Source organism: Curtobacterium sp. LFS084 (assembly GCF_047977705.1).
In the GTDB taxonomy this organism is placed as follows: Bacteria; Actinomycetota; Actinomycetes; order Actinomycetales; family Microbacteriaceae; genus Curtobacterium.
Genome location: NZ_JBFPFM010000006.1, coordinates 1 through 57,671, shown reverse-complemented (window position 1 = coordinate 57,671; position 57,671 = coordinate 1). Strand labels below are relative to the sequence as shown.

51 protein-coding genes and 1 other RNA gene (1 of these 52 running past the window's edge) are annotated in these 57,671 nt (G+C 71.4%); 14 read left to right on the top strand and 38 right to left on the bottom strand.

What is annotated here, in order from left to right:
• The 5 genes from ACNQOV_RS05780 to ACNQOV_RS05760 form a co-directional block, all read left to right on the top strand.
• Window positions 1–123: the 3' portion of a LuxR C-terminal-related transcriptional regulator gene (locus ACNQOV_RS05780; RefSeq protein WP_416393738.1), read on the top strand. It extends 2,574 nt beyond the left edge of the window; the window shows 123 of its 2,697 coding nt (coding positions 2,575–2,697); the start codon falls outside the window, past its left edge; the stop codon is at window positions 121–123.
• A gap of 413 nt (window positions 124–536) precedes the next feature.
• The gene (gene glmS, locus ACNQOV_RS05775) at window positions 537–2,351 is read left to right on the top strand and encodes a glutamine--fructose-6-phosphate transaminase (isomerizing) (RefSeq protein ID WP_416393737.1); all 1,815 of its coding nucleotides are present in this window, start codon (window positions 537–539) and stop codon (window positions 2,349–2,351) included.
• Between the two features lie 29 nt (window positions 2,352–2,380).
• Window positions 2,381–2,515, top strand: coding sequence for a hypothetical protein (locus tag ACNQOV_RS05770; RefSeq protein WP_022907785.1), 135 nt, complete (start codon window positions 2,381–2,383; stop codon window positions 2,513–2,515).
• Complete coding sequence (locus tag ACNQOV_RS05765; protein WP_402263586.1) at window positions 2,512–3,225, top strand: M50 family metallopeptidase; 714 nt, start codon at window positions 2,512–2,514, stop codon at window positions 3,223–3,225. The genes ACNQOV_RS05770 and ACNQOV_RS05765 overlap by 4 nt, the downstream gene beginning before the upstream one ends.
• Window positions 3,226–3,508: 283 nt before the next feature.
• Window positions 3,509–4,054, top strand: coding sequence for an NUDIX hydrolase (locus ACNQOV_RS05760; RefSeq protein ID WP_416393736.1), 546 nt, complete (start codon window positions 3,509–3,511; stop codon window positions 4,052–4,054).
• A gap of 148 nt (window positions 4,055–4,202) precedes the next feature.
• On the opposite strand, the gene ACNQOV_RS05755 is transcribed toward ACNQOV_RS05760, so the two are convergent.
• Window positions 4,203–5,417, bottom strand: coding sequence for an amidohydrolase family protein (locus tag ACNQOV_RS05755; RefSeq protein WP_416393735.1), 1,215 nt, complete (start codon window positions 5,415–5,417; stop codon window positions 4,203–4,205).
• Window positions 5,418–5,542: 125 nt separating this feature from the next.
• On the opposite strand from ACNQOV_RS05755, the gene ACNQOV_RS05750 reads away from it, so the two are divergent.
• Window positions 5,543–6,934: an O-acetylhomoserine aminocarboxypropyltransferase/cysteine synthase family protein gene (locus tag ACNQOV_RS05750; protein WP_416393734.1), complete on the top strand. Its 1,392-nt coding sequence runs from the start codon at window positions 5,543–5,545 to the stop codon at window positions 6,932–6,934.
• Between the two features lie 3 nt (window positions 6,935–6,937).
• Complete coding sequence (locus tag ACNQOV_RS05745) at window positions 6,938–8,242, top strand: LLM class flavin-dependent oxidoreductase (RefSeq protein ID WP_416393733.1); 1,305 nt, start codon at window positions 6,938–6,940, stop codon at window positions 8,240–8,242.
• A 25-nt stretch (window positions 8,243–8,267) separates the two neighbouring features.
• Here ACNQOV_RS05745 and ACNQOV_RS05740 read toward each other — a convergent pair whose 3' ends face one another.
• The 8 genes from ACNQOV_RS05740 to ACNQOV_RS05705 form a co-directional block, all read right to left on the bottom strand.
• Window positions 8,268–9,932, bottom strand: a complete 1,665-nt coding sequence (locus ACNQOV_RS05740; RefSeq protein ID WP_416393732.1) for an APC family permease — start codon at window positions 9,930–9,932, stop codon at window positions 8,268–8,270.
• A 126-nt stretch (window positions 9,933–10,058) separates the two neighbouring features.
• A complete protein-coding gene (locus ACNQOV_RS05735; RefSeq protein ID WP_416393731.1) occupies window positions 10,059–10,886 on the bottom strand; it encodes a hypothetical protein in 828 nt (275 codons plus the stop codon).
• A gap of 156 nt (window positions 10,887–11,042) precedes the next feature.
• Window positions 11,043–11,420: a transfer-messenger RNA gene (ssrA, locus tag ACNQOV_RS05730) on the bottom strand.
• 96 nt (window positions 11,421–11,516) lie between these two features.
• The gene (smpB, locus tag ACNQOV_RS05725; protein WP_022907777.1) at window positions 11,517–11,993 is read right to left on the bottom strand and encodes an SsrA-binding protein SmpB; all 477 of its coding nucleotides are present in this window, start codon (window positions 11,991–11,993) and stop codon (window positions 11,517–11,519) included.
• 231 nt (window positions 11,994–12,224) lie between these two features.
• Window positions 12,225–13,139 (bottom strand): permease-like cell division protein FtsX, encoded by a 915-nt coding sequence (gene ftsX, locus ACNQOV_RS05720; protein ID WP_031262922.1) that lies wholly within the window; start codon window positions 13,137–13,139, stop codon window positions 12,225–12,227.
• Complete coding sequence (gene ftsE / locus ACNQOV_RS05715) at window positions 13,136–13,894, bottom strand: cell division ATP-binding protein FtsE (RefSeq protein WP_031262921.1); 759 nt, start codon at window positions 13,892–13,894, stop codon at window positions 13,136–13,138. Before ftsE ends, ftsX begins: the two co-directional genes overlap by 4 nt.
• A 115-nt stretch (window positions 13,895–14,009) precedes the next feature.
• Window positions 14,010–15,116, bottom strand: a complete 1,107-nt coding sequence (gene prfB / locus ACNQOV_RS05710) for a peptide chain release factor 2 (RefSeq protein ID WP_416393730.1) — start codon at window positions 15,114–15,116, stop codon at window positions 14,010–14,012.
• 60 nt (window positions 15,117–15,176) lie between these two features.
• Window positions 15,177–16,340: a cysteine desulfurase family protein gene (locus tag ACNQOV_RS05705; RefSeq protein WP_416393729.1), complete on the bottom strand. Its 1,164-nt coding sequence runs from the start codon at window positions 16,338–16,340 to the stop codon at window positions 15,177–15,179.
• Between the two features lie 59 nt (window positions 16,341–16,399).
• Between ACNQOV_RS05705 and ACNQOV_RS05700 the strand changes: the two genes are divergently transcribed.
• From ACNQOV_RS05700 to glgB, 3 genes are all read left to right on the top strand, one after another.
• Window positions 16,400–18,430, top strand: a complete 2,031-nt coding sequence (locus ACNQOV_RS05700) for a glycogen debranching protein (protein ID WP_416393728.1) — start codon at window positions 16,400–16,402, stop codon at window positions 18,428–18,430.
• A gap of 142 nt (window positions 18,431–18,572) precedes the next feature.
• A complete protein-coding gene (locus ACNQOV_RS05695) occupies window positions 18,573–20,573 on the top strand; it encodes a maltotransferase domain-containing protein (RefSeq protein WP_416393727.1) in 2,001 nt (666 codons plus the stop codon).
• Window positions 20,570–23,377, top strand: a complete 2,808-nt coding sequence (gene glgB / locus ACNQOV_RS05690) for a 1,4-alpha-glucan branching protein GlgB (RefSeq protein ID WP_416393726.1) — start codon at window positions 20,570–20,572, stop codon at window positions 23,375–23,377. Before ACNQOV_RS05695 ends, glgB begins: the two co-directional genes overlap by 4 nt.
• Window positions 23,378–23,482: 105 nt before the next feature.
• Here glgB and ACNQOV_RS05685 read toward each other — a convergent pair whose 3' ends face one another.
• On the bottom strand, window positions 23,483–24,496 hold the full coding sequence (locus ACNQOV_RS05685; RefSeq protein ID WP_416393725.1) for a tetratricopeptide repeat protein: 1,014 nt from the start codon (window positions 24,494–24,496) through the stop codon (window positions 23,483–23,485).
• The gene (locus tag ACNQOV_RS05680; protein ID WP_416393724.1) at window positions 24,493–26,229 is read right to left on the bottom strand and encodes a hypothetical protein; all 1,737 of its coding nucleotides are present in this window, start codon (window positions 26,227–26,229) and stop codon (window positions 24,493–24,495) included. The genes ACNQOV_RS05685 and ACNQOV_RS05680 overlap by 4 nt, the downstream gene beginning before the upstream one ends.
• A gap of 186 nt (window positions 26,230–26,415) precedes the next feature.
• On the opposite strand from ACNQOV_RS05680, the gene ACNQOV_RS05675 reads away from it, so the two are divergent.
• Window positions 26,416–28,308: a hypothetical protein gene (locus ACNQOV_RS05675; protein WP_416393723.1), complete on the top strand. Its 1,893-nt coding sequence runs from the start codon at window positions 26,416–26,418 to the stop codon at window positions 28,306–28,308.
• A gap of 144 nt (window positions 28,309–28,452) precedes the next feature.
• On the opposite strand, the gene ACNQOV_RS05670 is transcribed toward ACNQOV_RS05675, so the two are convergent.
• From ACNQOV_RS05670 to ACNQOV_RS05625, 10 genes are all read right to left on the bottom strand, one after another.
• Complete coding sequence (locus ACNQOV_RS05670) at window positions 28,453–29,181, bottom strand: alpha/beta hydrolase (RefSeq protein WP_416393721.1); 729 nt, start codon at window positions 29,179–29,181, stop codon at window positions 28,453–28,455.
• On the bottom strand, window positions 29,178–29,483 hold the full coding sequence (locus ACNQOV_RS05665) for a hypothetical protein (protein ID WP_402263630.1): 306 nt from the start codon (window positions 29,481–29,483) through the stop codon (window positions 29,178–29,180). The genes ACNQOV_RS05670 and ACNQOV_RS05665 overlap by 4 nt, the downstream gene beginning before the upstream one ends.
• A 14-nt stretch (window positions 29,484–29,497) precedes the next feature.
• A complete protein-coding gene (locus ACNQOV_RS05660) occupies window positions 29,498–30,481 on the bottom strand; it encodes a transglycosylase SLT domain-containing protein (RefSeq protein ID WP_416393720.1) in 984 nt (327 codons plus the stop codon).
• 60 nt (window positions 30,482–30,541) lie between these two features.
• The gene (locus ACNQOV_RS05655) at window positions 30,542–31,090 is read right to left on the bottom strand and encodes a DivIVA domain-containing protein (protein WP_042723970.1); all 549 of its coding nucleotides are present in this window, start codon (window positions 31,088–31,090) and stop codon (window positions 30,542–30,544) included.
• A 67-nt stretch (window positions 31,091–31,157) separates the two neighbouring features.
• Window positions 31,158–32,150, bottom strand: a complete 993-nt coding sequence (locus ACNQOV_RS05650; protein ID WP_416393718.1) for a phosphatidate cytidylyltransferase — start codon at window positions 32,148–32,150, stop codon at window positions 31,158–31,160.
• Window positions 32,150–32,704, bottom strand: coding sequence for a ribosome recycling factor (gene frr / locus ACNQOV_RS05645; RefSeq protein ID WP_022907889.1), 555 nt, complete (start codon window positions 32,702–32,704; stop codon window positions 32,150–32,152). The genes ACNQOV_RS05650 and frr overlap by 1 nt, the downstream gene beginning before the upstream one ends.
• Before the next feature lie 47 nt (window positions 32,705–32,751).
• Complete coding sequence (gene pyrH / locus ACNQOV_RS05640; RefSeq protein ID WP_022907890.1) at window positions 32,752–33,471, bottom strand: UMP kinase; 720 nt, start codon at window positions 33,469–33,471, stop codon at window positions 32,752–32,754.
• Between the two features lie 153 nt (window positions 33,472–33,624).
• The gene (gene tsf, locus ACNQOV_RS05635; protein ID WP_402263641.1) at window positions 33,625–34,452 is read right to left on the bottom strand and encodes a translation elongation factor Ts; all 828 of its coding nucleotides are present in this window, start codon (window positions 34,450–34,452) and stop codon (window positions 33,625–33,627) included.
• An 81-nt stretch (window positions 34,453–34,533) separates the two neighbouring features.
• Window positions 34,534–35,481 (bottom strand): 30S ribosomal protein S2, encoded by a 948-nt coding sequence (rpsB, locus tag ACNQOV_RS05630; RefSeq protein WP_402263644.1) that lies wholly within the window; start codon window positions 35,479–35,481, stop codon window positions 34,534–34,536.
• Between the two features lie 263 nt (window positions 35,482–35,744).
• Window positions 35,745–37,187: a sugar porter family MFS transporter gene (locus ACNQOV_RS05625; RefSeq protein WP_416393716.1), complete on the bottom strand. Its 1,443-nt coding sequence runs from the start codon at window positions 37,185–37,187 to the stop codon at window positions 35,745–35,747.
• 408 nt (window positions 37,188–37,595) lie between these two features.
• Here ACNQOV_RS05625 and ACNQOV_RS05620 point away from each other — a divergent pair, with 408 nt between their 5' ends.
• A complete protein-coding gene (locus tag ACNQOV_RS05620; RefSeq protein WP_416393715.1) occupies window positions 37,596–38,195 on the top strand; it encodes a M23 family metallopeptidase in 600 nt (199 codons plus the stop codon).
• 43 nt (window positions 38,196–38,238) lie between these two features.
• On the opposite strand, the gene ACNQOV_RS05615 is transcribed toward ACNQOV_RS05620, so the two are convergent.
• From ACNQOV_RS05615 to rplS, 9 genes are all read right to left on the bottom strand, one after another.
• On the bottom strand, window positions 38,239–39,270 hold the full coding sequence (locus tag ACNQOV_RS05615; RefSeq protein ID WP_416393714.1) for a tyrosine recombinase XerC: 1,032 nt from the start codon (window positions 39,268–39,270) through the stop codon (window positions 38,239–38,241).
• A 25-nt stretch (window positions 39,271–39,295) separates the two neighbouring features.
• Window positions 39,296–40,495: a DNA-processing protein DprA gene (gene dprA, locus ACNQOV_RS05610; RefSeq protein ID WP_416393713.1), complete on the bottom strand. Its 1,200-nt coding sequence runs from the start codon at window positions 40,493–40,495 to the stop codon at window positions 39,296–39,298.
• The gene (locus ACNQOV_RS05605) at window positions 40,492–42,018 is read right to left on the bottom strand and encodes a YifB family Mg chelatase-like AAA ATPase (RefSeq protein ID WP_416393712.1); all 1,527 of its coding nucleotides are present in this window, start codon (window positions 42,016–42,018) and stop codon (window positions 40,492–40,494) included. The genes dprA and ACNQOV_RS05605 overlap by 4 nt, the downstream gene beginning before the upstream one ends.
• Entirely contained in the window at window positions 42,015–42,383 is a 369-nt protein-coding gene (locus ACNQOV_RS05600; protein ID WP_416393711.1) for a YraN family protein, read from the bottom strand. The genes ACNQOV_RS05605 and ACNQOV_RS05600 overlap by 4 nt, the downstream gene beginning before the upstream one ends.
• Window positions 42,384–42,536: 153 nt before the next feature.
• Window positions 42,537–42,884, bottom strand: a complete 348-nt coding sequence (locus ACNQOV_RS05595) for a histone-like nucleoid-structuring protein Lsr2 (RefSeq protein WP_022905815.1) — start codon at window positions 42,882–42,884, stop codon at window positions 42,537–42,539.
• 117 nt (window positions 42,885–43,001) lie between these two features.
• Window positions 43,002–43,325: a DUF2469 family protein gene (locus ACNQOV_RS05590; RefSeq protein ID WP_031261428.1), complete on the bottom strand. Its 324-nt coding sequence runs from the start codon at window positions 43,323–43,325 to the stop codon at window positions 43,002–43,004.
• A gap of 95 nt (window positions 43,326–43,420) precedes the next feature.
• Window positions 43,421–44,128, bottom strand: a complete 708-nt coding sequence (locus ACNQOV_RS05585) for a ribonuclease HII (RefSeq protein WP_416393710.1) — start codon at window positions 44,126–44,128, stop codon at window positions 43,421–43,423.
• Window positions 44,125–44,871 (bottom strand): signal peptidase I, encoded by a 747-nt coding sequence (gene lepB, locus ACNQOV_RS05580; protein ID WP_402263664.1) that lies wholly within the window; start codon window positions 44,869–44,871, stop codon window positions 44,125–44,127. Before lepB ends, ACNQOV_RS05585 begins: the two co-directional genes overlap by 4 nt.
• A gap of 165 nt (window positions 44,872–45,036) precedes the next feature.
• Complete coding sequence (gene rplS, locus ACNQOV_RS05575) at window positions 45,037–45,393, bottom strand: 50S ribosomal protein L19 (protein ID WP_022905818.1); 357 nt, start codon at window positions 45,391–45,393, stop codon at window positions 45,037–45,039.
• 166 nt (window positions 45,394–45,559) lie between these two features.
• Between rplS and map the strand changes: the two genes are divergently transcribed.
• On the top strand, window positions 45,560–46,351 hold the full coding sequence (gene map, locus ACNQOV_RS05570) for a type I methionyl aminopeptidase (RefSeq protein ID WP_416393709.1): 792 nt from the start codon (window positions 45,560–45,562) through the stop codon (window positions 46,349–46,351).
• A gap of 248 nt (window positions 46,352–46,599) precedes the next feature.
• Here map and trmD read toward each other — a convergent pair whose 3' ends face one another.
• The 8 genes from trmD to aroA all read right to left on the bottom strand — a co-directional run bounded on the left by trmD (window position 46,600) and on the right by aroA (window position 56,162).
• Window positions 46,600–47,292 (bottom strand): tRNA (guanosine(37)-N1)-methyltransferase TrmD, encoded by a 693-nt coding sequence (gene trmD / locus ACNQOV_RS05565; protein ID WP_022905820.1) that lies wholly within the window; start codon window positions 47,290–47,292, stop codon window positions 46,600–46,602.
• Window positions 47,293–47,297: 5 nt separating this feature from the next.
• Window positions 47,298–47,843, bottom strand: coding sequence for a ribosome maturation factor RimM (rimM, locus tag ACNQOV_RS05560; protein WP_416393708.1), 546 nt, complete (start codon window positions 47,841–47,843; stop codon window positions 47,298–47,300).
• 19 nt (window positions 47,844–47,862) lie between these two features.
• A complete protein-coding gene (locus ACNQOV_RS05555) occupies window positions 47,863–48,099 on the bottom strand; it encodes an RNA-binding protein (protein WP_022905822.1) in 237 nt (78 codons plus the stop codon).
• Window positions 48,100–48,103: 4 nt separating this feature from the next.
• A complete protein-coding gene (rpsP, locus tag ACNQOV_RS05550) occupies window positions 48,104–48,517 on the bottom strand; it encodes a 30S ribosomal protein S16 (RefSeq protein WP_022905823.1) in 414 nt (137 codons plus the stop codon).
• A gap of 167 nt (window positions 48,518–48,684) precedes the next feature.
• A complete protein-coding gene (locus ACNQOV_RS05545; protein ID WP_416393706.1) occupies window positions 48,685–50,817 on the bottom strand; it encodes an FAD-dependent oxidoreductase in 2,133 nt (710 codons plus the stop codon).
• Between the two features lie 4 nt (window positions 50,818–50,821).
• Window positions 50,822–51,688: an SDR family oxidoreductase gene (locus tag ACNQOV_RS05540; RefSeq protein ID WP_402263676.1), complete on the bottom strand. Its 867-nt coding sequence runs from the start codon at window positions 51,686–51,688 to the stop codon at window positions 50,822–50,824.
• Window positions 51,689–51,828: 140 nt separating this feature from the next.
• Complete coding sequence (locus ACNQOV_RS05535; RefSeq protein WP_022905826.1) at window positions 51,829–53,004, bottom strand: acyl-CoA dehydrogenase family protein; 1,176 nt, start codon at window positions 53,002–53,004, stop codon at window positions 51,829–51,831.
• Window positions 53,001–56,162 carry a 3-phosphoshikimate 1-carboxyvinyltransferase gene (gene aroA / locus ACNQOV_RS05530; protein WP_416393705.1) on the bottom strand — a complete coding sequence of 1,054 codons (3,162 nt, stop codon included), beginning with the start codon at window positions 56,160–56,162 and terminating at the stop codon, window positions 53,001–53,003. Before aroA ends, ACNQOV_RS05535 begins: the two co-directional genes overlap by 4 nt.
• A 118-nt stretch (window positions 56,163–56,280) precedes the next feature.
• On the opposite strand from aroA, the gene ACNQOV_RS05525 reads away from it, so the two are divergent.
• Window positions 56,281–57,420 carry a glutamate--cysteine ligase gene (locus ACNQOV_RS05525; RefSeq protein WP_416393803.1) on the top strand — a complete coding sequence of 380 codons (1,140 nt, stop codon included), beginning with the start codon at window positions 56,281–56,283 and terminating at the stop codon, window positions 57,418–57,420.
• The last annotated feature ends 251 nt before the right edge of the window (window positions 57,421–57,671 follow it).

Below are 57,671 nucleotides of genomic sequence, written 5' to 3'. Positions count from 1 at the left end.
CGCAACCGCGAGATCGCCTCGTCGCTGTTCATGTCGCAGCGGACGGTGGAGCTGCGGCTGACGCAGATCTACCGCAAGGTGGGCGCGCGGTCGCGCTCGCACCTGGTCGCGCTGCTCACGTAGTCCGGACAGGACCTCCACAGGACGGGAGGCGCGGTGCCAGCTGGCCCCGCGCCTCCCGTTCGTCGTCGGTGCGGGCCGTCGATGCGGGTTGCGGGACTCCGCACGCGCTGTCCCCCGAACGGAGGACCGCTCGCGGTGAACCGCAAGAGCGGGCGAGGACCGTTGCCGTGTCACCGACCGCGGGTGATGCTTCTGGTGCACCGACCGCCGTGCTCCCCCGGGAGCCAGCCCGTGGTACCCCGTCCGGTACCCGAACCGTCGGCCCACGAACGCCGTCGTCCGTCCTCGCCTGATCCGAGGACGGGCGGCGGCCCGGGCCGGCGGACCGGACGCACGGCAGACCCGACGGCGGTCGGTGCCGCAAGGCTCCTCCCCCACCCGAGCTGCTCCTCCCCACCCGAAGGGACCCGAAGATGTGCGGCATCATCGCTGCCCGCGTCGCCGGCGACGCGACCCCCTACCTGCTCGACGGACTCGAACGCCTCGAGTACCGCGGGTACGACTCGGCGGGCATCGCCGTCCGGACCGCCCACGGCGGGACCGAGACCATCCGGTCGGTGTCCCGCGTCGGTGACCTGCGCACGCTCGTCGCCGCGCGGTCCGGCGACGCGCTGACGGGGATCGGCATCGGGCACACCCGGTGGGCGACGCACGGCGTCGTGCGCGAGACGAACGCCCACCCGCACGCGGACTGCTCCGGACGGATCAGCATCGTGCACAACGGGATCGTCGAGAACGCCGACCGGCTCCGTGCCACGCTCGAACGACAGGGACACGTGTTCTCGTCGGACGTCGACTCCGAGGTCATCGCGCACCTCGTCGAGCGGGCGCTCGCGGTGGACCCGGACCTCATGCTCGCGGTGCAGATCGCGACCGCGCAGCTCGAGGGCTCGTGGGCGATCGTCGTCCTCGACGCCCGGGACGGCCGCATGGTCGTCGCCGCCGAACGCTCCCCGCTCGTCGTCGCCCGCTCGGCCCGCGGCGACTTCGTGGCGAGCGACATCGGGGCCGTCGCCGAGTGGTGCGAGACGTTCGTGGCGCTCCGCGACGGCGACGTCGTCGAACTCGGTGAGGCCTGGACGTGGTCGTCCTCCGGCGTGACCGTCCCGGTGCCGTTCCCGACGCCGTCGCCCTTCGCCGCGACCGCACTCGACCTCGGCGACCACCCGGACCACATGGCGAAGGAGATCGAGGAGCAGCCCGAGGTCGTCGCCTCGCTCCTCGACCGGCTCGCACGGGGGGCCGCGGACGGCAGCACGTGGGTCGGCCTCGGCCTCCCCGGCTTCCACCGGCTGGCCATCGTCGCGTGCGGCACCTCCCTGAACGCCGGGCAGGTGATCGCCACCGCGCTCCGCAGCATCGGCGGCGTCCCGACCGACATCGTCGTCGCGAGCGAGGCCGACCAGGTGGTGCTCGGACCGGGGACGCTCGTCGTCGCCATCAGCCAGTCGGGCGAGACCGCCGACGTCCTCCGCGCCCTGGACCGCTTCGAGGACCGGCACCCGGTGCTCGCGCTCACGAACAACGTGCACTCGTCCCTCGCCCGGCGGGCGGACGCGGTGCTCGACTGCCACGCCGGTCCGGAGATCGGCGTCGCGGCGACGAAGACGTTCACCGCCCAGGTCGTCGTCGGTGTCGCCGCGGTGATCTCGGCACTCGTCGCCTCCGGACGGATCGACGGCGAACGCGCCGCTGCGCTCGTCGGCGAGCTGACCGACCTCCCCGCACGCCTCGACCACGCCGCCGCGATCGCCGCCGACCGCATCCCGCTGCTCGTGTCGAGCGTCAAGGACGCGACCGGCTTCCTCTTCCTCGGGCGCGGTGCCGGACTGCCGTACGCCGCCGAGGGTGCCCTGAAGCTCAAGGAGCTCAGCTACCGGTGGGCCGAGTCCTACCCGGCCGGCGAGCTGAAGCACGGCCCGCTCGCCCTCGTCGACCAGGGCACCCCCGTGGTCGTCGTCGACCACGGTGACCACCGGCTCCGGGCGAACATCGCCGAGGTCCGGGCCCGCGGCGGGTTCGTCATCACGATCGGCGGCGAGGGGTCGGACATCCCGGCGCTCGGTCGTCGCGTCGTCGGCGACCTCGCCTGGGGTCGTGCGACCGCGCCGTGGGGCCCGCTCGAGGCCGTCGTCCCCCTGCAGATGCTCGCCCGCGAACTCGCCCTCCAGCTCGGGTGCGACGTGGACAAGCCGAGGAACCTCGCCAAGTCGGTGACGGTCGAATAGCCAGGCACACGCGCTTCAACCGCCTGACGGTGTTCCTCGCCGTCCTCACGGCGCTCGCCATCGTCGCGACGATCATCGTGATCGCCGCGACGTTGGCGCCGCCGTCGCTCCCCCAGGGTCTTGCCGGGTTCTCCACGGAGGGTGCTGCGATCCTTGGGCCTTGACCACCGCAGCCCCACCCCTCGTCGTCGTCGCGCTCCTCGTCGGCGCGCTCCTGCCGTTCGTGCCGTTCGTCGGTCGCGTGGCACGCATCGCCGCGACCATCGCGCACGAGGTGGGGCACGCCGTCGTCGTCGTGCCCTTCGGCGGGCGCATCCGGCGCATCGAGCTCCACCCGGACGGGTCCGGCGAGGCCTGGGTCCAGCTCGGCCGGGTGCCGGGCGGGATCCGCTGGCTCGTGCGGATCCTCAACCTGTACGCCGGGTACAGCGCGCCGCTCTGGGCGGGCGTGCTGCTCGTGACCGGGGTGCTGCACGGGTCGAGGTGGCTGCCCGTCGTGGTCCTCGGCGTCGTCGGGCTCGTCGCGCTCTGCTTCGTGCGGAACTGGTTCGGGATCCTCGTGGTGCTCGGCTTCGACGCCCTCGCGCTCTGGGTGGCGCTCCGTCCGTCGGAGACCACCGTGCTCGTGGTCGCCGCGGTCGGCGCGTTCTTCGTCGTCGACGGGCTGCGGTCGGTGGTGCAGGTCGCCCGGTGGCTCGCGACCGGCGCCCGTGTGCAGACCGACTTCCACATCGCCGCGGCCGAGATGCGGGTGCCGGCGACGGTGTGGTTCGTGCTGTTCCTCGTCGTGAACGCCGTGGCCGTGTGGCTCTGCCGCGGCCCGCTGCTCGAGGTCTGGTCGACCGTGTCCGACGGGGTGCGCGCGCTCGTCTGACGCGTGCGGCAGGAGCGCGGGCCGGGCGGGGCCGCGCGGGGCCGCGCGGGGCCGACTCGGTACGACAACATCGGTGTCGCACGACATCGACCATGTCGCACCCCAGCGCACGCAACAGTTGCACCCGCGCATCGGCGACAACACCGCTGTCGTACGACATCGACGTCGTCGCAACCCCGCGCACACAACAGTTGCCCACGCGCGACAACGACGCGCTCGCCGTCGTACGACATCGACGTCGTCGCAACCCCGCGCACGCAACGACCGATGGGACGATGGCACGATGCACCTCGACGACGTGATCGCCGCCCTCGCCGACACGCACACGCCCGTGCCCGTGCCCGACCGCGACCGCTTCCTCGCGTTCGTGCGAGCCCACGGCGACGCGGCACTCCGACGCGACGGCGGCCCGGAGCACCTCACCGCGTCGTGCTTCGTGTTCTCGCCCGACCTCGGGAGCGTGCTGCTGTGCCTGCACCGCAAGGGCCGGTTCTGGGTGCAGTTCGGTGGACACCTCGAACCGGACGACCGCGACGTCGCCGACGCCGCACGCCGCGAGGCCCGCGAGGAGTCGGGCATCACCGACCTCGACCAGCTCGACCGGGGTCTCGCGGACCTCGACCGTCACGACCTGCACGGCGGCTTCGCCTGCGCCGCGCACTGGGACGTCGGCTTCGTCGCCGTGGTCGACCCCGCCCGGGCGACCACCGTCAGCGACGAGAGCGACGACGTCCGGTGGTTCGCCCTCGACGCACTGCCCGAGGGCCTCGCGCCCGGGCTGCCCGCACGCCTGGCCGCGGTGGTCGCCACGGTCGCGCAGCGCGACTGACACCGGACGGGAGGCGCGGGGCGGCGCCGACCCGCGCCTCCCGTCCGATGCCTGCGCACCTTCCGACGTCGCGCGCGTCGATCGACGAGTGCCGTGTCGCGATCACCGCGCGAACCGCGCGGCCGCCCACCATCCACCGCGCACCGCGCTACTCCCAGGGGTGCTGCGCCAGCTCTGCCGGGTCGATCACCCGTCCGCCTGCGACCACGAGGGACCGCGGCACACGGCGCACCAGCACGTCCATCGGGTTCTCCGCGTCGATCAGGACGACGTCCGCGCGCGCACCGGCGACGATGTCGTGCTCCTCGTCCGTGACGAACCGTGCGCCGTCGCGCGAGGCGATCTCGACCACCCGCACCAGGTCCTCGTCCCGCACCACCCCGCCGGCCCGCGCGTACTGCCACGCGATGCCGAGCAGGTCTCCGTCACCGTAGGGGCTCCACAGGTCGCGGATGCCGTCGGTGCCGAAGCCGAACCGCACCCCGGCGTCGTCGAACTCGTGCAGCGGCAGCTGCTGCATGCGCACCGGTGCGACCGTCGTCATCGTGACCCCGAGGCCCGCCATCCGGGCGAGCAGGTCGCGGCGCCGGACCGGGTCGACGTCGACGATCGCGAAGCCGTGCGCGACGTTGACCCTCCCGGGCGCGATGCCGAGCCGCTCGACGCGGTCGAGGATCAAGTCGAACGAGAACGCCCCGAGCTCGGCGGGCTCGTGCAGGTGGACGTCGATCCCGCACCCGGTTTCGGCGGCGATGTCGAACAGGCCGTCGAGCTGGCCGACGGGGTCACGGTCGATGAGCGACGGGTCGAGGCCGCCGATGTGGTCCGCTCCGCCCTCCGCCGCGCGGCGCAGCAGGTCGAGCACGCCGGGGCGCCGGAGCACGCCGTCCTGCGGGAACGCCACGATCGACAGCTCGACCGCGTCGTCGAGCGCTGCACCGGCGGCGCGGACGGCCTCGATGCCCCGGAGTCCGACGCCGAGGTCGACGTCCACGTGGGTGCGCACCCGGGTGGTGCCGGTGCGGAGCGACTCCCGCAGGACCCTGGTCGCGACGGCCTCGCCCGGGATCCCGAGGGCGTCACGCCGGGCTCGCTCGTGAGCGATCCGGCCCTCGGTCCCGCCCTCGCCGCCGTACGACTCCCACGGGTTGCCCCACCAGCTCTTGTCGACGTGCGCGTGCGTGTTGACCAGCCCGGGGAGCGCGAGCTGCCCACGGCCCTGCACCTCGGTCGCGCTGCCGGCCGGGACGGTGCCCGGGGGCGTGACCGCGGTGGTGCGGGAGCCGGCGACGACCACGTCGACGCGTTCCCCGCCCCACGGTCGCACGTCGCGGATGATCAGGGTCGCGTCCTCGTCCACCATGCCCCCACCCTGCCAGTCCGGCCGCACCGGGTGTGCGCGGGACCCGCCGTAACGGGACGCCGCAATCCGGTGGCGCCGACCGAAGCCTGCGAGAGTACCGGCACGACGACGGCAGGAGGTGTCCCGTGACGGACGAGGCGCACGGTTTCGCGACCGAGCAGGTGCACGGCGGGTTCCAGCCCGACCAGGGCCACGGTGCGAGGGTCCCGGCGATCCACATGTCGTCCGGCTTCCTGTTCGACGACTTCGACCAGGCCCGCGACCGCTTCGCCGGGACCGACGACGGCTACACCTACACGCGGCTGGGGAACCCCACGAACGCCGACGTCGAGCGCCGGGTCGCACTGCTCGAGCGCGGCGTCGAGGCGATCCTGGTGGGCAGTGGGCAGGCCGCGGCCACCGTCGCGTTCCTCGGCATCCTGCAGGCCGGTGACCACGTCGTGGCGGCCCGCAGCATCTACGAGGGCACCAAGGGCCTGCTCGTGCAGAACCTCGGACGCCTCGGGATCGAGGTCGACTTCGTCGCGGACCAGCGCGACCTCGACGAGTGGGCACGCCTGGTCCGCCCGAACACGAAGGCGTTCTTCGCCGAGACGATCCCGAACCCGAAGAACGACGTCCTCGACATCACCGGCGTCGCCGACACCGCGCACCGTGCGGGTGTGCCGCTCATCGTCGACAACACCCTCGCGACGCCGTACCTCGTTCGTCCGGTCGACCACGGCGCCGACATCGTCGTGCACTCCGCGTCGAAGTTCCTCTCCGGCCACGGTGCCGGACTCGGCGGTGTGGTCGTCGACGGCGGCACCTTCGACTGGTCGGCGTCTCCGGACCGCTGGGTGCACCTGACCAGCCCGGAACGGTCGCTCGGCGGCGAGAGCTACGTCGAGCGGTACGGCAGCCGCGCGTTCGTCGTCTTCGCACGCGACGTCGTCGCCTCGCGCATCGGCCCGACGCCCTCCCCCTTCAACTCCTTCCTGCTGCGCCAGGGCATCGAGACGCTGTCGCTGCGCGTGGAACGCCACAGCGCGAACGCGCTGGCCGTCGCGTCCTTCCTCGAGGAACAGCCGGAGGTGACGAGCGTCGACTACGCGGGTCTGGCCTCCAGTCCGTTCCACGACCTCGCCCAGCGCTACCTGCCGCGCGGTGCCGGGTCCGTCTTCGCGTTCACGCTGGACGGCGGCGAAGCCGCGGCGCGGACCTTCATCGACAGCGTCCAGCTGTTCAGCCGGATGACCCACCTCGGTGACGTCCGCTCGCTGATCCTGCATCCCGCCACCACGACGCACGCCGGCAAGACGCCCCAGGAACGCGCCGATCAGGGCATCGACGACGGCCTCATCCGCCTGTCGGTCGGCATCGAGGACGTCGCGGACCTGGTCCGCGACCTGTCGCGCGGGTTCGCCGCGTTGCGCGGCGCGGGGGCGGGCCAGGAGGCGCGGGTCGGCTCCGACCCGGAGCTCGCCTCCCTCGAACACGCCGTCCCCGGCAACCACGTGATCGCGGAGGAACTCTAGGCAATGGCAGGACTGCAGCACTTCGGGTACTTCTTCTCGCGCGGGTTCGGCCCGCAGGCGTGGGGCCGGTCCGACTGGGACTGGGGGCACGACTGGACGAAGCCCGACCTGTACCAGCAGTCCGTCCGCGCCCTCGAGCAGGCCGGCATGGACCTCGTCATCGCCGAGGACGCGATCTCGCTCGGCAACCCGTCGACGCTCGACCTGCGGATCCGGCAGGCGTACGGCGGCCCGAAGCACGACCCGCTGCTCCTCGCGCCGTACCTGTTCGCCGCGACGTCGCACATCGGCATCGCCCCGACCGTGAACGCGGGGTTCACCCCGCCCTACCTCGCGGCCCGGCAGTTCGCGACGCTCGCGCACCTCTCCGGCGACCGCTTCGGCATCAACGTCGTCACCGACACCGGGAGCGCCCGGCACGCCGGGCTCGCTCCGCTCCCGCACGACGCCGCGTACGACCGCGCCGAGGAGTGGTTGCAGCTCGTCCGTCGGCTCTGGCACTCGTGGGGCTCCGGCTACGTCGGGGACCGCTCCGACTGGCACTTCGCCGACGGCGACGCCCTCGACGCGTTCCACCACGAGGGCGCCTACTTCACCGCGGACGGCCCGCTCAACGCCCTGCCGCTCGACGCCGACCCGATCGTGGTCTCCCCCGGCGGGTCCGGCCGCGGGCTGGCGTTCGCGGGAACGCACTCGGACGTGCAGCTCGCGCTCGCGCCGCTGTCCGTCGCGGCCGTGCGGGACTACCGCGCCCGCGTCCTCGTCGCGGCGGCCGACGCCGGACGCACTGCCGACGCCCTGCGGATCCTGTTCGTCCTCAAGCCCGAGATCGTGTCGTCGGCGGCCGAGGCGGACCGCGTCGTCGAAGCCTCACGGCACCCGTCCGACGACGACCTCCGCAACGCGGCGATCGCGTGGTCGAGCGACTCCGAGACGGACCTGCTCGCGCTCGACCTCGACGCGCCGATCCCGGCCGGGACGTTCGGCGACCACGTCTCGGCGGGGACGATCCGCGGCCTCGTCGGAGACACCCCCGACGCACCGCTGCGCACGCTCCTCGAACGCAAGGCCCGGAAGGGCCGGGTGTCCTCGCGCGAGGGCTTCGTCGGCACCGCCGACGAGTTCGCGGACTTCATCGAGGAGCTCGGTGCGGACGCTGACAACGACGGCATCATCTTCTCGGGCGACCTGCACCCGGCGCAGGTCTACCGGATGCTCGGCGACCTCGTGCCGGTGCTCCGGCGCCGTGCGCTCCTACGACGGGAGTACGGCGCCGGAGGCATCCGGCAGAACCTGTTCGACTTCTGAGACCGCGCGCCCCGTGGCGCGGATCCTAGTGGTGGACGGGCTCCACGACGCCGCTCTCCTCGACGTCGCGGACGTCCTCGGCGGTGCGGAGGATCTCGTCGCGGTCGGACGCCGAGTTGATCGCCCAGTAGTAGATCACCAGGGAGAACACCGCCACGACGACGATGTCGACCCACAGCGGGAACAGCGGGTGCGTCAGCGGGCCGAAGTCGCTGAGGAACACGATGAGCCCCATGCCGACCAGGTACGGCAGCAACCACTGGGCCGCCTTCCAGTCCCAGCGCGGGCGGACGCTCGAGGCACCCCGGAACACGTTGTTCAGGATGATCACCACGGCACCGATGAGGATCGCGACGCCGAGCTTCCAGTCGGTGTCCCACCCGGTCCAGAGGATGATGAGGTTCGCGACGACGAACGCGATCGGTGAGAGCAGCGTCGCGGCCGGCATCCGGTAGGGCCGCTCGATCTCGGGGATCCGCTTCCGGAACGCGCCGAGGGCCAACGGTGCACCCGCGTACATCAGGACGGACGCACTCGTGATGAGGCTGACCAGCCCCTGCCACGACGGGAACGGTGCGAAGCACGCGCACCCGACGACGAACGCCACGATGAGGCCGACCCAGGGCACACCCTGCTTCGTCGTCCACTCGAAGGCCTTCGGGAAGTAGCCGTTGCGGCTGAGGCCGTAGGAGATGCGGCTCGTGGCCGTCACGTAGATGAGGCCGGTGCCGGCGGGCGAGATGATCGCGTCGATGAAGATGACCACGGCGAGCCAGGTGATGCCGGCTGCCATCGCGATGTCCGCGAACGGTCCGGTGTACTTCGTGAAGTCCGCGGTCGCCCACGAGCCCTGGATCGCGTCGGAGCGGAGCACCCCGAGGAACACGATCTGCAGCAGCAGGTAGATCACGAGCCCGATGAGCACCGAGCCGATGACGGCGCGCGGGATGTCGCGCTTCGGGTTCTTGGCCTCGCCGGCGAGCTGGTCCGCCTGCTCGAAGCCGAGGAACGCGAAGATGATGCCGGACGTCGACACGGCGGCCAGGATGCCCTTCGCCCCCTCGGGCATGAAGCCGTTCGCCGCCGTGAAGTTCGAGCCGTGGAACCCGCTGAACGCCAGCACGATGATGACGAGCAGGGGGATGGCGACCTTCCACCAGGTGGCGGCGGAGTTCGTGTTCGCCAGGATCCGCACGCTGAGCATGTTGATCACCGTGACGACGGCCATGAGCACGATCGCAACGGCGATGCCCGCCCCGGTCAACAGCTGCTGGGTCTCACCGTTGATCACGACGGTGTGCAGCCACGGACGCGCGAACTCCCAGTGCTGCGCGTACTTGATCATCGCCTCGACCTCGATCGGGGCGACGGTCACCGACTGCAGCCACGAGAACCACCCGAAGGAGGCCCCGGCGATGCCACCGAAGGCGATGTGGGGGAACCGCGCTGTTCCACCCGCGATCGGGAACATGCCGCCGAGCTCGGCGTGCACGAGTGCGAGGACGAGGATCGCCACGCCACCGATGAGCCACGAGATGATCGCGGCGGGTCCGGCGGTCTTCAGGGCCTCCTGCGAACCGAAGAGCCAGCCGGAGCCGATGATCGACCCCGTCGAGGCCCAGATGAGCCCGATGAAGCCGACGTTGCGCTTGAGGCCGGAGTCCGGCAGCGCCTGTGTCGTTGTAGCCACTGTTGCTCCTGTCGATGAGCGCCGCCCCTCGGACGGGGGCTGCGCTCCTCGACTCTGGCACTGTGACAGCGCTTTCGGTGGATTGTTTAACACGATGGAAACAAACGTGCTGTACAAGCCCTCAGGCTACTTCTTGTCCGGCTTCTTCTTGCTCTTCTTGTCCGACTTCTTCTTGTCCGACTTCTTCTTGTCCGACTTCTTCTTGTCCGACTTCTTCTTGTCTGACTTCTTCTGCTCGTCCTGCTTCTTGTCGGACTTGTTCTTGTCCTTCTTGCTCTTCGAGTCCTTCTTGTCCTTCTCGGCGGGCGCGGGCACGGGCACCGGCACGGGCACGGGCCGGGCGTCGGACGACTCCAGCCCGTCGACGGGTTCGACGACGACCGCGCTGCCGGTGTCGGCCAGGACGTCGACCTCGCGCTCGTCGAGCACCGGCGCGAGGGCGTCCTCCACCCGCTCGACGACGAGCGACGCACCGTCCTCGGCCAGTCGGACGAGCGCCTGGGCTGCCCGCACGCGGGTCGTCGTCCTCCGGGCGAGCACGTCGGCCCGAGCCCCCTCGAGGAAGGCGCGCAACGAGCGTTCGACGACCGAACGACCCCGTGGTGCCGAGCGGTCGAGGCGGTCGAGCTCGCCGGCCACACCCGACACGTCGTCCTCGACGTGCTCGTGGCGCACGGACTCGATGAGCGCAGCGATCGCGGCCGCACCGCGCTCGACCGCGGCGGATCGCTGGTCGAGCACGACGAGCATCTCGATCACCGAGCCGTACGTCACCGTCTCGAGGCGGACCGGCTCGGCCCCACGCCCGCGGATCACCAACCGGGCGTCCGGCGTCGGCAGCCACGCGGACAGCGCAGCGACGGTCGCGACCGAGGCCACCGCCCGCTCGTAGTCGGCGAGCACCACTCGCTCCTGCTCGCGCAGACGGACTCGGATCGCGATCTCCTGCACCACGCGTTGACCTCCCGTTCGCGGCGCGGGCGTGTTCCCGCGCCTGCCGCGGATCGTAGTCCTGGCAGGTGACCGGACGACGAACGCCCCGGCGCCGTCCGGGGACGGTGTCGGGGCGTTCGGGTGGCAGTGCGTGACAGCGGCTCGACGTTCGGCGAATGGTGGAGATGGGGGGAATCGAACCCCCGTCCATCGCTGCAATTCGACGTCTTCTACGGGCGTATCCGGATGGTTCGTTCTGCTCGGCCCCGTCCTTTGCTACCGGCTTCTAGGACGACGGGCCCAGTCTCAGTGCAAGTCCCGCACGGCCCTGAGGCGCAACCGTGCAGCAAGTCCTCTGGATGACGCCGGAACTCAGGTTAGAAGACGGTCACCTGGCCGACGGACTTCATGTGCTGGGCTGCTTACGCAGCGAGAGCGAAGTCAGTGCGCTTGGAATTGGCACTTGTTGTTTTCCACGGATCGTTCACGAGATGACCGTGGGTCCTCGACCCGCTTCCCGTCGGCACACAGGCAATGTCGAAACCGATCATCCCCATGCGGGCCGGACGTGCGAGCCGCTGTCACGCTGTTGAGTTGCCAATGCTCCGATCGGAGCAGTCCCTCAGTCTAGCCGACCGAGGTGCGACAGCGCTACTCGCCGACGCGGTTCCGGGTGCGCATGGCCCGCTCGGCCTCGCGCTTGTCCGTCTTCTCGCGCAGCGCCTGGCGCTTGTCGAACTCGCGCTTGCCCTTCGCGACCGCGATCTCCACCTTGGCCCGGCCGTCGTGGAAGTAGATCTGCAGCGGGACGAGCGTGTAGCCGCCCTGCGCGGTCTTGTGCGAGATCTTCACGATCTGCTGCTTGTGGAGGAGCAGCTTCCGCTTGCGCCGGGGGGCGTGGTTGTTCCAGGTGCCCTCGGTGTACTCGGGGATGTGCACGGCGTCGAGCCAGGCTTCGCCGCCGTCGATGAAGGCGTACCCGTCGACGAGCGAGGCCCGTCCTTCGCGGAGGGACTTCACCTCGGTGCCGGAGAGCACCATGCCGGCCTCGTACGTGTCCTCGATCAGGTAGTCGTGACGCGCGCGACGGTTCGTCGCCACGATCTTCTCGCCGCGTTCCTTCGCCATGCGTGTCTCCCTCCGTGCGGTCGCTGCGGATGCGCAGCCCTACAGCCTACCCAACCCGCGGACGGTCCCGCACCTTCCCGGCGCGCCGCCCCGTGCCGCGCCCGTGCCCGGGTCCGTGCCGAACGCCCGGAACATTCGCGCTGAGCGACACCTCACGGCGCTCGGAGCACGTGAGGTGTCGCTCAGCGCGTGAGAACACGGACCGGCCGAGCCGAGCCGGCCGGGCGCGCGTCAGACCTTGAGGTAGCGGCGGATCGCGACGAAGGCCGACAGCCCCGCGAGCACGATGCCGATCACGATCACCGACGGGACCACGATCGCGGCGTCCCCCATGCCGATGAACGCCGTCCCGGAGAACCGGATCGCCAGGTAGTTCCGCACGAAGAACCACACCACGGCCGTGATCGCCCCGCCGGCGAGGACCGCCCCGATGGCCGCGGCGATCACCCCCTCGAGCACGAACGGCGTCTGGATGAACCGGTTCGACGCCCCGACCAACCGCATGATGCCGAGCTCCCGCCGTCGACTGAACGCCGACAACCGGATCGTGGTGGCGATGAGCAGCACGGCGGCGACGAGCATGAGCGCCGCGATGCCGATGGCCGTGTACGACGACGCGTTCAGCAGGTTGAAGATCGGTTGCAGGTACCCGCGCTGGTCGACGACGCTCTGCACGCCCGCGACCTTCGACAGGCTCTCGACGAGCACGTCGGACTGCGACGGGTTCTTGAGGTTCACCCAGTAGGTCTCGTTGAGGTACTCGGGCTTGACGAACTCGGTGGCGGGCGAGTCCTTGAACTGCTGCTTGAACCGGGTGAAGGCGTCCTGCTGGTTCTCGAAGTAGAACTTCTCGATGTACGGCTTCAGGGTCGACGACTCGAGCTGCGCCTTGACCTGCGCCTGCTGGTCCGAGGTGGCCTTCGCGCCGGTGCAGTTGCCCGTGGTGTCGGTGTCGGTGCACAGGTAGACGGCGACCTGCGCCCGGTCGTACCAGTACCCCTTCATCTGGTTGATCTGCATCTGGAGCAGGATCGCGGTGCCGACGAAGGTGAGCGAGATGAAGGTCACGAGGACGACAGACACGACCATCGACGCGTTGCGCCGCAGGCCCGAGCCGACCTCGGACATGACGAGCCCGAGCCTCATCGGATGATCCCCGGGATGGTCTGGATGCCGGTGGTGTTCGACACGGTGTTGCCTCGCTGGATCGGGACGGCCTGGGTCTGGTAGCCGCCGGACTGCTCGTCGCGCAGGATCGTGCCGTTCGACAGCTCGATCACCCGGCGCTGCATCTGGTTCACGATGCTCGCGTCGTGCGTGGCCATGAGCACGGTGGTGCCGCCCTGGTTGATGCGTTCGAGGAGCGCCATGATGCCGGCCGAGGTCGTCGGGTCGAGGTTGCCGGTGGGCTCGTCGGCGAGCAGGATCGCCGGCTTGTTCACGACGGCACGGGCGATCGCCACGCGCTGCTGCTCACCACCGGAGAGCTCGTGCGGCATGCGCGTCGCCTTGCCCGCGAGCCCGACGAGCTTCAGCACGTCGGTGACGGCCTCACTGATGAAGCCTTTGCTCTTGCCGATCACCTGCAGCGAGAACGCGACGTTGTCGAACACGTTCTTGTTCGGCAGGAGACGGAAGTCCTGGAAGACCACGCCGAGGTTCCGGCGGAAGTACGGGACCTTGCGCGACGACAGGGCGCCGAGGCGCTGCCCGAGCACGTGGATCTGCCCGCGCGACGGCTTCTCCTCCTTCAGCACGAGGCGGAGGAAGCTGGACTTGCCGGAACCGGACGCGCCCACGAGGAAGACGAACTCCCCCTTGAGGATCTCGAGCGAGATGGCGTCGAGGGCCGGGCTCGGGTTGCCCGAGTACACCTTGGTGACCTGGTCGAATTTGATCATGACCGGATCAGGGTAGGTCGCCCCGACCGCAAATCAGCCGAGGCGCGCGGCTCGATTTCATCGACCGGGGTCGCAGGCTCCCCCGGCGCGGCGAGCCCGCCGTTGGCGCGTCGTCTCACGCATCGCCGCGCTTGCGCCAGCGGATGCCGGCGTTGATGAACCCGTCGAGGTCGCCGTCGAACACCGCTGAGGGGTTGTTCACCTCGTGCTCGCTCCGGAGGTCCTTCACCATCTGGTACGGCGCGAGGACGTACGAGCGGATCTGGTCGCCCCAGCTCGCCGTGATGTTGCCGGCGAGTTCCTTCTTCTTCGCGTTCTCCTCTTCCTTCTTGAGGAGCAGGAGGCGCGACTGCAGCACACGCATGGCGGCCGCACGGTTCTGGATCTGCGACTTCTCGTTCTGCATCGAGACCACGGTGCCGGTCGGGATGTGGGTCAGCCGGACCGCGGAGTCCGTCGTGTTGACCGACTGCCCGCCGGGGCCGGAGGACCGGAACACGTCGACGCGGATGTCGTTCTCGGGGATGTCGATCGACTCGGTCTCCGGCATGAGCGGGATGACCTCGACCGCGGCGAACGACGTCTGGCGCTTGCCCGCGGCGCCGAACGGCGACATCCGGACGAGCCGGTGCGTGCCGGCCTCGATCGACAGGGTGCCGAAGGCGTGCGGCGAGTCGACCTCGAACGTGGCCGACTTGATGCCGGCCTCTTCGGCGTAGGACGTCTCCATCACGATGGTCTTGTAGCCGTGCTGCTCGGCGTACCGCAGGTACATGCGCAGCAGCATCTCGGCGAAGTCCGCGGCGTCGACGCCACCGGCACCCGCCCGGATCGTGATGACCGCGGGTCGGTCGTCGTACTCGCCGTCGAGGAGCGTCCGCACCTCGAGGTCGCCCATGGTCTTCTGGATCGCCTTGAGCTCGGCGGCGGCCTCGTCGGCGGAGTCCTGGTCGTCGGCCTCGTTCGCCATCTCGACCAGCACCTCGAGGTCGTCGATGCGCCGCTCGGTGTCGGTGATCTTCTTCAACTCGGACTGCCGGTGCGAGAGCGCGCTCGTCACCTGCTGCGCGTGCTCGACGTCGTCCCAGAGGTCCTGGGCCCCGGCCTGCTCGCTGAGGTCGGCGATCTCACGCTGCAGGCGGTCGACGTCGACCACCGAGCGGATGTTGCCGAAGGTCTCGCGGAGGGCGGAGAGCTGCTCGGTGAAGTCCAGTTCGACCATGATCACCGATCCTACCGGTGCTGCCGGGCCGGGAGGCGCGGTGCGGCCCCGGCGGACCGGTCAGCGCCCCAGGAGCGGTTCCCTCGACGCCATCCCCGCGGCTCCGGCGCGCGCGACCGCGTCCGGCAGCGCGGCCAGGAACGCGTCGACGTCCGACCCGGTCGTGGTGTGCCCCAGCGTGATGCGGAGCGCACCCCGGGCGTCCTGCTCCGACAGCCCCATCGCGAGCAGGACGTGCGAGGCCTCGGGAACGCCGGCCTGGCACGCGGAGCCGGTCGACACCGCGACACCGGCGGCGTCGAGCAGGAACAGCAGCGAGTCTCCCTCGCAGCCCGGGAACGTGAAGTGCGCGTTGCCGGGGAGTCGGTCGACCGGGTCGCCCATCAGCACCGCCGTGGGCACCGCTGCCCGCACGCCCGCGACGAGGCGGTCCCGCAGTGCCCGGACGTCCGCGTGCGGCATCGACGCCGCGACCCCGAAGGCCGCCGCCGCCGGCGCGTCCTGCGTCCCGCTCCGCACCTGGCGCTGCTGCCCGCCCCCGTGGATGAGCGGCTCGACGGTCGCACGACGGCCGAGCACGAGCGCGCCGATGCCGACCGGGCCGCCGATCTTGTGCGCGGAGACGCTCAGCGCGTCGAGCCCGGACGCCGCGAACGACACCGGGACCTGGCCGTAGGCCGCGACGGCGTCGCTGTGGACGGGGACGCCGGCGGCGTGCGCCAGTTCCACGATCCGGGACACCGGCGCGATCGTGCCGACCTCGTTGTTGGCCCACAGGAACGTGACCAGGGCGACGTCCGAGGCGTCGGCGAGCCGCGCCTCCAGGGCCGTCAGGTCGACGCGCCCCTGCGCGTCCAACGGGACCACGTCGACGACCGCCCCCTCGTGCTGCTCCAGCCAGGCCACCGTGTCGACCGTCGCATGGTGCTCCCCACCGGGGACGACGATGCGCGGACGACGGCGGTCCTGCTGCCGCGCCCAGAACATGCCCTTCACCGCGAGGTTGATGCTCTCGGTGCCGCCCGAGGTGAAGACGACCTCGACCGGGTGGGCGTCGAGCGACGCCGCGACGGCGGCCCGGCCGTCCTCGAGCAGCATCTTCGCCCGCTGGCCCGCGCTGTGGATCGAGGACGGGTTGCCGACGGTGCCGAGCGCAGCGGTGAACGCGGCGAGCGCCTCCGGCAGGATCGGCGTCGTCGCGGCGTGGTCGAGGTAGACCGGCATCTGCACCCCTCTGAACGAGCGTTCCCAGGATACCCGCGCGCCCTCGTACCCTTGGGGGCATGCACGAGACGGCCATCGACGAGATCCCGGGGTTCCGGCTGGACGCCGACGTGCCGCGCTTCTCGGTGCGGTCCGCGACGGCGACGGCCGTGTCGGTCGTGGTCGACGGACGCGGGACGTTCCCGCTGACGCGGTCCGACGACGTCTGGGCCGGTGCCGTCCCCGGGGTCCGACCCGGTGACACGTACCACCTGCTCGTGGACGGTCCGAGCGGTGCCCGCGGCGGGTTCGACGCGACGCGTCCGCTGCTCGACCCGTACGCCCGCGGCGTCCTGCCGGACGCGGCGTCCCGGTGGACGAGCGTGGTCGTCGACGACGCGTTCGACTGGGGCGGCGTGGTCAAGCCGACGACGCCGCTCGACCGTGCGGTCGTGTACGAGGCGAACGTCCGGACCCTGACGGCGTCGAACCCGCACGTGCCCGAGGAGCTGCGCGGCACGTACGCCGGCATCGCCCACGAGAGCACCATCGCGCACCTGCACCGGATCGGCGTGACCACGCTCGAGCTCCTGCCCGTGCACGCCTTCGACACCGAGCGGTGGCTGCGAGAGGCCCGGCGCGAGAACGCCTGGGGGTACAACACGCTGGGCTTCTTCGCCCCGCACGCCGCCCACGCCTCCCCCGCGGCCCGGGCCGAGGGGGCCTCCGCGGTCCTCCGCGAGTTCAAGGGCATGGTGCGGCTCCTGCACGCGGCGGGGATCCAGGTCGTGCTCGACGTCGTGTACAACCACACCGCCGAGGAAGGGCTCGGCGGCCCGACCACCTCGCTCCGGGGCATCGACGGCGCGAACCGCTACCGGTGGGCGTCCGTCCCGCCGGGCGAACCCGACGCCTACTACGACACCACCGGGTGTGGGAACACCCTCGACACCTCGGTCGAGGCCACGGCGGACCTCGTCGTCGACAGCCTCGTGTACTGGGCGCGCGAGGTGCAGGTCGACGGGTTCCGCTTCGACCTGATGGCAGCCCTGGCGCGGAACGGCGACCACGTCTTCGACCCGGCGCACCCGCTGCTCGAGCGGATCCGGGACCACCCCGACCTGCAGGACGCCCTGGTGATCGCCGAGCCGTGGGACGTCGGACCGGACGGGTGGAGGACCGGGTCGTTCGGGGCGCGCACGAGCGAGTGGAACGACGGCTTCCGGAACACCGTGCGGCAGTTCTGGCTCACCGACATCGCCGACGAACGCCGCCACGGCGCCCCCGCGACCGGCATCGGCGCGCTCGCCGGGGCCCTGACCGGCTCGCGCCACCTCTTCGACACGGCGCGCGGGCCGCTCGCCGGCGTCAACTTCGTGACCGCCCACGACGGCTTCACCCTGCTCGACCTGGTGTCGTACGACAGCAAGCACAACCACGCCAACGGCGAGGAGAACCGCGACGGCTCGAACGACAACCGGTCGTTCAACCACGGGATCGAGGGCGACACCGCCGACCGTGGCGTCCGCGCCGCCCGCGGCCGCTCGATGCGGAACCTCGTCGGCACGCTCATGCTCTCCGCCGGTGTGCCGATGCTCACCGCCGGCGACGAGCGGAGCCGCACCCAGCACGGCAACAACAACGCCTACGTGGTGTCCGAGGACCTCACCCCGGTCGACTGGTCGGACGACGAGGACGCAGAGGCGATGACCGACGCCGTCGCCGCGCTCGCCCGGCTCCGGTCCGCCCACCCCGCGCTGCGGCCCACACGGTTCGGCGTCGAGGGCCAGGAGACCCCCGGCGCGTCCCGGATGTCCTGGTACGGGCCGGACGGACAGCCGATGACCGTCGAGGGCTGGGACGAGCCGATCCACCGCGCCCTGCAGTACTTCGTCGAGTCGACACCGGAGCACGAGCCGTACGACCGGGTCCTCGTGGTCGTCCACGGCAGCGGGCGCACCCGCGACATCACGCTGCCGACGCGCGAGGACGTGGTCGGCTACCGGCTCGCGTGGTCGAGCGAGAAGCACCGCGACCACGAGCGGCTCCGGCCCGCCGGACAGGTGTTCACGGCCTACGGCCCCGGCATCCACGTGTTCGAGATCGCCTGACGGCAGGCCGTCCAGGAGGCGCGGGCCGGCTCCGGCACGACCCTCGCGCCGTGCTCCTCCACAGCGTCACGGCGCGCCCGGGTCTTGCACAGACGGCACGTTCCGGGGAACGCGGAGCCGCTCGCCGGGTAGCGTCGGCTCCGTGGCCACTGCAGACCGACCCCGCCGACCGAAGATCGGGCGCATCCCGATCACCGAACTCGCCCCCACCACGCCCAACGGGTTCCCCGGCAAGGCGTTCGACGGCGAGGTGATCACGTTCGGGGCGACCGTCTTCCGCGAAGGACACGGCGTCATCGGCGCCGACCTCGTCCTCGAACGTCCGGACGGCGGCACCAGGACCGTGCCGATGGTCCTCGTCGCACCGGGGACCGACCGCTACGAGGCGACCGTCCAGGTCGACCACACCGGCGTGTGGACGTGGCACGTCGAGTCCTACGCCGACGACTGGTCGTCCTGGGTGCACGGCGCCCGGCTGAAGATCGCCGCGGGCGTCGACACCGAGGCCACGCTGCTCGACGGTGCGGCCCTGCTCGACCGGCTCGCCGACGAGACCGACTCCCCCGCGGCCACCCGCGCGGCGGCCCGCGTCCGCGACACCGACCTCGACCCGGCCGAGCGCCTCGCCGCCGTCGACGACCCGCGCATCACGGGCGAGCTCGAGGAGGCACCGCTCACCTCGCTCCGCACCCACTCGCCGACGCAGCTGCTCGACGTCGAACGCACCCGTGCCGGCGTCGGCGCCTGGTACGAGTTCTTCCCCCGCAGCGAAGGGGCGAAGAAGAACCCCGACGGCTCCTGGAAGAGCGGCGACTTCCGCACCGCGGCACGCCGGCTCCCCGGCGTCGCCCGGATGGGGTTCGACGTGGTCTACCTCCCGCCGATCCACCCCATCGGGACGACCGCGCGCAAGGGCCCGAACAACACGCTCACCCCCGGCCCGCACGACCCCGGCAGCCCCTGGGCGATCGGCGGACCCGAGGGCGGCCACGACACCATCCACCCGGACCTCGGCACCGAGGACGACTTCCGCGACTTCGTCGAGACGGCGAAGAACACCGGGATGGAGGTCGCCCTCGACTTCGCCCTGCAGTGCTCCCCCGACCACCCGTGGGTCACCGAGCACCCCGAGTGGTTCACGGTCCGGGCGGACGGCTCGATCGCCACGGCCGAGAACCCGCCGAAGCGCTACCAGGACATCTACCCGATCCAGTTCGACAGCGACCCGGACGGCATCGTGGCCGAGGTCCTGCGGGTCCTGCGCCACTGGATCGCCTTCGGCATCCGCATCTTCCGCGTCGACAACCCGCACACGAAGCCGCTCTGGTTCTGGGAACGCGTCATCCGCGAGATCCGCGACGAGCACCCCGACACGGTGTTCCTGGCCGAGGCGTTCACGCGCCCGGCGATGATGCGGGCGCTCGCCGAGGTCGGGTTCCAGCAGTCGTACTCGTACTTCACGTGGCGGAACTCGAAGGACGAGATCGCCGACTACTTCACCGAGCTCTCGCACGAGACGAGCGCGTACCTGCGCCCGAACCTGTTCGTGAACACGCCGGACATCCTCACCGAGTACCTGCAGTTCGGCGGGCGCGCCGGCTACAAGATCCGTGCGGCCCTCGCGGCGACGGGTGCGCCCACGTGGGGCATGTACTCGGGCTACGAACTCTTCGAGGACGTCGCCCGCCCGGGCTCGGAAGAGAACATCGACAACGAGAAGTACGAGTACAAGCCCCGCGACTTCGCCCTCGCCGAGGCCGAGGGCGCGAGCCTCGCGCCGTACGTGACGATGCTCAACCGCTTCCGGCAGGCACACCCGGCGCTCCGGCAGCTCCGGAACCTGCACGTCCACGACGCAGAGGACCCGGCGATCGTCGTGTACTCGAAGCACCTGCCCGGGCGGTTCATCCGCTCCGGGCGCGACGACACCGTGATCGTCGTCGCGAACGTCGATCCCCACTCGGCCCGTGAGACCACGGTCCACCTCGACCTCGCCGCCCTCGGCCTCGACCCGGAGCAGGCGTTCGACGTCCGCGACGTCGTGACCGGGCAGCGCTGGGTCTGGGGGTCGTCGAACTACGTCCGCCTGGACGCGTTCCAGGAACCCGTGCACCTGCTCGTCGTGGAGGGACCCCACCGATGACCGACACCCACCCCGAGGACGACGCCCCGACGGCGGCGCCGAACGACCGCGGGCAGGGGCCGAGCGTGCCGCCGGTCCCGCCGCCCCCGCCGCCCGTGCTCCCGCGCCGCATGCCGGCCGACACGCCCCGCCCGACGCACCCGGCGCAGCACGTCGCTCCCGAAGCCCCCGACGCGGCTGCCGGGCGCACCCCGACCCCGTCGGACCCGTCCGCTGCCGACGGCCCCCGCTACGAGCCGCGCGGCTCCGCTCCCGGCGAGGACCTGCCCGGTGCACCCCCGGCCCCGCGTGAGGCGCCGGACCGCGGGGTCCCGGAGTCGGCGACGCTCGCCGGACACGCATCGGACGCCGCCCACCCGCGGCACGTCACGGTCGAGGCCGTGGAACGGCTCGCGGCGGGCGGACCAGCCGAGCCGTCCGCGCCGTCCGACGATGCACCCGCGGCGCCCGCGCCGTCCGCTCCGTCCGAGCCGTCCGAGCCGTCGGACGACGCATCCGTGCCGGGCGTCGACGCCGCCGTGACCGCCGGCCCCGGTGACGGTGCCGACGCGCCCACCAGCGAGGGCGGCAGCCCGCTCGCCGCGACGGCGACGACCACCACGCCCGCGACGCCCGCGGCCGCGTCGACCGGTCCGCGCCCCGCGCCGGTCGAGGAGTGGCTGCGGCAGCAGGTCGCCGAGGCCCGCTGGTCCCAGCCGCACGACGTGCTCGGCCCGCACCCCGTCGACGGCGGCACGAGTGTCCGGGTCGTCCGGCACCTCGCCACGGCCGTCCGGATCGTCCGACCGGACGGTGACGACGTCGAACTCACGCACGAGGGCGACGGCATGTGGGCCGGCGCGACCGTCGGCGAGCTCGGCCGGTACCGCGTCGAGGCCGACTACGACCCGGACCCGTCCGGCGACGGCGACGACATCACCTGGACGACGGACGACGCCTACCGCTTCCCGCCGACGATCGGTGAACTCGACCTGCACCTCTTCGGCGAGGGCCGCGACGAGCAGCTCTGGCACCACCTCGGCGCGCACGTCACCACGGTCGACGGTGTCGACGGCATCTCGTTCACGCTGTGGGCACCCCGGGCGACCGCTGCCCGGGTGATCGGCGACTTCGAGGGCTGGGAAGGCCGCACCACCGCGATGCGCCGCCTCACCGACCTCGGCGTCTGGGAGCTGTTCTGGCCGGGCGCCCTCGTCGGGCAGCGCTACAAGTTCCAGCTCCTCACCGACTCGGGCTGGGTGGAGCGGGCGGACCCGTTCGCCCGACGCACCGAGGTGCCGCCGCTGACCGCCTCGGTGATCGACGAGGCACACCACGAGTGGTCCGAGGGCGACGCGCAGTGGATGGAGCACCGGGCACGGACGACCACGCACGACCGTCCGATGAGCGTCTACGAGGTCCACCTCGGCTCGTGGCGTCCGGGCCTGTCCTACCGCGAGGTCGCCGACCAGCTCATCGGCCACGTCCAGTACACCGGCTTCACGCACGTGCAGTTCCTGCCGCTCGCCGAGCACCCGTTCGGCGGTTCGTGGGGCTACCAGGTCACGGGCTACTACGCCCCGACGGCCCGGTTCGGCTCCCCCGACGACCTGCGGTACCTCGTCGACCGGCTGCACTCCGCCGGCATCGGCGTGATCATGGACTGGGTCCCCGGGCACTTCCCGAAGGACGAGTGGGCGCTGGCGAAGTTCGATGGACACGCGCTGTTCGAGCACCCGGACCCCCGACGTGGCGAGCAGCTCGACTGGGGCACGTACGTGTTCGACTTCGGGCAGCCGCAGGTCCGCAACTTCCTCGTCGCGAACGCGCTCTACTGGCTCGAGGAGTTCCACATCGACGGGCTCCGCGTGGACGCCGTCGCCTCGATGCTGTACCTCGACTACTCCCGGACGGAGTGGCTGCCGAACATCCACGGCGGTCGCGAGAACCTCGAGGCGATCTCGTTCCTGCAGGAGACGAACGCCACCGCCTACAAGCGCTACCCGGGCATCGTGATGATCGCCGAGGAGAGCACCTCGTGGCCGGGCGTCACGCAGCCGACCGACGTCGGCGGGCTCGGGTTCGGCCAGAAGTGGAACATGGGCTGGATGCACGACACGCTGCAGTACATCGAGCGCGAGCCCGTGTACCGCAGCTACCACCACGACGAGATCACGTTCTCGTTCGTGTACGCGTTCAGCGAGCAGTTCACCCTGCCGATCAGCCACGACGAGGTCGTGCACGGCAAGGGGTCCCTGTACGGCAAGATGCCCGGCGACGAGTGGCAGAAGCTCGCGAACGTCCGGGCGTACCTCGCCTTCATGTGGGCGCACCCCGGCAAGCAGCTGCTCTTCATGGGCCAGGAGTTCGCCCAGCCGTCCGAGTGGTCCGAGGCCCGCGGCCTCGACTGGTGGCTCCTCGACGACCCGGGTCACCGCGGTGTGCAGGACCTCGTGTCCGCGCTCAACCGGGTCTACCGCGAGACGCCGGCACTCTGGACGCACGACGCCACGGCCGACGGCTTCGAGTGGATCGAGGGCGGCGACGCACCCCACTCCACCCTCGGGTTCCTCCGTAAGGACGGCGACGACCGGCTCGCGGTCTTCGTGAACTTCTCCGGCGTGCCGGTGGAGCGTCGCTTCGGGCTGCCGGCCGCCGGGACGTGGCACGAGGTCCTCAACACCGACGCGGCCGAGTACGGCGGCTCCGGTGTGGGCAACCTCGGTGTGGTCACGGCCGAGGACACCCCGTGGGCGGGACGCCCCGCGTCCGCGCACCTCGTGGTACCGCCGCTCGGGGCGGTCTGGCTGAAGCTCGCGCGGTAGTCGCACGCAGCCGACGGACGGGCGGCGCGGGGGGGGCGGGCCCCGCGCCTCCCGTCCGTCGTGTGGTGGCGTCCCGCCCGTGCGCCCTCGGCGACGGGCGAGCGGTCAGTACAGCGCGCTCGCCAGGCGTCGTCGGGCCGCGACGACACGCGGGTCCTCGGCGCCGATCAGCTCGAAGTACTCGACGAGCCGGACGCGCAGGGCCTCGCGGTCGTCGCCGAACACCGTCGGGACGAGGTCGAGCAGCCGCCCGAACGCGTCCTCGACGTGCCCACCGGAGACGTCGAGGTCCGCGACCGCGAGCTGCGCCGGGACGTCGGACGGCCCGGCGGCGGCAGCGGCACGGATGTCGTCGGCTGTTCGCCCGTCGAGCCGGTCGAGCAGCGAGACCTGCGCGAGACCCGCGACCGCCATCTGGTCGTGCGGGTCCTGCGCGATCGCGGTCTTGTACTCCTGGATCGCGGTGGCGAAGTCACCCTGCTCGATCGCGTCGTACGCCGCCTGGTGGTGCGGCGGGAGCGGCTCCGGCTCGGGTTCGCCCTGCTCCACGGTCTCGGTCGCCGGGGCACCGTCGACGTGCACGCGCCCGGAGACGCCGTTCTGCTCGGCGGCGGCGAGGACCTGCTCGTAGACGTCGCGGACCTGCGCCTCGGGGAGCGCACCGACGAAGAGCCCGAGCGGGCGTCCTCCGATGAGCGCGGCCACGGTCGGGATCGACTGCGCCTGGAACGCCTGCACGAGCTGCGGGTTCGTGTCGGCGTCCACCTTGGCGAGCAGCACACGGCCGTCGTACTCGGCGGTGAGCTGCTCGAGGATCGGCGAGAGCTGCTTGCACGGCCCGCACCACTCGGCCCAGATGTCGACGATCACCGGGACGATCGTGGACAGCTGCAGGACGTCCTGGAACGTCTGGTCGGTGACGTCGAGGACGAGCGACGGGACCGTCAGGTCTGCGCCGGTCTCGCTGCCGGCAGCGCCGTCGACGGCGGCACCGGGCCCGGTGCCCGCCGCACCGGAGGGAGCACCACCGGGCTGCGGGGGCCGCTGGGCGCGGTCCACCAGGGACGACAGGTCGACGGCTCCGCGGAGACCGGACGGGGTCGGGGGGACGTTGGTCATTGCACCTCACTCGCTGCTGTCAGGCCCTGCGTGAACCCGAGCAGGACCACCTTGTCATCGGTGCCCACCGGGGGCACGTAGAAGAGCAGCTGCACGCCGTAGGTGGCGCTGATGCCCTTCGTGCTGGAGTCGACGCCGGAGAGCGCCTTGACCGCGCCCTCGGTGTTGACCTCGGCTCCGGCGGCGGTCGGCGTGACCTTCTCGACCTCGTTCAGGTCGGCGGACACGAGCGCGCCGGCGCCGTCGGTCGCGATCGCCACCGCGCTGTCGTCGGGCACCTCGGACGAGTACTCGATCTTCGCGGTGTCCGGCAGCGACTCGGACTTCTTGTCCTTGTAGGCCTTGCCGATGGTCGACCGGAGGCCGTCGCCGTCGGACTGGAAGAGCGACGCGTACGAGCTGTCCGAGTCCTTCGACAGGATGTCGCCGTACGCGGTCGCGATCTCGTCCGGGGCGATCGAGAGCAGCTTCGTGTTCGACGCGAGCAGGGCGGCGCCGATCGACGTGGGTGCGAGGCTCGGGATCTTCGCCGCGGCCTCGAGCGACACGTCGTAGGCGACCTTGTAGTCGTCGCGGGCGGAGTCCTGCACGAGCGTCAGCGCCTGGGGGGCCGACTTGGCGTCGCAGTCCTCGGCGACGACGGCGAACACCGTGCGCGGCCACGAGTCGGTCTGCTGCGGCAGCGCCACGCACACCTGGCCGGCCGAGATCGCCGGCGGTGCGTCGACGTCCGCGTCCTTGCCGCGGATCGTGTAGTTCGCCTCGCGCAGGTCGAGGGCGGCGCCGGTGAAGCGCTCGGCCGCGATCTTGGCGTCACGGGCGTCGTCGGCCTTCTTCGCGACCTCGGCCACGCGCTGGACGATGCGCGTGATCTGCTGCTTGGTCGCGGCGGTCGGCTCGTTCTGCACGGCCGTGCCCGTCGCGGTCGCGGTCGGGGTCGGGGTGGCCGCCGACCCGCCCTGCGGCCAGTAGTCGGAGGAGCAGCCGGCGAGGCCGAGGGCGCCGACGAGCACCACCGGCACCGCCACCAGGGCCCGACGGCCGCGGCGACCGCGGACCGGAACCTGCGCGCCGGCTGCGGCGGCACGGCGGGAGGCCCGGACGCGCGGCGGACGGGATCCCCCGCTGCGTCGGCGCGGCCCGCGACCACGGCGCTGGTGCACGAAGGCCCAGACGAGCAGGACGATGCCGCCCACGAGGAAGACACCACCGGCCACGAGCAGCGGACCGACGCTCGGGGTCGCGGTGTCGCGGGGCCAGGTCACCGAGACGTCGCTCGGCGCCGCGTTCTCGCCGTCACCGACGATGATCACGCTGACGTCCTCGGGCAGGCGGACCGTGAACTGCCCGGCGCCGTCGTACTCCTGGTACCAGAGGTCGCTGCCGGCCGGGTCCGGCACGGAGTCCTCGGACCCGGTCGTGCGGCCGACGAGCTTCGCCTGCTCGGCGTCGAAGCGCATGGTGGTGTGCTTCGCGTCACCGATCCAGGCGTCCACGTCGCTCGTCTTGCCGTAGGCGGCGAAGACCGTGCCCGAGCCGGAGACGTTGATGCGCTGGTACCCGGGGTTGGCGTTGAGCGTCGAGCCGGGGATCACGGTGACCGGGGCGGAGCTCTTCGAGGACGATGCCGCGACGAGGGACGACGGTGGCTCGAACACGGTCCGCTGGCCGACCGCGAGGGCGACGAGCAGCAGACCGATGACGAAACTGACGATCGCCAGGACGAATCGCACGGATCTTCTCCCTACCGCGCCGGGGGTGGGGTGACGGCGCGCGAATCAGCGCTCCAGGATAGCGAGGGAGTCTGGACGGCGCATCCCCCGGCGCTGTCGACGGTCACAGCCCGCCGTCCCCGCTCGCCACTACAATCGTGGCCGGGCCTTCCCTGTGCCCTCCGCCGAGCACCCAGGAGCGAACACGTGGCGAACGACGAGGCAGAGTTCGGGACCGAGCTGCGCGGGTACCGCCGCGAAGACGTGGACCGCTCGCTGAACGATCTGCGTCGCGAGCTCATCAAGTCGAACAACGACCGCGCGGACGCCGCGAAGGAGATCCGTCTCCTGCAGGCGCGCGTCTCCGAGCTGCAGGGCGAGCTCGACGAGGCCGGCACCCCCACCTACAGCGGACTCGGCACCCGCCTCGAGTCGACCCTCCGCGTCGCCGAGGAACAGTCCACCCGGCTCATCAGCCAGGCCGACATCGACGCGCAGCGACTGCGCGCCTCGAGCCGTGCCGAGGCCGACCGCACCCTGCGTGAGGCACAGGACGAGGCCCGCGACACGCTCGAGGACGCCCGCACCCGCGCGACCAACGAGCTCACGCGTGCCCGGGCCGAGTCCGCCGACACGGTCGAGCGCGCCCGCGCCGAGGCCGGCCTCCTCACGCAGGACGCCCGCAACGAGGCGGCCGCCATCCGGGGCGCCGCCGTGACCGAGGCAGCCGAGGTCCGGTCCGTCGCCATCCGCGAGACCAACGCCCTGCGTGCCCGCGTCGAGCACGAGGTCGCCGAGCTCCGCGAGGTCACGCAGCGCGAGTCCGCCGAGGCACGACGGGCCGCCGCCGACCTCGCCCGCGAGACCGAGCACCGCCGCAGTGTCTTCGAGGCCGACCACGCTCGACGCACCGAGGACCTCGACCGCGACGAGTCCACCCGCCGTGACGCCCTCGAGCGCGAGGTCACCGAGGGCCGCGCCGCCTGGCACCGCGAGCGGGACGAGCAGCTCGCGGCGCACACGATCGAGCTCGAGACCGGCCGCGCCGACCTCGCCGCCGAGGTGGACCGCCGTCGCGCCGACCTGGACACCGAGCTCGGCGACCGCCGTCGCGTCCACGACGAGGAACTCGCCGCGGCCCGGGCCGAGTGGGACCGCGAACTCGCGTCCGCCCGCACCGCCCTCGAACAGGAGATCGAGGCCGCACGCGCCCAGCTCCGCGTCGACGAGGAGCAGACCCGCGCCGAGAACGCCCGCCTCGTGCAGGAGACCGCTGACCGCATCGCCCGCGAACTCGACGAGCACGCGGCCCGCATCGAGCGTGAGCGCGTCGAGGCCGAGGCGACCGCGGAGCGCGCCGCCCGCGAGCACGAGAACGAACTCGCCGCCCGCCGCGAACGCGAGCACGCCGAGGTCGACACCGAGATCGCCGACCGCCGCACCGCCGAGCTCGACGCGCTCGAGGCCGAGCGCACGGCACTCCGGCAGGAGATCGACACCGCCCGAGCCGACCTCGTCCGGGAGCGCGACGAGGTCCGCGCCGAGATCGCCCGCGAACGCGACGAGGCTCGCACGACCCTCGAGTCCGAGCTCACCGCCCGACGCGACGACGCCGAGCAGGACTACCTGCAGAAACACCACGACACCGTCACCGAGACGCAGAAGTACCTCGACGAGGCCAACCTGCAGCTCGCCGAGGCGACGCGTCGGGCGACCGAGGCCCGTGAGCGTGCCGAACGCCTCCAGCAGGAGGCCGACGACCTCGAGCGCTCCAGCACGTCGGACGCGCAGGAGCACGCGCGGACGATCGTCGCCGACGCACAGGACCGCGTCCACCAGATGATCGCGGACGCCGAGGAGCGCACGGCCGGCATCATCGCCGAGTCCGAGGACCGTCTCGCGGCGATCCGGACCGAGCGCGACGCGGTGGCCGGCTACCTCGAGAACCTGCGCGGCGTGCTCACGCACGCGACCGGCCTGCTCGGCACGGCGCCGTCGGCCGACGGCGCGACGCCGGCCGAGATCGTCGTCGAGCCCGACGACGAGACGGTGCGCGACGACGAGACCGTCACCGACGACGAGGACGCGACCGCCCGCTGAACGCGACCCGTCCAGGAGGCGCGGGTCGCGCCTCCTGGACGGGCTCCCGTCGTCGACGCGCGGGGCCCAGGGCCGTGCAGCGCGGCGCTCGGTCGGTGAGCGGTGCGGTGCGGCGCTCAGTCGGTGGGCGTCGCCGGGTTTCGCTCAGTCGGTGACGTGCGTCGGCAGCGGTGCGCTGCCCGGCACGACGAGGTCCGCGATCGCGTCGAGCACGATCCGGACGTACTTCTCCCCCACCCAGAGGTGCTTGGCACCGTCGACCGGCACGACGCGCACGTTCGGCGCGACGGCGAACCGGCGCTCCGCCTGGTCCGGCCGGAGGAAGTCGTCGTGCTCCGGCACGAGCGCGACGACGGGGACGGTGACGTCCGCCCAGCGGGCCAGTTCCTCGTCGGTCGTCCGGTGCAGGGGCGGCGAGAGCAGGACGACCCCGGCGACCCGGCCGGCCTCGACGTGCTCCAGCGCGTGCTTGAGGATCACCTCGGTGCCGAAGGACCACCCCACGAGCCACGGCGTCGGCAGCCCCCGGTCGACGACGTCGGTGACGGCCGCGCGCAGGTCGAAGCCCTCGGAGACACCGTCGCCGAACACACCCTCGGACGTCCCGCGCGGCGAGGTCACCGACCGGAAGTTGAAGCGGAGCACCGCGATGTCCGCGAGTGCCGGCAGCCGCGCCGCCGCCTTCTTCAGCACGTGCGAGTCCATGAACCCGTGCGCGGTGGGCAGCGGGTGCAGGGTCACGATCGTGCCGCGCGCAGTGTGCTCCAGCGGCTCCGCCAGCTCGCCGACGAGCGTGAGGTGGTCGTCGGTGACGAGTTCGACTTCCGTGCGTCGTGCCGGCAGCTCGGTGTTCGAACGGATCTCGGTGCTCATGCGATGCTCCAGCAGTGGTTGTGCCAGTGACGGCGCGACGCGAGGTCGGCCTCGTCGCCGAGGACCCCGTCGGCACGCCAGACGACGACGTGCGCCACACCGGGCAGCACCGCGCCGCCACACCCCGGGCAGACGTACTCCTTCTGCGCCGACGCGGCCGAGACCGGCTGCACGAGGTACTCGCGACCCCGACGCACCTCGGTGCGCTTCCACGAGCTCATCATCCGGTCGAGACCGGTGGGCTCGTCGTCGTGCTCAGGCCCGCGCCCCCGTGGGCGTCGCGGCCGGTTGCTCCGCGGCACCTGCGTTCAGCCGATCAGTACCAGTTGTTCGCGACGCTGTGGCCCCACGCACCGCACGGCGTGCCGTAGACGCCGGAGATGTAGTTGAGACCCCAGGTGATCTGCGTCGCCGGGTTCGTCTGCCAGTCGGCGCCGGCCGAGGCCATCTTGCTGCCGGGGAGCGCCTGCGGGATGCCGTAGGCACCGCTCGGGTTGTAGGCGTTGACGCGCCAGCCCGATTCCTTGTTCCACAGCGACACGAGGCAGTTGTACTGGTCGGTCCCCCAGCCACGAGCGGCCACCATCTGCTGCGCGATGGCCTGGGCGCTGCCCGGGTCCGGCGTCGCAGCGGTCGCCGCGAGGGTGTTCTCGGCGCTCACCGAGGCGGTGGAGTCGGTGGCGGTGTCGGACTCGGCGGTGTCCGTCTCGGTCTTCGGCTTCTCGACGACCTTGGGCTTCGGCAGGGTGACGCCGTACCCGTCGCGGGAGACGTCGAACGCGGCGTAGGTGCCGTGGGCGGTGAACTCCTGCGGCGCTGCCGGTGCCTTGACGAGCACCGGTGCGGACACGGCCGCCTGCGCCACGTCGGGCTGGAGCGGGTTGAACAGCGAGCCGACGACGATGCCGGAAACGGCGAAGAATGACAGCACCGGCACGGTCGCGCGCTTGCGCATGAAGGTGTTCACGCTCTGCGGCGACGACGGCTTCGTCGAGGCGGCCACGGCGCGGGCACGGCGCTGCGTGACGATGCGCGGGTCGGCCGGCGTGGCGGGCACGGCACGCACGGCCGAGGCCTGGGCGTCGGTGGTGTCCGACACGCGGTTCGCTGCGACCGACTTGGGGGCGACGACCGGAGTGGTCGGCACCGATGCCGTGACCACCGTCGGGTTCGCCGGGAGGACCGAGTTCTCCGCCGTGCGGGTTCGGTTCAGTGCCGCGCGGCGCTCACCGGCGGCCGTGAGGCCGAGGTGCTCGCGGGTATCGCGGTCGGAGCTGATGTCTGCCGTGTGCCTGCCCATGAGTTCGACCAGGATAACGGAACGATCACGGAAAGCGAAGCACCCGCGGTCAGCGCGTCGTCAGCGGACAGCGAGCATGACCTCGACGACGGCGTCGAGCAGGGCGTCGACCTGGGCTTCGCGGTAGCCACCGTGCTTCGGGCGGAAGACGATCGAACGCACCTCGGTCAGGCTGAGCGGCTTGCCGTCGCGGAAGTAGCCCTCGAGCCGCGTCGCGAACGCGTCGACGTCCTTCGGGTGGTACCCGGTGCCGAGGAAGCTCACCCGACCGAACCGCTGGCCGTCCGGACGCTCCAACCGGGCGACGACGTCGGAGGCCTTCGACCGCGCCTCGGCGTACCAGGCCTTCTGCCCAATCTCCGCGATCTCCCGCTCGCGCTCGCGGGCTGCGAAGGCGTCCTCGAGGCGCTCGAGCGCCGCGTCGACGTGCGCGGTCGAGTAGCCGCCCTTGCGCATCGAGAAGGCCGTCGCGCGGATCTTCGCTGCCTCGATCGCCGGAGCGGTGTCGTTGGCCGTGTAGGCCCGACGGGCGTCCTCGAGGAAACGCTCGACCTCGTCGACGTCGTATCCGAGGGCGGAGCGGTCTGCGTTCGGGAAGGTGGTGGCCACGGCGACATTCTGCCAGGACCGGACCATGGTGTGTCCTGGACGCGCTGGGCGCCGGACCCGAGACCGTTCAGTGGTTGACGACGAGGTACAGCACGTAGGCGACGGCGGCCGACGGCAGGATGCTGTCGATCCGGTCGAGGAGCCCGCCGTGACCCGGCAGGAACGACGAGATGTCCTTGATGCCGAGGTCGCGCTTGATCATCGACTCGGTGAGGTCGCCGAGCGTGGCGGACCCGGAGATGAGCACGCCGAGGATGACGCCCGACCACCACGGCAGACCGAGCATGAGCCACGAGACGATGATGCCGACGACGATGCTCGCCGCGACGGACCCGGCGAAGCCCTCCCACGTCTTCTTCGGGCTGATCCGGGGCGCCATCGGGTGCTTGCCGAGGTTGAGCCCGGTGGCGTAGGCGCCGGTGTCCACCGCGACCACGACGAGGATGAACGCGATCACCCAGAACTGGCCGTCGGGCTGGGCGGCCAGCAGGACGACGCACGCGCCGAGCAGGGTGATGTACGCCTGCACGAACAACCCGTCCGTGAGGTCGCGCGTGACGTTGCCGGCCGAGGGCTTGTCCCGCGTGACGACGACCTCGACGAGGCGCCACAGGATGATGAGGACGATGCCCCCGAGCAGCGTGAACAGCGCCGGGATCTGGCCGCCGAGGAACGCCGCGGGGACGACCGCCACGCTCACGAGCACGCTCGGGATGCGCGGGACGTCGCGTCCGGCGAAGCGCATGGCGCTGGCGAGCTCGTACACGCCGACGCCGAGCAGGAACGCCGCGACGACCATGAACGACGGCTTCCAGATGAGCAACGACCCGAGCATCACGACCGCGAAGGCGAGGGCGATCCCGATCGCGGCCGGGAGGTTCCGCCCGGTCCGCGCCGTCAGGGCCTCGTTGCGGACGCCGAAGTCGGCCTTCCGCTGCCGGAGCTGCGCCTCGAAGTCGGTGCGCGCAGCGCGTGCGCGCGCATCGAAGTCCTGACGCAGCCCCTTGGCGGAACGCTTCTCTGCTGTGGGGCGGTCACCGCCCTGGTCCGGACGACGCATCAGACCTCGAGGAGTTCGGCTTCCTTCTTCTTCAGCGAGTCGTCGATCTGGTCGACGTGCTTCTTGGTCAGGGCCTCGAGGTCCTTGTCGCCACGGGAGATCTCGTCGTCCGAGATCTCGCCCTTCAGCGCGTCGAGGTCGTCCTTGGCCTTGCGGCGGATGTTGCGGATGACGACCTTGTGGTCCTCGCCCTTGCCGCGCACGAGCTTCACGAACTCCTTGCGGCGGTCCTGGGTGAGCTCCGGGATGGTGACGCGGACGATGTCCCCGTCGTTGGTCGGGCTCGCACCGAGGTTCGGGAACGTCGCGATGGCGCGCTCGATCTCCTTGAGTGCGGACTTGTCGTACGGCGTCACGATGAGCGTGCGCGCCTCGGGCGTCTGCAGGGACGCCAGCTGCGCGAGCGGCGTCGGCGTGCCGTAGTAGTCGACCGGGATCTTCTGGAAGAGCGCCGCGTTGATGCGGCCGGTGCGGACGGTCGAGAAGTCGTCCTTGGCGACCTCGACCGCCTTCGCCATCTTCTCGGTGGCTTCGGTCAGGACATCACTGATCACGGTGTTACTCCTTCGGTACTGGCGTCGAGTCTAGTCAGCGGACGGGGTCAGTTGCTGACCACCGTGCCGATGCGCTCGCCCCGGATGGCCGCTGCGACGTTGCCGTCGCCCTCCATGCCGAAGACGTGCATCGGCATGCCGTTGTCCATGCAGAGCGAGAACGCGGTCGCGTCGACGACCTTGAGCCCCTTGAGGAGAGCGTCCTGGTAGGTGACGTGGTGGAGCTTCTCGGCCGTGGCGTCCTTCTTCGGGTCGGCCGTGTAGACGCCGTCGACGCCGTTCTTGGCGACGAGGACCTCCTGCGCGTCGATCTCGAGGGCACGCTGGGCCGCGACCGTGTCGGTCGAGAAGTACGGGAGCCCCGCGCCGGCACCGAAGATCACGATGCGTCCCTTCTCGAGGTGGCGCTCGGCCCGCCGCGGGATGTACGGCTCGGCAACCTGGGTCATGCTGATCGCCGACTGCACGCGCGTGGCGGCACCGGCCTGCTCGAGGAAGTCCTGCAGCGCCAGCGCGTTCATGACCGTCCCGAGCATGCCCATGTAGTCGGCGCGCCCGCGGTCCATGCCGCGCTGGGAGAGCTCCGCGCCGCGGAAGAAGTTGCCGCCGCCGACGACGATCGCGACCTCGACGTCCTGCGCGGCGACCGCGATCTCCTTCGCGATCGTGCTGATGACGTCCGGGTTCACGCCGAGCGAACCGGCACCGAACGCCTCCCCCGACAGCTTCAGCAGGACCCGGCGGCGGCCGGTCTTCTCGTTCGTCATGTGGTCGCACCCTTCGTCGAATGTCTCGTGGGAATCTACCCGGCCGCAGCCGGTCCGGCGGGGGCAGGTCGTGCCTCCCGACGGGGTCCGCGCGTGTCGGCGCGCGAAAACGGGGCCCGGAACCTGGTGGTTCCGAGCCCCGTCACGGGTTCGTTACGCGCCGACCTTGACGCGGGCGAAGCCCTGGATCGTGATGCCGGCGTTCTCGGCGGCCTTCGCGACGGAGATCTTGTTGTCCTTCGCGTAGTCCTGGTCGAGGAGCGACACCTGCTTGATGTAGGCGTTGACGCGACCCTCGACGATCTTCGGGAGGGCGGCCTCGGGCTTGCCCTCTTCGCGCGTGATCGCCTCGACGGTGGCGCGCTCCTTCTCGATGGCCTCGGCCGGGACGTCCGCACGCGTGAGGTACGAGGGATTCGCGAACGCGACGTGCTGCGCGATGGAACGGGCCTCGGCCGCGTCGGAGCCCGAGTAGGCGATGACGACGGCGATCTGCGGGGGCAGGTCCTGACTGGTCTTGTGCAGGTAGACCTCGAACGCGTCGCCCTCGACACGGGTGACCGTGCGGAGCGCGAGCTTCTCGCCGAGTGCGGCGGCAGCCTCGTCGATCGCCTCGGCGACCGTCTTGCCGTCGAGCGGCGCGGCGTTCCCGGCCTCGACGTCGGCGGCACCGGCGGCGGCGACCGCGGCGACGACCTTGTCGGCGAGCGTGGTGAACTTCTCGTTCTTCGCGACGAAGTCGGTCTCGCTCGCGAGCTCGACGACGGTCGCGGCGCCACCGTCGGTCGACGCGACGACGACACCCTCGGACGTCGCACGGTCGTCGCGCTTGGCGACGGCCTTCGCGCCCTTGATGCGGAGGAGCTCGACGGCCTTGTCGTAGTCGCCGTCGGCCTCGACGAGCGCGTTCTTCGCGTCCATCATGCCGGCCCCGAGGTCCTCGCGGAGCTTCTTCACGTCAGCAAGGCTGTAGTTGGCCATTGACTGGAGTCCTTTCTGGACTGTGCGGTAGTGGAGAGTGGAGCAGGGGCGCCGGACCGACCGGCCCGGCGCCCCCGATCGTCACTCGGCGGGGGTGGTCTCCGCAGCGGCCTCGGCCTCGGCCGTCGGCTCCGCGTTCTTCGCGTCGTCGGCGATCGGCTCGCCGATCTCCTTCGCGGCGACCTGCGCGTCGGCGTCGTTCTCTTCGACGGTGCTGCCCTCGACCGGGGTCTCGGTCGCGGCGGACGTCTCGGTCGCGGCCGGCGTCGCGGTCTCGCCACCGAGGAGCTCCTGCTCCCACTCGGCGAGGGGCTCTGCGGCAGCCTCGTCGTCGCCACCGTTGTGGCGGGTCTTCAGGCCCTCGGCCGCGGCGTCGGCGACGATGCGGGTGAGGAGGCCGACGGAGCGGATCGCGTCGTCGTTGCCCGGGATCGGGTAGGTGATCTCGTCCGGGTCGCAGTTGGTGTCGAGGATGCCGATGATCGGGATACCGAGCTTCTGCGCCTCGTCGACCGCGAGGTGCTCCTTCTTGGTGTCGACGATCCAGAGCGCGCTCGGGGTCCGCGTGAGGTTGCGGATACCACCGAGGGTCTTGTGGAGCTTGTCCAGCTCGCGCTTCTTGATGAGGAGCTCCTTCTTGGTGAAGCCCTTCGTGGTGTCGTCGAAGTCGATCTCCTCGAGCTCCTTCATGCGCGCGAGGCGCTTGGAGACCGTCTGGAAGTTCGTGAGCAGACCGCCGAGCCAACGCTGGTTGACGTACGGCTGGCCGACGCGGGTCGCCTGCTCGGCGATGGAGCCCTGGGCCTGCTTCTTGGTGCCGACGAAGAGGATCGTCCCACCGTGCGCGACCGTCTCCTTGACGAAGTCGTACGCACGGTCGATGAAGGCCAGCGACTGCTGCAGGTCGATGATGTGGATGCCGGAGCGCTCGGCGAGGATGAATCGCTTCACCTTCGGGTTCCACCGACGGGTCTGGTGTCCGAAGTGAACGCCGCTGTCGAGCAGCTGGCGGATGGTGACGACGGCCATGCCGTCCCTCCTTGTTCTCGGCACGCGGCTGTTGAGCCGCGTACACGGTTGCGGTTGTGTCGGTCACGACCGGTGGTCGTGGCCCCTGGTGCCCCACCCCGGACGGCCGCCCGCTCGCGAGAGCAGGACCGGTGGCCGTGGAGTGCGTGTGGACACGCGAAGTCAGCGCGCTCAGCGCGCTGCTGGATAGATGCTAACAGACGTCAGGCGCGGTGCGGGACGGACCCGCACCGCGCCTCCTGGACGGTGGTGACGCTGGTGCGTCAGGCCTTGGCGTCGACCGTGTCGCCCTCGGCGGTGATGCCCATCTCCTCGAGCGAGCGGCCCTTGGTCTCCGGGATCTTCGCGATGACGAAGAACAGGGAGAGCAGTGCGAACAGCGCGTAGATGCCGTACGTCACGGTCAGGTTGAAGCCGGACAGGACCGGGAACGTGATGGTGACGAGGAAGTTCGCGATCCAGTTCGCCGCGGACCCGACGCCGAGCGCCGTTGCACGGATGCGGTTCGGGAACATCTCACCCAGCAGGACCCACATGAGCGGACCCCAGGTGGCGCCGAAGGACACGACGAAGAGGTTCGCGAAGATCAGCGCGATGACGCCCCACGCACCGGGCAGGTTCGGCTCGCCGTTCACGATCGTCGCCTGCGAGAACGCGATCGCGACCATCAGCAGCGACACGAACATGCCCGTCGAACCCGCGATGAGGAGCGGCTTCCGGCCGAGCTTGTCGACCGTGAAGATGGCGATGAAGGTGACGGCGACGTTCACGACCGAGGTGATGGTCGAGATGAGGAAGGACTGGTCCTCCTTGAAGCCGACGGCCTGCCAGAGCGTCGTCGAGTAGTAGAAGATCACGTTGATGCCGACGAACTGCTGCAGCACCGCGAGGATGATGCCGACCCAGACGATCGGTTGGAGCCCGAAGCGGTTGCCCCGGATGGAGCCCTTCTTCTCGCTGGCCTCCTTCTTGATGCCGTCCTGGATCTCCTCGAGGCTGGTGTTCACCGTGTCGCGCGGCACGATCTTGCCCATCACGGCACGCGCGTCGTCGGTCCGACCGTTGGCGAGGAGGAAGCGCGGCGACTCCGGGAGCGTGATCGCGAGGATGCCGTAGACGACCGACGGGACGACGCCGACGAGGAACATCCAGCGCCACGCGGCCAGGCCGAGCACCTGCTCGGACGCGCCGCCGGCGGTCACCGCGAAGATCTGGTCGGACAGGAGCGCGGCGAAGATACCGAGCGTGATGGCGAGCTGCTGGAACGAGGCCAGGCGACCACGGATGGCCTTCGGCGAGACCTCGGAGATGTACGCCGGGGCGATGACCGACGCGGTGCCGATGCCGAGGCCGCCGACGAGGCGCCAGATCACGAGGTCCCACGTGGCGAAGGCGAACGCGCTGCCGATCGAGCTCACGAAGAACAGGACGGCGGCCCAGAACATCACCCGGGTGCGGCCCCAGCGGTCCGCGAGGCGGCCGGCGAAGTACGCGCCGAACGCGCAACCGATGAGGGCGGATGCGACCGCGAAGCCGCTGGCGGCCTCGGACAGGCCGAACTCGCCCTTGATGGCCTCGACCGCCCCGTTGATGACGGACGAGTCGAATCCGAAGAGGAAGCCGCCGACCGCTGCCGCGATGGCGAACAGCGTGACCTTCCCCTTGAACGCACGGTCTTCGCCGTGCTGCGTGGTCGCGTTCGACACGATGCTCCAGGTTCCCTGCCGCCGTGCGGGATGCTGCACGGTGCCCCGGCGGTCGGCTGGTTCGCCGTCCGAGCGGCGTTGCGTGTTCCGGAGCGGCCCCGACTGTACTCCGGGATCGGGCGCGGGGGCCAACCGGCGCGGGCGGCGGCGCGGCGCCGGGCGCGGACGGGGGCCGACTCGGAACGACATGGTCGACGTCGTACGACACCGGTGATGTCGTCACCGCGCGCGTGCAACCGTTGCAGCCGCCAGGTTGCGACAGGGTCGACGTCGTTCGACAGCGACGACGTCGCTCGTTGCACGCGTGTCGGTCGCGCTGCACCTCCACAGGCCAGGAGGCGCGGCTCGTCCTCCACAGATCGGCCCACCGCCGGCACGCGACGCGTCCACCGCCGGGAGGCTGTCCCCATGCCGTTCCGTCACGCAGGCCCCGCGATGGCTGCCCTCGCGTTGCTGGTCGCCTCGGTTCCCGCGGGTGGCCCGTGGGTGACCGGGTCGCCCCGAGCCGACGCCACCTCGTCCATCACCGGCCGCGGCGCCGATGCGACCGGGGCGTCTCGTGGCGATGCCGACCACCTGACGTCGGACGCACCGTGGGTGTGGCCGACGGGGAGCCGCGTCGTCGACCGTCCGTGGGAGGCCCCGACCGACGACTACGCCGCGGGGCACCGCGGCATCGACGTCGGAGCGGCGCTCGGGACGGTCGTCGTCGCGGTGGACGACGGCACGGTGACGTTCGCCGGGCAGGTCGCCGGCCGCGGGGTCGTGACGATCGACCACGGCGGCGGCCTCCGCAGCACGGTGGACTCGGTCGCGCCGACGGTCAGGACGGGCGACGTCGTGGGACGGGGCGACCCGCTCGGGACGGTGTCGGTCGGGCACTGTCCGGCAGCGGACCCCTGCCTGCACCTCGGCGCACGGCTCGACGACCGGTACGTGGACCCGACGCCGTACCTGCCCGAGGCGGCGTGGCCGGTGCTGTTGCCCGAGTCCGACTGGACGGGGTGACGACCGGGGGCGCGGACCCGACGGTGCCCGCGAACGTCGACGGTCAGGCGCGGGGGTGGGCCGTCCGGTAGACCTCGCGCAGCCGTGCGGAGGAGACGTGCGTGTAGATCTGGGTCGTCCCGAGGCTCGCGTGCCCCAGCAGTTCCTGCACGGCACGGAGGTCCGCTCCCCCGTCGAGCAGGTGCGTGGCCGCGGTGTGCCGGAAGGTGTGCGGCCCGCTGGGTCCCTCGCCCGGGAGGTCCTGCAGCAGCCGGGCGACGATGCGGTAGGCACCACGGACCCCGAGTCGGCCGCCGCGGTCACCGAGGAACAGCGCCTCGGTGGGCGAAGAGGTGCCGCGCGCCCCGGTGCGCGCCCCGGTCCCCTTCCCCGCGGTCGCCGCACCGTGGCCTGGGCCGGCCGCGCCGTCGACCAGGGAGGCGTCCTGCGCCAGGGCCTTCGCCGCCAGCACCGGTCGACCGCGGTCGAGCCACGCCTCGAGCGCGTCACGCGCCGGGACACCGAACGGGACGACACGTTCCTTCCCGCCCTTGCCGAGGACCCGGACCGTCAGCCGGCCGCGGTCGAGGTCGCGCACGTCGATGCCGACGAGTTCGCTGACGCGGATGCCCGCGGCGTAGAGGAGCTCCACCACCGCGAGGTCGCGGAGGGCTGCCGGGTCGTCGGTCGCGGCACGGTCCGCCAGCCCGTCGAGCATCGAGCGGACCTGGTCGGACGACACCACCCGCGGGAGGTGCGATGCCCCCTTCGGTGCCCGCAGCCGCACGCCCGGGTCGTTCGTGATCGCCCCGGCTTCGCTCGCCCACCGGGTGAACGCCCGGACCGACGAGGACCGGCGCGCGATGGTGGACCGGGCCAGCCCGCGGTGGTCGGCGTCCCACAGCCAGTCGCGGAGGAGCTCGAGCTCCACGTCGGCCAGCCGCTCCACCCCGTGCGACGCCGCGAACGCGACGAGCTGCTCGAGGTCGTTGGCGTAGGCGCGGAGGGTCTGCTCGCTGAGCCCTCGGGCATGGCGGGCATGGCCGAGGAACGCGTGCACCGCCACCTCGAGTCGCTCCTGACTGCCATCGGTCACGCAGCCAGCGTAGGTCCGACGACCGTCATCGCCGGCACCACCCCGCCGCGGCCGCGACCGCGAGTCCCTCGAGCTGCGCCAGGGCCAGCGCGTCGGCCGCGTCGTCGACGGACAGGCCACTGCGACGAGCGATCTCGTCCACGTCGAGCGGACGACGGTCGAGCGCGTCGAGCACCCGCACCACGAGCGGATCGGACGTGGTCCCGAGGACGAGCTCGGTCGCCACGGGCGAGGCGGTCCCACCGGGTCCGGCGCCCGACACCACCGCCGTGACCGGATCACGCGGATGCACGACGATCTGCGCGTTCCCCTCGGCGATCAACCGATGGCAGCCGACCGAGGCGGCGGATGCGAACGCACCGGGCACGGCGAACACCGGCCGACCGAGGTGCAGCGCATGGTGGGCGGTGTTGAGCGCCCCCGACCGGGCAGCGGCCTCGACGACCACGGTGGCGCCGGACAGGGCGGCGATCACCCGGTTGCGGTGGAGGAAGCGCCAGCGCGTCGGTCGGGTCCCCGGCGGTGACTCGGACAGCACACGGCCACGACCGAGCACGTTGCGCAGCAGGTCGTGGTTGCCCGCCGGGTAGAACTGGTCGACGCCGCCGGCGAGCACCGCCGTCGTGGGCGTCCCCGCGGCGACGGCAACCCGGTGCGCGACCGCGTCGATCCCGTAGGCGCCGCCGGAGACGATCTCGACCTCGGCGTCGGCGGCGACCGAGGCGATCTCCGCGGTGGCCTCGGCCCCTGAGATCGTGTTCGCCCGGCAGCCGACGATCGCGAGCGCACCGCGGCACCCGGCGGCGCCGACCGCATCGTCGAGGTCCGACCGGCTCCACAGGACGAACGGCGCGTGCGGTCCGAGGTCGTCCAGCCCGCTCGGCCACCCGGGCGTCCCCGGGAGCAGCAGCCGGGCTCCGACCGCGGTGGCGGCAGCCGTCGCGGCGACGGCCCGGTCCTCCGATCCCGCGAGGCGTGGACGCCACCTGTCCACGGCGGCATCGAGCGCGGTACGCACCTGGTCCGGACCGTCGGCGAAGGACGCCGCTGCGCCGACTCGCTCGACGAGTGCCCCGGTGTTCGTCCTGGCGGCCCGACGGACGAGCGCGAGAGCCGGGCGCGGCCCGAACAGGGCGATGAGTTCCCCGGCGACGGCATCACCCGGCTCGGCGAGGACGCTCCACGTGACCCGAGCGAGCGGGTCATCGTCGACCGCGGCGCTCACAGTGCGCTCCGCAACGCGAGTGCCCGCTGGACTTCCCGGGCGCCTGGACGCTCGACGTCGTCGAGGTCCGCCAGCGTCCACGACAACCGCATGACCCGGTCCCACCCCCGCATCGTGAGCGTGCCGCGGTCGAGCGCCCGATCGAGCGGGTCCGTCGCACCCGGCTGCGCCCGCCCGTCGGCGCGGAGCCAGGGGCCGGTGACCTCGGCGTTGCACGCCCAGCCGGTGCCGCGCAGGCGTTCGGCCATCCGACCTCGAGCCGTCGCCACGAGCGCGGCGGCCTCGGCGGTCGTGGGCGCCGAGCCCTCGGTCGCGCGGATGGCACCCGTCGTCACCCGCGGCACCGCCACCCGGATGTCGATCCGGTCGAGGAGCGGCCCCGAGAGCCGCCCGAGGTACTTGCGCACCGTGCTGGGACTGCAGGAACACGGCGGACCGTTGCGGACCCCGGCGTTGCCACAGGGACACGGGTTCGCGGCGAGCACCACCTGGCACCGCGCGGGGAACTCGGCGCTGCCGACGCTGCGGTGGATCGTGATCCGACCGGACTCGAGCGGCTGCCGGAGTGCGTCGAGGACCGCTCGGGGGAACTCGGTCGCCTCGTCGAGGAACAGCACCCCACGGGTGGCCCGCGACACGGCGCCCGGTCGGAGCAGGCCCGATCCCCCACCGATCAGGGCCGTCGCCGACGACGAGTGGTGCGGCGCCTCCCACGGCGGCCGGACGCTCCACGACTGGCTGCCGAGTCCGCTGACCGAGCGCACCGCGGCGAGCTCGAGCGCAGCCTCGGGATCGAGGTCCGGCAGGAGCCCCGGGAGCCGCTCGGCGAGCATCGTCTTGCCCGCGCCGGGCGGTCCGAGCAGGAACATGTGGTGGCCGCCGGCCGCGGCCGCGATCACGGCCCGGACACCCACAGCGTTCCCGATCACGTCGGCCAGGTCGTGCGCCTCCGGACGGGTCTCGACCGGGAGCGCCGGCAGCACCGGATCGGTCTCGACCGGCGGCAGGAGCGCTCCCGCCGTGATCGCGCTCGCCCGCAACGACGCGGTGCCGATCACCTCGATGCCCGGCACGATCCGTGCTTCGTCGACGTTGCCGACCGGCACCACGACCGTGCCGATGGCGGCGTCCCGCGCAGCGATCACCATCGGGATGACCCCGGGGACGGGCCGGACCCGTCCGTCGAGGCCGAGCTCACCGATGTACGCGACGTCACGCGAGACCCGGGGCGCGATCCCCTCGGCACCGAGCACGGCCATGGCGATGGCCAGGTCGAAGCCGGAGCCGCGTTTCGGGATCGACGCCGGCGTGAGGTTCACGGTGATCCGCCGAGCCGGCAGCGGACACCCGGCGAGGGCGCTGGCGGACCGCACCCGCTCCCGCGCCTCACCCAGGGCAGCGTCCGGCAGGCCGATGATGCTGAACCCGGGCAGCTGGCTGGTGAGGTGCGCCTCGACCTCGATCACGCGCCCCTGCACCCCGACGAGCGCGATCGCCGAGGCACGCCCGATGTCCGCCGTCACAGCACGCCCGCCACGTGCTCGACGCCGACCCGGTCACCGTCGACGTGCACCGCCACCGCGTCGATGCGGATCGTCCGCGCGGACACCTCGGGGTGGTCGGCGAACCACGCCGGCACGAGTCGCCGCAGTCGCGCGACCTTCGACGCCGTGATCGCTTCGAAGGGATGACCGGTGGCGGCGCCGGACCGTGTCTTCACCTCGATGAAGCAGAGCGTGCACGACTGCCACGCGACGATGTCGATCTCACCCCGCGCACACCGCCAATTGCGTTCGACGAGACGGAATCCGTGGCGTTCCAGCCATTCCGCAGCCCGTTCTTCGCCGAATCGTCCGAGACTGCCGTTCCGCAGGGGTGATCGTTCCATGTCGTTGCCTCCACGACGACGATCGCGGACCGCCGAGCACGATCGAGCCGGACCTCGACGAATTGTGGACGGGAATCAGCGGACGATCACCTGTGGAGGACAAAGGAAGGACCCCGGTCGGCCGAAGCCGTCCGGGGTCCTGCAGCAGGGCGCTCAGTGCGCGGCTGCGTACGCTTCCTGCACCTGGGTCGAGATGCGACCGCGGGACGAGACCTCGTACCCGTTCTCCTTCGCCCATTCGCGGATCTTCGCGAGCTCTTCCGAGTTGCCGCGCTTCGGCGCTGCCTTCGGAGCGGCACCGGCGGAACGACGACCGGACACCTTGCGCGCCGCGGCGACGTAGTCGGAGATCGCCTCGCGGAACTTGTCGACGTTGTCGTCGGTGAGGTCGATCTCGTAGGACGACCCGTCGAACGCGAATTCGACGGTGCGACCGGCGCCGGCGGTGATCGGGGTGTCGTCGAGGTCGTCGACGAGCTGGACGGTGACCTTCTGTGCCATGACGTGCTCCTTGTGCAGGGGACGGGAAATCCCCTTCACATTAGCGGGAGAAATGCACGCCGGCACAATTGTCTCGGCGATTCTCAGATTCTCGCATTTCCTGCGAAGAACTGAAGATCACTCGTCGAGCGCGAGTTCTTTCGGCAGCTCGAGTTCACGGGAAGTGAGTTCCTCGACGTTGACGTCCTTGAACGTCAGGACACGCACGGACTTCACGAACCGGTCGGAACGGTAGACGTCCCAGACCCAGACGTCGTTCATCGTCAATTCGAAGTAGAAATCGTGCTCGGTGTCCCGGCGGGAGAGTTCCACCTCGTTGGCCAGGTAGAAACGCCGCTCGGTCTCGACCACGTACCGGAACTGCGACACGACGTCGCGGTACTCGCGGTACAGGGCAAGTTCGACCTCGCGGTCGTAGTCGTCGAATTCGTCGTCATCCATCGCGCCCACAGTCTACGGCGACGGGAGCACCGGCGACACACCGCGACCAGGTCGCGTCACGCGACCGAGCCGCAGCCACGGAGGCACCGCGCCGCTCAGCCCGCGAGCGCGTCCAACTCCGCGAACCCGTCCAACGCCACGCTCGACGCCTGGTGCAGCCAGCTCTTCCGGTGCAGTGCGTGCGCCCCCACCGCGCGGATCGCGTCGTAGTGCGCGGTCGACCCGTACCCCTTGTTCGACGCCCACGCGTAGTGCGGCGCCTCGTCGTGCGCCGCCGTCATGAGCGCGTCCCGGGCGACCTTCGCGACGATCGACGCCGCGGCGACCGACGCGCAGTCCCGGTCCGCCTTGACCCGCACCACGACCTCGAGCGGGTCGGACGGCAGCCGGAGCGTCGCCGGCACCGCACGAGTGAGCCAGTCGAACGAGCCGTCGAGGACGACGACGGCGCCGTCGAGCGAGAGCCCGTCGGCGACGAGGGCACCGATCGCCGACGCCCCGGCCTGTCCGAGCGCGGGGACGATGCCCTGCTCGTCGACCACCGACGCGGACGCCATCCCCACCGCGGTGCGGGTCCATCGGCGGACGACGGGGTCGAGCGCCTCGCGACGAGCCGCGGTGAGCAGCTTCGAGTCGGCGAGCCCCTGGGGCACACGACCGATGTCCACCGTCACGGCGGCGACACCGACGGCGACGGGTCCGGCGATCGCACCACGACCGACCTCGTCCATCCCGATGACCGTCACGCGTCCATCGGCGAGGAGCTTCTTCTCCACCCGCAGCGACGGCCGGACGGCGGTCACTTGTCCCGCTCCTCCACGCCGGCGAACACCTCGGGGTAGTCGTCGAGCCAGGTCCAGCGGCTCGACGGCCACGAGATCACGAAGGCCCGTCCGGTCACGTCGGACAGCGGCACGAACCCCTTCGACGGGGTGTCGCCGTTGTACCGCGAGTCCTTGGAGTCGTAGCGGTTGTCGCCCATCACCCAGATGGTGCCCTTCGGCACGGTCACCGAGAAGTCGGTCCCCGAGGCGCGGGTCTCCCCCGTCGGCAGCTTGAGGTAGGGCTCCTTGATGGGGACGCCGTTCACCGACATCTGACCGAGGTCGTTGCAGCAGGAGACCTTGTCGCCGGGGAGTCCGATGACGCGTTTGATGAGGTGGTCGTCGCTGTCACCGGTCCCCAGCCCGATCTGGGTGAGGAGCCAGTCGACGGCCTTCGCGGGCTGCGTGGTCGGCGTCACGCTCGGCACCTCGGAACCGGTGAGCCAACCGCCCGGGTCCTTGAAGACGACCACGTCGCCACGCTTCAGGGAGACCACGTCGGGGACGAGTTCGTTGACGATCACCCGGTCGTTGATCTGCAGGGTGTTCTCCATCGACGCCGACGGGATGTAGAACGACCGGATCAGGAACGTCTTGACGAGGAACGAGACGAGCAGCGCCGCGATGAAGATGATGACGAGGTCGCGGAGGAAGGTGAGGACACCGTTCCGCTTCTTCTCGACACGGGGTCGGCGCCCGGTTTCGTCAGTCGTGTCCGTCATTTCCGCTCTCGTTCAACCACAGGATCCCACCGTGGACGACACGCGTCCGCGAGACCGGGACGACGTGCGCCCACGGAAAGGGAAAGCCCCCCGTCGATGCACAACCGTACATGGACGAGGGGCCGACAGCGGCGTCCGGCTCGCGGACGCTCACTGTGAAGGCGATCAGGAGTCGCGCTTCTCCTTGATCTTGCGACGGGCAGCCTTGCCGCGGAGTTCGCGGAGGTAGTAGAGCTTCGCGCGACGGACGTCACCCTTGGTGACGATCTCGATGTGGTCGATGATCGGCGAGTGCACCGGGAACCAGCGCTCGACGCCGACCTGGAAGCTCACCTTGCGGACCTTGAAGGTCTCGCCGAGGCCGTGACCCTGGCGTCCGATGACGACACCCTGGAACACCTGGACACGCGAGCGCGTGCCTTCGATGATGTTGACGTGCACCTTGATGGTGTCGCCGGGGCGGAAGTCCGGGACGTCGGTGCGCAGCGACGCTGCGTCGACGTGGTCGAGGAGCTGGCTCATGATTGGGTCACTCTCTGCGGACGCACACGGGTCGCCGCGGATCGAATTCGGTAAGTGAAGGTGTGTGCCCGGTGTCGGCGACTCCCCCGTGGCAGAGTCCAGCCAGGGCACGGCTACCCATCTTGCCACAGCAACCCACGTCCGCAAAACGCGCGAGGATGGTCGCATGATCGAACTCCGCACCCCCGCCGAGCTGGACGGCCTGCGCGCCGCCGGTCGGTTCGTGGCCGACGTCCTCGACGAACTCCTCGACACCGTCGACGTCGGCGTGAACCTGCTCGACCTCGACCGGGTGGCCGCACGGATGATCGCCGACCGTGGGGCGGTGAGCTGCTACGTCGACTACCACCCGTCGTTCGGGAAGTCGCCGTTCGGCAAGAACCTGTGCACCTCGGTCAACGACGCGGCGCTGCACGGCCTGCCGTCCGACCGCGTGCTCGTCGACGGCGACCTCGTGAGCCTCGACTTCGCCGCGAGCGTCGACGGCTGGGTCGCCGACTCGGCCGTCACGGTGCAGGTCGGCACCCCGCGCGAGGACGACCAGCGGCTGATCGACACGGTCGAGCGTGCGCTCGTCGCGGGCATCGCCCAGTTCCGCACGGGCAACAAGCTCGGGGACGTGTCGTACGCGATCGGTCGCGTCGCGAAGGACGCCGGCTACGACGTGAACCTGCAGTTCGGCGGCCACGGCGTCGGCCGGACGATGCACGGCGACCCGCACGTCCCGAACGACGGACGGCCCGGGCGCGGCCTGAAGCTCCAGCGGGGGCTGGTCGTGGCGATCGAGCCGTGGCTCATGCAGAGCACCGCGGAGCTCTACCAGGACGACGACGGCTGGACGCTCAAGAGCGTCGACGGCTCCCGCGCCGCGCACGTCGAGCACACCGTCGCGGTGACCGACTCCGGTCCGGAGGTCCTCACGCTTCGTCGCGCCCAGCGCACCGACGCGACCGTCTGACGGTCTGGAGGCGCGGTGCGGGCCCGCACCGCGCCTCCAGACCCGCGGTGCGGAGCCGGGTCCTCCCCCTGACGTCACGGGCTCAGCGACAGCTCACGCGCTCGACGGCGCGTGTGGTGTCGCGCAGCCCGAACGTCCGGGACAGCGCGCAAGAGCGCGACGGTCCGGGACAGCACGGACAAGCTCGAAGGTCCGGGACGGCGCGCGACAACGCGACCGCGCGGACGCCCGGAACGGGACGGTCCGGGCTACGCGTCCGGCAGCAGGTCCGGCCGGACGCGCCGCGTCCGCTCGACCTGCTGCTCGTGCCGCCAGTCGGCGACGCGGCCGTGGTGTCCGCTGAGCAGCACGTCCGGCACGGCCAGGTCTCGCCAGAGCGCCGGCTTCGTGTAGGACGGGTACTCGAGCAGCCCGTCCTCGTGCGACTCCTCGACGAGGGACTCGGGGTTGCCGACGACGCCGGGGACGAGCCGCCCGACGGCCTCGATCATCGCCATCGCCGCGACCTCGCCGCCGTTCAGCACGTAGTCGCCCAGCGAGAGCTCGACGACGGTGCACCGCGACGCGGCCCACTCGAACACGCGGGCGTCGATGCCCTCGTACCGCCCGCAGGCGAACACGAGGTGGTCCGACGTCGACGCGAGCGACCGCGCGATGGACTGGGTGAACGGGGTCCCGGCCGGTGTCGGCACGACGAGGGTCGACGACCCGTCCGGCCGCAGGATCGACTCGAGCGCCTGCGCCCAGGGCTCGGGCTTCATGACCATGCCCGCTCCCCCGCCGTACGGGGTGTCGTCGACGGTGCGGTGCCGGTCGGTCGTCCACGAGCGGAGGTCGTGCACGTGCAGGTCGAGCAGACCGCCGGAGCGGGCCTTGCCCAGCAGCGAGACGTCCAGCACGGAGAAGAACTCCGGGAAGATCGTGACGATGTCGATGCGCATGCGCGCTAGTCCGTCACGGTCTCGGGGCGGGACGTGTCCTCGGGATCCTCGAACAGCCCGGTCGGCGGCGTCACGGTGACGGTGCCGGCGGCGATGTCCACCGCGGGCACGATCGCCGACACGAACGGCACGAGGACCTCGCCCCGCGACGGGGTATCGATGGCGAGGAGGTCCTGCGCCGGCAGGTGGTCGACCCGTGCGACGGTGCCGACCTCGACGCCGTCGCGGAGGACCGTCAGCCCGACCAGCTGGTGGTCGTACCACGCGTTGTCCTCGCCGGTCTCGGCGTCGGCGTCCTGTTCGACCCAGAGGATCGCCCGCGCGAGGGTCTCGGCGGCGGTGCGGTCCCCGATGCCCTCGAAGAAGGCGACCGGGTGGCCGTTGTACCAGCGGAGCTCGTCGAGCGCGATGGTCTTGCCGGCCCAGGGCGAGTCGTCCGGGACCTGGAGCGTGAACACGGCTCCTGGCGTGAACCGACGATCCGGGTCGTCGGTGTAGAGCTCGAGCTTGATGCCGCCCTTGAGCCCGTGCGCCTTCGTGATGCGACCCACCCGGAGCTGGGTCGTCTCCCTAGGAATCGGTGTCGACCACGTCGACACGCACCCGCTTGCCGTCGGCGAGAGCCGTGACGAGGGTGCGCAGCGCCTTTGCGGTCCGTCCGGCGCGGCCGATCACGCGGCCGAGGTCCTCGGGGTGCACACGCACCTCGAGGACCTCGCCCCGCGCGGAGGTGGAACTGGCGACGCGCACGTCGTCAGGGTGATCGACGATCCCCTTGACGAGGTGCGTCAGCGCGGATTCGAGCAAGGAATTACGCCTCGGTCGTCTCGTCGGCGGTCTCGGCCTCGTCGGCCTTGGCGGCGGGGGCCGTCTTCTCCGACTTCGGCTTGAGGACGGCCTTCTTGGAGGAGTCGACCTGGAAGGCCTGCTTCGGCTCGGCGACCTTGACCTTGGACTCGGTGTCCTTCTCGCCCTTGAACTTGGCCCAGTCGCCGGTCAGCTTGAGGAGGGCCGCGACCTGCTCGGTCGGCTGCGCGCCGACGCCGAGCCAGTAGAGCGCACGCTCGGACTCGATCTTGATGACCGAGGGCTCCTCGGTCGGGTGGTACTGACCGATCTCCTCGATGACGCGACCGTCGCGCTTGGTGCGCGAGTCGGCGACGACGATGCGGTAGTACGGCGCCCGGATCTTACCGAGACGCTTGAGACGGATCTTGACAGCCACAAATGCTCCTGTTGCGTGTTGTTGTGGTTGAACCGGACCGCGGGCGTGGGGGCACACACGGTGGAAGCTCGATGAGACCGTGATCCGCTGGATAGAGGGTCGAGCGGACACGATTCGACCGTTCATTCTTGCAGGTTTCCGAGCGAGAAGCGAGTCGGGACGCGCCGTCAGGGTGCGAGTCGCCGAACCGCCTCGAGCGCTTCGGAGGTCGCACGCACCGCATCGACGCTCCGCGCGTCGCGTGCGCCGCCCACGACGGCGTACGGCACACCGGCTGCCCGGAGGCGCGGCTCGAGTGCGTCGGACGGCCCCGCGCCCGCCTCGACTCCCGTCCCGAGCGCGCGCTCCTGCCCGGCACAGACCACCACGGTGTCCGCGGGGATCCCCCGCTCCTCGCCGTGCTCGTCACGGATCCAGAGCACGCCGCGCTCGATGCGCAGGTACTCCTGCACGCCGCCGACGAGGTGCACGCCGGCGTCCCGGAGCCGTCCGATCGCCACCCAGCGCGAGGTGATGCCGATCCCCTGGCCGAACTTCCCGGAACGGCGGAGCACCGTGACGTCGCTGCCGGGTCGGAGCGTGCGGGTCGCCGCGGGGAGCCGTTGCGGCACGTCGCCCACGACGGTGTCGGCCACGTCGAGGTCCCAGCGGGCGCCGAACTCGCTCGCGCGACGGGCCTCGTCGGGCGATTCGACCAGGAAGGCCGCGGTGTCGACGCCGATCCCTCCGCCGCCGATGATCGCGACGGTGCCCGCCGGGACGCCCTCGCGGAGCGCCCGCTCGTAGGACCGGACGTGCGGCAGGTCGGCACCGGGGACGTCGATGGTGCGCGGCACGACCCCCGGCGCGAGCACGACGGCGTCGCTCGTGGTGAGGTCGGCGGCCGTCGCGGCCCGACCGAGGTGGATCGTCGCGCCGCGGGCCTCGAGCTCCGCACGCGCGGCGCGGACGGTTGCCGCGTAGTCCTCTTTCCCCGGGACGAGCGCGGCGAGGTCGAACTGTCCGCCCAACCGGTCGGACGCCTCCCAGAGGGTCACGGTGTGGCCCCGGCGCGCCGCGTCGACCGCGGCGGCGAGCCCGGCCGGACCACCGCCGACGACGTCGACGCGCTTCGGGTCGGTCGTCGGCCGGGCGGGGAAGGCGACCTCGCGGGCAGCGCGCGGGTTGACCAGGCACGACACCGGCTGACCGATGATCGACCGGTCGAGGCACGCCTGGTTGCAGCCGATGCAGGTGTTGACGAGGTCGAAGGCGCCGTCGAGCGACCGGTTCACGATCGCGGGGTCGGCGAGGAACGGGCGTGCGAGGGCGACCGCGTCGAGGAGCCCGTCGGCCAGCACGGCCTCGCCGTCGCGCAGGTCGGTCATCCGGTTCGACGCGATGACCTTGACGTCCGGGTACGCCGACGCCCGGACGACGCCGGCGATGCGGGCGGCGTACGCGAGCCACGCGCCGTGCGGCACCGCGGCCTGCACGGTCGGCGTCCGGGACTCGTGCCAGCCGATGCCGACCGAGATCCCGTCGAGGCCGAGCGGCAGCAGCTCGTGCACGAGCGCGTCCACCTCGTCGTCGGTGGACGAGCCGGGCATGAGGTCGGCGCCGGAGAGCCGGATCGTCACGGCGAGATCCGGCACCGCCCGGCGGACGGCCTCGACGACCGCGACGGTGAAGCGCCGACGGCGGACGGCGTCCCCGCCCCACTCGTCGTCGCGCAGGTTCGTCAGCGGCGACTGGAACTGGTTGATGAGGTAGCCCTCGGACGCCATGATCTCGACGCCGTCGAAGCCGATGTCGCGCGCCGACCGGGCAGCGGCGGCGAAGTCCTCGATCGTCCGTTCGATCTCGGCGACGGTCAGCTCGACGGGCACCACGCCCCGGGCGGCCGCCCACGGCAGGGCCGACGGCGCGACCACCCGCTGCGGCGCACCGTGACGGTCGACCATGCCCGACGCGAGTGCGTACCGGCCGGCGTGGAAGAGCTGCGCGAGGATCACCGACCCGGAGTCGTGCACGGCGTCGACCGCCGTGCGGAACCGCTCGTCCGCTCCCCCGACGCCGAACACGGCGAAGTCCGGCCCGCCCCGTGCCTCGTCGTTGACCGCGATCCCGCCGGTGATGATGCACGCGGCACCGCCCTCGGCGCGTTCGCGGTAGAACGCCGCCATGCCGGCCCCGCCGTCGTCGTGCACCTCGAGCCCGGTGTGCATCGACCCCATGACCACCCGGTTCGGGAGGGTCAGGGGGCCGAGCGTCCACGGCGAGGAGACGACGGCGAGGTCGGGCATGGCGACAGTGCTCATGCGCCTACTCTGCCGTGTCGGACGCCGAGTCGGCAGCAGCGTCGGACGCCGCGTCGGCCGGCGGCAGGACCGCGTCGCGGAGCGGCGAGGTGGTGTCCGCCCAGTACGGCGGCGCGATGACGGTCAGTCCGCCGTCCACCGACAGGGTCTGCCCCGTGATGTACGACGCCTTGTCGGAGAGCAGGAAGTCGACCGCGTCGGCCATGTCGTCGGCGGTGCCGGGACGCTGCAGCGGGAGCTTCTCGAGCACGCTCTGCATCGGTGCCATGCCCGGCACCGAGTTGTAGAAGTAGTCGAGCGAGTCGGTGTCGATCAGCCCGCCGTTGACCGCGTTGACGGTGATCTGCCGGGGACCGAACTCGACGGCCATGTACTTCGTGTACGCCTCGGTCATCGCCTTCGCGGCACCGAGTGCGGCGTAGGTCGGGAAGGCGCGGAGCGAGCCGTAGGACGTGACGACGACGATCCGGCCGCCCCGGTCCATGAGCTCGGCGGCGCGCTGCGCACCGAGGACGAACGAGCGGGCGTTCGTCGCGTAGCTGCGGTCGAGGTGGTGCAGCTTGAGCTGGTTGACCGGCTTGAAGGCACTCGCGGCGGCGTTCGCGACGAACATGTCGAGGCGTCCGTAGGTGTCGCGCACCAGGTCGAACAGCGCGTCGATCGACTCGGGCTGCTCGATGTCGACCTGCGCCGTGATCCCGTCGCCGCCGGCGGCCTTGACGTCGGCGAGCGACTCCTCGGCGAGGTCGGCGTTGCCCTTGTACGTCACCACGACGGTGACGCCGCGCTGGCCGAGCTTCTGCGCGAGCAGGCGGCCGATGCCGCGAGAGGCACCCGTGATGAGGGCGATGGGAGCAGTGGTTGCAGCCAATGTGTTCCTTGCGTTGTCAGGGCCGGGGGGGGGGGGGGGGGGGGGCCCCCCCCCCCCCCCCCGGGGGGGGGGGGGGGGGGGGGGACCCCCCGCGGGGGGGGCCCCCCCCCCGCGCCTCCGGGCTGTGGAGTGGTTGCGGATCAGAACCCGGCCTGGCCGGTCACGACGGCGCGGCCGACGACCAGCTTCTGGATCTCGTTGGTGCCCTCCTCGAAGCGCTGAGCGCGAGCGTCGCGGTAGACGCGCTCGATCGCGTTGCGCTTCCAGTAGCCCTGGCCGCCGTGCACCTGCAGGGCCTTGTCGGTGACGCGGGCGAGCATGTCGACGGCGACCATCTTCGAGGCGCTCGACAGCGTGCCGGCGTCCGGACGGCCCTCCTCGTAGGCGCGCGCGGCCTCGAGGACGAGGGCGCGGGCGGCGGCGATGTCGGCGTAGTTCTCGGCGAGGTAGAACTGGATCGCCTGGCGGCTGGCGAGCTTCTTGCCGAACGTCTCGCGCTTGTTCGCGTACTCGACGGCGAGCTCGTTCGCCCGCTCGGCGAGGCCGACGGCGCTCATCGCGACGGACACGCGGCTCGGCAGCAGGAAGCCGCCGAGCGCGACCTCGAGGCCCTGGCCCTCCTCGCCCAGGCGGGCGGAGGCCGGTATCGGGGTCTCGGTGAACCGGAGGATCGCGTGGTCGGTGCCGCGGATGCCCATGGTGTCCGAGTCGTCGATCACCTCGGCGCCCGGCAGGCCGGAGTTCGGCATGAGGAACGCGACGGTGCCGTCCTGGCCGGTGGTGCCCTCGAGACGCGCGGCGATGAGCCAGTAGTCGGCCTTCACGCCGAAGGTGATGAGGTGCTTCTCGCCGTTCATCACGTAGGTGTCGCCCTCGCGGCGGACGGTCGTTCGGATGTCCGCGCCGGTCCCGGCGGTGGCCTCGGTGAGCGTGAACGCGACGAGCTCGTCGCCGGCGACGCTCGGCTTCACGACCTCGTCGAGCTGCTCCGGCGTCGCGTACGGCGCCATGGCGCGCCAGGTGCCGTTGATGACGTGGACGAGCATGCGGATCGACGCGTGCGACCGCGAGACGATCTCCATGATCTCGAGGTAGCGCGAGAACGGGATGCCCTGTCCGCCGAGCTCGGCCGGGGCGGCGAGCGACAGCCACCCCTTGTCCTTGAGCTCCTGGAACAGCTCGGGCGCGACCTGGCCGGTGCGCTCGATCTCCTCGGCCCACTCCTCACCGCGGCCGCGGACCCACTCGGTGACCTCGGCCTTGAGCTGCTGGAACGTCGTCTCGTCCAGCGTCTGGTCGGTGGCGGTGATGGTCATCGTGTCTCGTTCTCCTTCGTCGCGACGAGTGCGGCAGCCTGCTCCCGCAGGACGTTCTTCTGGACCTTGCCGACCGCGTTGCGGGGCAGTTCGGCGAGGTACTCGAGCCGCTCGGGCCAGTAGTACTTGCTCACGCCGGCGGTGTCGAGTGCCTGCTGCATCGACGCGAAGTCGAGCCGCTCGGCGCCGGCGGCCGGCACGACGAACGCGCACGCACGCTCGCCGAGCCGCGCGTCCGGCATGGCGACGATCGCCACGTCGGTCACCAGCGGGTGCTGGTAGAGCAGGTTCTCGATCTCGACCACCGGGATCTTCTCGCCACCGCGGTTGATGACGTCCTTCACGCGGCCGGTGATGGACAGGAATCCCTTGGCGTCGACCGTGGCGAGGTCGCCGGTGCGGTACCAGCCGTCCTCGGTGAAGACGTCGTCCGTGAGGTCCTGGCGGTCGAGGTACCCGTCGAACATCGTCGGCGAGTGCAGCTCGAAGTTGCCCTCGGTGTCGGCGGGCAGCTCGTGCCCCTCGTCGTCGACGATCCGGATCCGGATCCCGGGCAGTGCGCGTCCGTCGTGGCCGTAGGCGTCCGCCGGGTCGTCGGTCGGGCTGGACAGCGCCCCGAGGCACGTCTCGCTCGTGCCGAACGCGCCGAGGATCGCCGTGCCGAGCACGGTCGCGGCGCGCTGGGCAAGGGCCCGGGGCACCGCGGCACCGGTCGGCACGAAGATCCGCAGCGACTCGGGCTGGGCGGCACCGGCCTCGACGAGGTCGACCAGGTCGGTGAGGAACGGCGTCGCGCACTGCACGAAGGTGGCCTTCGCGGCGCCGAACGCCTGCTCGAGCGCGACGGTGCCGTCCCACACGGGCTGGATGACCTGGGGCGCGCCGAGCCGGAAGGCCAGGAGCATGCCGTACAGGAAGCCGGTCTGGTGCGCGAGCGGCGACGGGATGTAGATCCGGTCCGCGCTCGTCAGACCGGACTGGGCGACGTGCATCGCTGTCGCCAGGCCGAGCGTGCGGTGCGGGTGCTGCACGCCCTTCGGCTCACCGGTCGTGCCGGAGGTGAAGAGGAGCTGGCAGACGTCGTCCGGGCCGGGCGCGTGCGATCGGATCTGTTCGACGTCCACCTGCACGGACTCGAGCGCCGTGTCGAAGTACCGCCAGTTCCACTCGCTCGCAGCCACACGCTCCATGGCGTCCGTGGGCAGCGGGGGCTGGTTCGTCGGGGTGTCCCCCTGACCGCGTGCCTCGGAGCGGAGCACGACCACGTGTTCGACCGACAGCCGTCGCTTCTGCGCCCGCGCCTCGTCGATGACGTCGAGGAGCTCGAGCGCCGGACGACGCTTGCGGAACAGGTTCGGCAGGAACACGACGCGGGCGCGGGACCGGGCGAGCGTCATCGTCGTCTCGCGGGGACCGAAGACTGGCATGATCGGGGTCGCGACGGCACCGATCTGGATCGCACCGAGGGTGATCGAGACGAACTCGCGCCAGTTCGGCAGCTGCATCGCGACGGACTCGCCTCGGCGGACGCCGAGTTCGAGGAGCAGCGCGGACACCTTGTCGGCCTCGTCCTGCAGCTCGCGCCACGTCGTGTTCACCGGCTCGGGGCCGCCGACCTCGATCACGGCGAGGCCGTCCGGGTCCGTCTCGGCGAGCGCCCGGACCTTCTCGCTGAGGACGAGCGGGTCGGCGTCGACGCCGGTGAGCTCGGGCAGTGGGTTCGACACGGTCTCGTGCTCCTCGCCGAGGTCGGTGCGCTCGGCTGCGGCCTCGGCCGCGTGGATGCGGTCGTCGCGGGCGATCCGGGCCGCGGCGCCGTCGCCGACCTCCATGTCGAGGCCGACGGCGTTCATCGCCTCGAGGAAGGTCGGGTACGAGATCCGGTAGGCGCGCGGGTAGGTGAGCGAGGACGTGCCCTCGGCCCCGGACGCGGCGACGGCGAGGGACATGAGGACGCGGTGGTCGTTGAACGAGGACATCGGCGACCCCTGCAGGTCACCCGGTCGGACCCCCGTGACGCGCAGCTCGTCGGCGCCCTGCTCGGCGCGGCCGCCCAGGCGGTTGAGCTGGAGCATCGCGGCGACGCGGTCGGACTCCTTCAACCGGATGTGCGCCACGTTCCAGAGCCGGGTCGTGCCCTCGGCGAAGGTCGCCATGGTCGACAGGACCGGGAGCAGGTCCGGGATCGGCTGGCAGTCGATGTCGAGAGGGCGGAGGGGGGACCCGTCGTGCTCGATGCGGACGAACCCGGTCTCCTCGTCGATCCGCATCGGGACGCCCATCGCCGTCGCGAGGTCGAGGAACTCGCTCTCCGGGTGGTCGGTCTCGGCGGTGGTGAACGCCGTCATGCCGCGGAGCAGCACGTTCGACGCACGGGTGCCGGCAGCGGCGATGCCGAACGCGGCCGAGCCGATGTCCGGCGGGATCACGTAGTCGTGCGGGGTGGCCTGCTGGTTCGCCGGGATCCGGTACTCGAGCCAGTCGTCCGAGACCTCGACGCGCAGGCCGAACTGGCGCATCATGCGCACGGTCAGCTCGACGTAGGGCTGCTCGTTGAGCCGTCCGCCGGTGATGTGGATGCGGGTCTCCTGCTCGGCGAAGGGGGCGACGAGGAGCAGCCCGGAGATCCACTGCGACAGGGTGCCGGCGATCTGGACGTCGCCGCCCCGCGGACGCTTCGGCTGGACGGTGACCGGCGGGCAGTCGTTCGTGGCCTCGAGCTCGATGCCCATCTGGGTGAGCGAGGTGAGCAGGGCCTTGATCGGCCGACGCTGGAAGTACTTCATCCCGGCGAGCGTCATCGGCTTGTCCGCCAGGGACGCGAGCCCGGTCATGAAGTAGAGGGTGGTGCCGGACGAGCCCATGTTGAGGATGCCGTCGGCGCCCCGCGAGCCGTGGTCGACGACGTCGGTGGCCGCGTACCGGCCGCCGAGGCCCGTGACGTGGTACTCGTCCCCACGACGCCTCACGTCGACGCCGAGGGCACGCAGCGTGCCCACGGTCCACTCGACCTGTCGGGTCGCGCTGATGCCGGAGACGATGCTCGTCCCCTTCGCGAGCGATGCGAGGACCAGCGCTCGGTGCGCGTGGTACTTCGAGACCGGGATGTCGAGTTCTCCGACGAGTGGTGCGTTCGTCCCGCGCACGACCAGCTGCATGCCTACCTCTTCCCTGTTGAGCGTTACTACGGTACGCCCGGTGTGGAACCACTGTGAATCGGATCCGCACGATCGGGACCGTCCATCGTTGTGCGTGTCCGACAAGGAGCCGGGCAGGATGTACAGCATGGACATCCGCTTCACCGAGTCCCGCCCGTCGACCATCGGCGTCGAGTGGGAGCTCCCCCTGGTCGACCGGGACACCGGCGACCTCACCCCGCGTGCCCCCGCCGTCATCCGGGCGGTGCAGGAGCGGCTCGGTGACCACGACCGGGTGACCGAGGAGCTCCTGACGAACACGGTCGAGGTCGTCACGGGCGTGCACTCCCGGGTGCGCGGGGCCACGGACGAGCTGTCCGGGATCATCGGCGAGGTCATCGACGCCGCCGAACCGCTCGACGCGCAGGTCATGTGCGCTGGGACGCACCCCTTCGCCGTGTGGGACCAGCAGGAGATCACTCCGGACAGCGAGCACTACACGACCCTCATCGACCGCACGCGCTGGTGGGGGCGCCAGATGCTCATCTGGGGCGTGCACGTGCACGTCGGCATCGACGACCGCGACAAGGCCCTGCCGATCCTCGGTGCGATGCTCGCGTACGTGCCGCACCTGCAGGCGTTCACCGCCTCGAGCCCGTTCTGGGCTGGCACCGACACCGGCTACGCGTCGAACCGGGCACTCATGTTCCAGCAGCTGCCGACCGGTGGGCTGCCGCCGGCGCTCGGCGCGTGGGCGAACTTCGAGGAGGTCGTCGACGACCTCACCCGCACCGGTGTCATCGACGGGGTCAAGGACCTCCGCTGGGACATCCGCCCGTCGCCCGGCTGGGGCACGCTCGAGAACCGCGTCTCCGACGGCATCTCGACCCTGCACGAGGTCGGGGCGGTGACCGCGCTCGTGCAGTGCCTCGTCACCGCCATGTCGGACCGGCTCGACGCCGGCGAGACGCTGCCGACCATGCAGCCCTGGTTCATCCGTGAGAACAAGTGGCGCGCGGCGCGCTACGGCATGGAGGCCGAGATCATCACGAACGCCGCCGGTGACGAGCGGCTCGTGACCGACGAGGTGCACGACCTCGTCGAGCGGCTCCACCCGGTGGCGGAGCGCCTCGGCTGCCTCGAGGAGCTGCACCACCTCGACACGATGATCGCGGCCGGCGCCTCGTACCAGCGACAGCTGCAGGTGGCGCAGGAGAACGGCGGCGACCTCCGCGCCGTCGTCCGGCACCTGGTCACCGAGCTGCGCGACTCGCTCTGACCGTCACCGTCCGTGCCGGGCGTGCCTGGCCGTTTCGGGCGTCCCTGGTCGTTCCTCCCGACCGGGTACGCCCGATTCCGCTCTCCATCGCGGCGGTTCTGGGAAGGAACGTCGCGACGTGCGCACGGACGGACAGGAGGCGCGGGGGCCCCCCGCCCCCCCCCCCCCGGGCCGCGCCGGGGGGCGCCCCCCCCCCGCCCACCACGACCCCCCCCCGCGGACACCCCCGGCGCGGCCCGCCCCCCCCCCCC

Excerpts from the sequence above, each read along its gene's own strand:
- ACNQOV_RS05525 (WP_416393803.1), top strand. The coding sequence starts at position 56,281 with ATGTACAGCATGGACATCCGCTTCACCGAGTCCCGCCCGTCGACCATC.
- prfB (WP_416393730.1), bottom strand. The coding sequence starts at position 15,116 with ATGGTCGAACTGGACTTCACCGAGCAGCTCTCCGCCCTCCGCGAGACC.
- trmD (WP_022905820.1), bottom strand. The coding sequence starts at position 47,292 with ATGCGCATCGACATCGTCACGATCTTCCCGGAGTTCTTCTCCGTGCTG.
- ACNQOV_RS05620 (WP_416393715.1), top strand. The coding sequence starts at position 37,596 with ATGCCGTTCCGTCACGCAGGCCCCGCGATGGCTGCCCTCGCGTTGCTG.
- ACNQOV_RS05700 (WP_416393728.1), top strand. The coding sequence starts at position 16,400 with ATGCACGAGACGGCCATCGACGAGATCCCGGGGTTCCGGCTGGACGCC.
- glgB (WP_416393726.1), top strand. The coding sequence starts at position 20,570 with ATGACCGACACCCACCCCGAGGACGACGCCCCGACGGCGGCGCCGAAC.
- aroA (WP_416393705.1), bottom strand. The coding sequence starts at position 56,162 with ATGCAGCTGGTCGTGCGCGGGACGAACGCACCACTCGTCGGAGAACTC.
- rplS (WP_022905818.1), bottom strand. The coding sequence starts at position 45,393 with ATGAGCCAGCTCCTCGACCACGTCGACGCAGCGTCGCTGCGCACCGAC.
- glmS (WP_416393737.1), top strand. The coding sequence starts at position 537 with ATGTGCGGCATCATCGCTGCCCGCGTCGCCGGCGACGCGACCCCCTAC.
- smpB (WP_022907777.1), bottom strand. The coding sequence starts at position 11,993 with ATGGCGAAGGAACGCGGCGAGAAGATCGTGGCGACGAACCGTCGCGCG.
- ACNQOV_RS05595 (WP_022905815.1), bottom strand. The coding sequence starts at position 42,884 with ATGGCACAGAAGGTCACCGTCCAGCTCGTCGACGACCTCGACGACACC.
- lepB (WP_402263664.1), bottom strand. The coding sequence starts at position 44,871 with ATGACGGACACGACTGACGAAACCGGGCGCCGACCCCGTGTCGAGAAG.
- ACNQOV_RS05755 (WP_416393735.1), bottom strand. The coding sequence starts at position 5,417 with ATGGTGGACGAGGACGCGACCCTGATCATCCGCGACGTGCGACCGTGG.
- ACNQOV_RS05660 (WP_416393720.1), bottom strand. The coding sequence starts at position 30,481 with ATGGGCAGGCACACGGCAGACATCAGCTCCGACCGCGATACCCGCGAG.
- rpsB (WP_402263644.1), bottom strand. The coding sequence starts at position 35,481 with ATGGCCGTCGTCACCATCCGCCAGCTGCTCGACAGCGGCGTTCACTTC.
- ACNQOV_RS05745 (WP_416393733.1), top strand. The coding sequence starts at position 6,938 with ATGGCAGGACTGCAGCACTTCGGGTACTTCTTCTCGCGCGGGTTCGGC.
- ACNQOV_RS05600 (WP_416393711.1), bottom strand. The coding sequence starts at position 42,383 with ATGGAACGATCACCCCTGCGGAACGGCAGTCTCGGACGATTCGGCGAA.
- pyrH (WP_022907890.1), bottom strand. The coding sequence starts at position 33,471 with ATGACGAACGAGAAGACCGGCCGCCGCCGGGTCCTGCTGAAGCTGTCG.
- map (WP_416393709.1), top strand. The coding sequence starts at position 45,560 with ATGATCGAACTCCGCACCCCCGCCGAGCTGGACGGCCTGCGCGCCGCC.
- ACNQOV_RS05545 (WP_416393706.1), bottom strand. The coding sequence starts at position 50,817 with ATGAGCACTGTCGCCATGCCCGACCTCGCCGTCGTCTCCTCGCCGTGG.
- ACNQOV_RS05685 (WP_416393725.1), bottom strand. The coding sequence starts at position 24,496 with ATGACCAACGTCCCCCCGACCCCGTCCGGTCTCCGCGGAGCCGTCGAC.
- ACNQOV_RS05670 (WP_416393721.1), bottom strand. The coding sequence starts at position 29,181 with ATGAGCACCGAGATCCGTTCGAACACCGAGCTGCCGGCACGACGCACG.
- ACNQOV_RS05760 (WP_416393736.1), top strand. The coding sequence starts at position 3,509 with ATGCACCTCGACGACGTGATCGCCGCCCTCGCCGACACGCACACGCCC.
- tsf (WP_402263641.1), bottom strand. The coding sequence starts at position 34,452 with ATGGCCAACTACAGCCTTGCTGACGTGAAGAAGCTCCGCGAGGACCTC.
- ftsX (WP_031262922.1), bottom strand. The coding sequence starts at position 13,139 with ATGAGGCTCGGGCTCGTCATGTCCGAGGTCGGCTCGGGCCTGCGGCGC.
- ACNQOV_RS05650 (WP_416393718.1), bottom strand. The coding sequence starts at position 32,150 with ATGCGTCGTCCGGACCAGGGCGGTGACCGCCCCACAGCAGAGAAGCGT.
- ACNQOV_RS05535 (WP_022905826.1), bottom strand. The coding sequence starts at position 53,004 with ATGACCATCACCGCCACCGACCAGACGCTGGACGAGACGACGTTCCAG.
- ftsE (WP_031262921.1), bottom strand. The coding sequence starts at position 13,894 with ATGATCAAATTCGACCAGGTCACCAAGGTGTACTCGGGCAACCCGAGC.
- ACNQOV_RS05705 (WP_416393729.1), bottom strand. The coding sequence starts at position 16,340 with ATGCCGGTCTACCTCGACCACGCCGCGACGACGCCGATCCTGCCGGAG.
- ACNQOV_RS05590 (WP_031261428.1), bottom strand. The coding sequence starts at position 43,325 with ATGGATGACGACGAATTCGACGACTACGACCGCGAGGTCGAACTTGCC.